A 57,671-nucleotide genomic window follows, 5' to 3' on the forward strand; every position below is an offset into this window, starting at 1 on the left:
GTATTGCACATGCTAAGCAGGAATTGGCTCTTTATGAGAAGCAGGTCAAGGAGAATGGTGAGGCCTATAACCAACTTCATGCCGATATTAGAGAAATCAAAGGGCGGCTTGAGAGTATAACTAAGTCTAAAGAGAAGTTAGAACAAGACGTTAAGCGATTATCTGCTGAATTAGAGCAAAGTATCAAGGTTGAAGGGACCCTCACCAATGACTTAGAGCAGGTCGAACTCTGGCTTCTTGAAGTAAATAATCAAGCTATTCCTATGCTTCAAGCCAAATTAACGACTTATGCAACTCTCAAACAAGAGTTACAGGCGCAGATTTGTAAGGGACAAGAGCTTCTCCAAAATCAAGCGCAACCAGATCTAGATAGTCTAGCGCAAGCAGTACAGGCTTGTCAGGAAAGCTATGACAAGCAGCTCGCTCAGGTTTCTGTCATGAAGAAGGGCCTTAAGGATGCGACGGCTACTTACCAAGCGGCTAAAACCCTTCAAGACAGCAACCAAGAGGCTTTTAAGGCCCACCAAGAACTCAGTGATTTGGCCAAGGTGGTTAAGGGAGAAAATACGGCTCTGACTGGTCGTCTTAATCTGGAAGTCTATGTTATCCGTCAGTATTTCCAACAAATCTTGGATTATGCCAATGCCAACTACATCGGTCTCTTAACGGATAACCGCTATTCCTTTGTCTTGAGCGAGGAAGGTCGCAGGGCGCGTGATCACTTTGGTTTGGACATTAACGTCTATGACCAGCTGACAGGTAGCGAGCGTTCCGTCAAATCCTTGTCAGGTGGTGAAACCTTTATCGCCGCACTGGCTATTGCTCTATCTCTCTCAGAAGTGGTGCAAAATACCAGCAAGGGGGCTGTTATTGAAGCTCTCTTCATCGATGAAGGATTTGGATCACTGGATAAGGAAGCCCTGACCAAGGCCATCGCTGTTCTGGAACAAATCGGTGAAAACCGAATGGTCGGTGTCATCAGTCACGTGGACGATATGAAAGAAGGCATCGCCCAACAACTAGCTATCATCAAGTCTCATGATGGCAGTAGCCGTATTAAGATTGTGGATAAAGGGTGAGATAAGTTAGGGTGTTAAGAACTCTCGTCAAAACATTTTAATCGTTCTAAGAAATAGTTTCTCATCGGAGTTATCTCTTCTTCTATCTACATATTTCAATTTTCCTAACTATCAGTTTTTTTCTGAAAATAGAAGGAAATTAGTTTAACCTCTTATGAAAATGTTAATTTATTAGAAAATTAAGCGATGCTATGCTATAATTTAGTATAGTTGTGTCTCTATAAAATCAAGGAAAAAGTGTATAGAATGTGTTTACAGTCTTGATATCTTATAAAAGTTTGAGACAGGAAAATGCACTAGCTAGAAAAAAGAAGAAAAAATGACAGAAAAAATTTCCGTAATTATTCCCGTTTACAATGTAGAAAATCAACTCCAGACCTGTCTAGACAGTGTCTTGGGTCAGACCTATCAAAATATTGAAATCATCCTTATCAATTATGGCTCAATAGACAATAGTGATGACATTTGCCGTAGTTATGCTGCTAGGGACTCTCGTATCCTCTATTTTAAAAAGAATAATGGAGGGCTTTCAGATGCTCGCCATATTGGTATTCGTCAGTCTAAGGGAGCTTACGTAACCTATGTGGATGCTGAGGATTGGGTAGAGTCAACCTATCTAGAGGAGCTTTATAAGGCACTTCAAGTTCACAAGGCAGATATCGCAGTAGCTAATTACAGTGTTTATAAGGAATCGGAAGATCTCTTTTATTTTTATATCAAGGATGAAGATTATTACGAACAGGTCTATTCACCCGCTCAGATTATTGATGGACTCTTTGAAGAAAGCAATAACATCAATATTGCTCTGATTTCAGCCACTGGAAAACTCTACAAACGTTCCTTGTTTAATGACTTACTTTTCCCAAAAGAGCATGCAGGAGAAGATGGTTTTTTCAACCTTAAGGCCTATCTCATGAGTGAGCGTACGGTTTATCTCAATAAGGGACTTTATGTTTACCGTGAGAGTCCAGAGATGCCATCGGCGACTTGGATGCAAGATTGGATGATGACTTTGGTTTATGCTATGGAGGAACGCTTGGCTATTGTTGCTAGCCATGGTTTCTCTCTGGAAAAATACATGGTTACCTATCGTCAGATGCTAGAGACCTGCTTGAAAAATGTGGAAGAACTAGGTCTCACAGATTCTGAAGCCTATCGCTCAATTCAGGAAAAATTCCAAGTTTTGAGCTTGGCTCCTCGACGTTATGAGACTAAAAAGCATGCTATTGTCCTAGCAGCTAACTATGCCTATGTTGACCAAGTGCTTACGACCATAAAATCTATCGTTTTCCATCATCGCAATATTCGTTTTTACTTGATTAACGATGATTTCTCTCAAGAGTGGTTTAGGGGGCTCAACCGTCATCTAGCTGCTTTTGGTAGTGAAGTGATTAACTGTCGTGTAGATAGCAGTCATATCAAGCAATACAAGACCAATAGTAACTATGCTAGCTATTTACGCTATTTTGTGACGGACTTTGTATCTGAAGAGAGAGCTCTTTATTTGGATAGTGACATGGTGGTTACTGGTTCGCTAGAAGACCTCTTTACCCTTGATTTGCAAGGCCGTTCTTTGGCTGCTGTACGTGACTATGCTATTCAAGTTCAGAATCGTCAGATGATGTTTGATGCAGATTTCATGGTGATTGATATGACCTATTGGAAGCAATACAACATGAGAAACCACTTGATTGACATGACCAGCGAATGGCATGACAAGGTACCATTTGCCGAGCAGTCAATTCTTAATATGGTTTTTTGTAACAACTGGTTGGCTTTGTCTTTTGACAACAACTACGCTGTGACCAAGTCTAGTCTAGTTGGCTACCATCTGCCAAATGGTCAAGACTATCCAAAGGTTCTACACTATGATTCACACCGTAAGCCCTGGTTACCTTTGGCTTGCCAAGCTTATCGTGAGGTTTGGTGGTTCTATGCCCAAATGGATTGGTCAGAAGTAGCTGGAAATGCTTCCTTACTGCCACTTTCAGAGGACATGCTTTATCCTAAGGGCCGTCCATTTACATGTTTAGTTTACACCAACATTTCAGAAATCCCTCATTTGACAGATCTAATCTCGGCTCTTCCTAAGGTACAATTTAAAATTGCCTCACGCCAGCATGTGTCAGACAAATTGGCCCAATTGATTACCTATCCAAATGTGACGGTTTACTCAGCCATTGCGGGCTTAAATGGGCTAGATTTGGAATTGGTGCGTACTAGTGACCTGCTTTTGGATATCAATCCAGGCAGAAAAGTAGTGGAAATTCTTGATGCCTTTAGGTTTGAAAACAAACCGATTTTAGGGTTTGAGGACCTCAAGTCAACCAAGCATAACCAACAGACCTACTCAAGAGATCGTTGGAAAGAAATGGCTGAGACCATCCGCCAGATGCGTAAGAAGAGCCTGTAATCCTTTATTTGGATAAGTGGTCTGAAATTTAGTTTATGTCTCATTTCTAACGAAAAATATCAGTCTGTCTATAGGGCAGGAAGTAGGAGTAACAGTGAAAAAAATTGGTCAATCGATAATCACAAAACGTGTGTTATGGACCGTCTTTTTCCTCTTTATTTATTGTTTGGGAAATCGCTTGGTTCTACCGTTTGTGGATTTGAAAAATGCAAATATCTTTGGGGGAGCCATGGCTTCCTTGGGTTTCTCTAGTGCCATGATGGGTGGGAACCTCAGCTCTATGTCTCTTTTTTCAGTAGGCTTGTCACCCTGGATGTCAGCAATGATTCTCTGGCAGATGTTTTCTTTTTCTAAGAAAATGGGCTTAAAAAATCTTCCCGTCGAGATTCAGGATCGTAGACGAATGTACTTAGCTCTAGCAATTGCACTTGTCCAATCTCTGGCAGTGTCCTTGAACCTACCTATCGTTTCTGGGGTTAATGCCGGTCTCGTCGTTTTCATGAATACCATTTTATTGATTGCTGGGACCTTTCTCTTGGTTTGGTTATCAGACCTTAACTCTCTCCTTGGAATTGGAGGCTCCATTGTTATCTTGATGGCAAGTATGATGGCCAATCTGCCTTATCAAATCATGGATAGCGTTGAAAAGCTAGGTATTGGTTGGGAGGTTTTGTTTCCTCTGATTCTGTTCAGTTTGATTTTCCTCTATGTTTCAGGGGTTGTGCAGAGGGCTAGGTATCGTATCCCAATCAATAAAATCAATATTCATAACCGCTTCAAACAATATTCTTACTTGGATATTATGTTGACCCCAGCCGGAGGGATACCTTTCATGTATGCCATGTCACTAGTCAGCATTCCACAGTATGTCTTTATGCTGATTCAATTTATCCATCCTGAAAACAAGTGGATCAGTGGTGCCATCAAGGCCTTGACGGTCGGTCAACCTCTTTGGTTGGCTGTTTATCTGGTCATGCTCTTCCTAAGACAGGTGAGGAAAACTCATCATTATCAATGGTATTTGGTGCTTTGGCATCTGCAACAGGTCTTGCTTTTCTTGCTAAACGTAAGACAGATGAAGAACGTGAGGACTATTAGTAGTTTAGTATTGCAAAAGATATAACAATACTCAGAAAAGCACAAAAAACACCTCTATGTTAGATAACAATCTAGCTATGAGGTGTTTTTTATTTGGGAATGTTGAGGTGGTAGACATTTCTTACTGTATGTCCCATGCTCCAAAGGCTGTTAAAGAAGTAGCAACTTACGTTGTTGATAACTTTTCAGATGCCGTTACACATTTGGAAAACTTGTTAGATTTATGATGTTAACATTCAATATCTAGAATGAAAGTAGATTGGAACTAAGTCCTAATCTACTTTTTGTTATAACTTGATTGAAGTTGAATAGCTTAGATTTAAAAGAAGATATGGTGGAAAAACATTTCGATAAGAACGGTGACACAGCTTCATCTGTTGATAGCATAACTAACATTGAGATGAGGGTAAAGTCTCTAAATACAAGAGGCCAATTAATCTCTCAAATGAGGAAAAAGCAAACAAAGGTAAGATTGAGGAAACTATCAATATCTCAGACTTCATCGTATCGTTAACGGGTCTAGGACTTGGCCGTAACGGATGTAAGAAGAATAAAAAGGTCACAAAGGTCAAACAAGGAAAATAATTAAAAAACCTGAAACACTCAGGCATGCCCAGACAGAAAGAAAATCTCAAGTTGCATAGAGCACTTAGATTTTTTTGTTAATGAATTGTCTTAAGGTTACGGAAATTACTAAATATGATAAAAGTATGAAAGGACTTTACTTACTTTTACAGCACACATTCGCTTGTGGTAACATCACTTCTATACTACAATATAGGAGAAGAAGCAATAAGAGGAGAATGCCATGCCGACAGAATATGAAAAAATGATAGCAGGTGATTTTTATAAACCTAGCGATCCTGAATTACGTGCTTTAGCAGCTAAATCTAGAGAAAAGCAAATGGCCTTTAATGCTGAACCTGACCGTCTCAAGAGGGCAGAGATTGTCAAATCTTGGTTTGGTTCGACTGGTGACAACCTTGCCATGAATCCTCAGTTCGTTACGGATTACGGTGTAAATATCTATCTGGGTGAAAATTTTTACTCCAACTGGAATTTGACCATGCTGGATATTTGTCCCATCACTATTGGTGACAATGCCATGATTGGTCCCAATTGTCAGTTTTTAACACCGCTTCATCCGCTTGATCCAACTGAGCGTAATTCAGTCATTGAATATGGAGCACCAATTACCATTGGCGATAATTTCTGGGCTGGTGGAGGTGTAACCATCCTCCCAGGCGTGACTTTAGGGGATAACGTAGTAGCTGGAGCAGGAGCCGTTGTGACCAAGTCTTTTGGCGACAACGTGGTTCTTGGTGGAAATCCAGCGCGTGTGATTAAGGAAATTCCTGTAAAGAAAGACTAAATGAAGTAACTCAAGAATTCTAGATACTTGAGTTTTTCTATTTTTTGAAAGAATCTATTGACTTTAGTTGATAATTCTTCTATACTATTAATTGTTAGTTAGCTAACAATATAATTAAGGAGTAATTTTTTGGACCATTTTGGACGCTTGTTGAAGCAAGCAAATAACAACATGATGCGCCACTTTGATCAGTTTGCCCAACAATATGATTTGACTGGAAATCAGATGGCCATTATCGATTTTATAACCAATCATGCTGATCATGAGGTGTTTCAACGTGACATTGAGCACGAATTTGAGATTCAAAGGTCAACAACAACAGTGCTCTTACAGCGGATGGAGAAGAAAGGCTTGATTGAACGCCACACTTCTTCAAAAGATGCTAGGCAAAAGGCGGTTATTCTCACGGATAAAGCCCTTAACATCGCTTCTGCCTGTCAATCTTATCTTCGAAAAGAGGAAGAAGAGTTTGCCCAGCAATTTTCAGCTAAAGAGCGAGAAGTCTTTCTCAAAATCTTACAACACTACCGTAATATTTAAGTTAATCTAGGAGGAACAAATACTTATGTCAGACGAAAAAATCTCCACCAAGGTCCTGTGTGCCATCTTTGCGACAGGAATCCTTTCATTTTGTGGAGTAGCTGGTGAAACAGCTATGAACATCACCTTTCCTGTATTGATGAAGGCATTTTCAGTCAATACGTCAACGGTACAGTGGGTTACAACCATTTATCTCCTAGTGGTGGCTTGCGTGGTTCCCTTATCTGCCTATCTCAAGCGCTCGTTTAGGATGAAAACCATCTTTCTGGTCGCAAATCTCTTGTCTATTTTAGGTGTTCTTATCGACTTTATAGCACCTAGTTTCGGCTTTGTTGTTTTGGGACGATTAGTTCAAGGGATGGGTGTTGGTTTTGCCCTACCTCTCATGTTTAACATCATTTTGGAGCAGGTGCCAAGCCGTAAGATTGGTCTTATGATGGGGGTTGGTACACTGATTACAGCAGTTGCACCAGCCATTGGCCCAACTGTTGGGGGTCTTCTAACGGCACACTTTGGTTGGCGTTCTATTTTCCTTGTTCAGTTTCCTATTCTCTTGGCTTCACTGGTTGCAGGGCTTCGCTCGATTGAGCAAAAGAGTGAGGTGCAACGTGAATCTTTAGATATCCTCAGTCTACTGGCTACCATCTTTCTTTTCTTGGGCTTGATTTTAGGCCTTCATGGAATTGCTGATCATGCTTTCTTCAGTTTCTCAGTATTAGGTTGGCTTTTGATTGGTATCTTAGGTCTTGTCATTTTGATTTGGCGTTCAACAACATTGGACAGGCCTATTATCAACCTCTCCATTTTGAAAAATCGTAAACTGACCGGTCATATCATAGCTTTCTTTTCTGTTCAATTGGGATCCCTTGCGATGAGTTTCCTCCTGCCAAACTATGTGCAGTTGGTTAACCATTCGAATACAACTTCTGCAGCCTTAATGTTGCTTCCAGGTGCCATTATTGGTGCAGGGTTCGCTCCGTTCTCAGGTATCATTTTAGATAAGATGGGAGCTCGTAAACCGATTCTGATTGGAGCAATCTTTATCGTACTTGCTCAGTTGCTATTTAGCTTGTTCGGACTCTCTCTTTCAAATACCTTGATTCTCGTCTTTTACATGATTTTCATGACGGGGATTGGCGTTTCCTTTGGTAATGTCATGACCAATGGACAGAAACAACTGTCACTTGATCAACGCGCCGATGCTAATGCCATCTTTAACACACTCCAACAATTTGCAGGAGCAGTGGGAACAACGTTAGCCTCTCTAATTGTTGCTATGAGTCAAGCCAATCACAAGATTGACTTTGCGCAAGCAACAGCACAAGGAAGTCGAAACGGATTTATGGTCCTATTTGCTCTAGCCATTTTCCAACTCCTTGTCTTAATTAGTGTTGTTAAAAAGAATGATTAATAAAGAGATTGAAGCAAAGGAAACATGCTTTCCCTTGCTTTTTCTTTTCTTTAACCAAGTGCTAATTTTACTGAAAATAATAGTTGGATTTAAAGTTTTTTATCTATAATAGACTTAAAGAAAAACAGTCTTCGATGAAGATAATAGAAGGAAAGATCAATGTCCTACGGATTGCTTAACGGTTTCTACGAGGAATTTTTCTTCCTAGGACTTTTGACTTCACTTATCGGTAAGAGGTTTAGAAGTTTAATAGAACCTTCTTGTATAGGGTGAATATTTTGAAGTGCTGAGACATTTTCAATAAAAGCGGGCTCTTTACGAATAAGATAGTCAATAATAAGAGGCAAAAAAACAATTATATTATAGGAAGAAATGCTTCGAAAAGGGAATTGGTGAGATTCTTATAGTCTTTATTCATGCACCAATCATTGAAACCATAGGACCAGAAGTTGAGATTTTAGCTTAAGTCAACGGAGCTATCGTGACAGCTAAAGAAAAAAATATGCTGGTCAACTCGTTTCATTCAGAATTAACAGGTGATACAAAGGTTCATGCCTATTTTATAGAGATGATTAGTCAGTCAAAAAAAAAAGAAAAGCTTTGATTCAAATTTCATAATTTTTGTTCACGCAAAAAATCCAGGACCTGTGCCCTGGACTTAGGAGATTATGAAAAAGAAAAGTTTTAGGATGGTTATAGTATATAAAGCAAAGCCTAAAGTTTTCTTAAAGTAGAGAAGAAATTATAAAAAATAGGTAAAAAGGAAGTTGGTAGTTGGTCGACTTCCTTTTCTTTTTTCCAAATCCTAATAGAATTGTTGCTCATATAATTAAAAGAAAGCACTCTATTCGTGTTATCGGTACGGCTTACAGCAATCGTTCAGATTCTATTATCTTTGAAAATGGTAAGGCTCGCTACATCACAAAAGCAGGCGAAATCGGACGTAGCATCTTTGTCTACAGCCCAGCAACTAAGGCATGGAACTACTTTGATAAAGAAGGTAACCGTGTCACAGGCGTCAGTATATTGATGGAAATCTCTATTACTTCAAGGAAGATGGTAGCCAAGCTAAGGGTGAAATTGTCGAGGAAAATGGCATTAAGTATTACTATGAGCCAGGCTCAGGTATTCTCGCTAGCGGATGCTACCTCCAAGTAGGTGATGACCAGTGGATGTACTTTAAACAAGAAGGTTCACTAGCTATCGGCCAAGTTCGTGCGGACGGTGGTTTACCTCAAATACTTTGATGAAAATGGTATCCAATACAAAGGCAAGGCCGTTAAGGTCGGCAGTTGTTACAAGTACTATGACGAGGGAAAATTCTCAAGAAAAAGATCGTGAAAACGGTCTTTTTTTGTACTTCTATTTAGACTTTTTTCGAAATAGTCTTGACAGTAGTTTATGAAAAGCGTAGAATCTTTTTCAAAAAAAGAATATAGGTGTGCTCACCAAAATAGCATTTTTTCCCGAATTCGATGATAGTTTAAATCAAATGGTTACCTTGAGAAAAGCAGGACTTATTTAGGGAGTGAGCTAAATGACAAAAAGCAATAACACGCAAAATACGGATATCTTAAACAATATCTATAATCTTATTATAAATCCAGAAACAACTGAAAATGAGAGAGTTGCTCGTAACGTTTAAAAATGAAATAGAAGTTGGGAAGAAGGATAATGACGAACTTCTTGCAGAATTAAGGAGAGCTATTCAGGCTCTAGCAGTCCGCAATCTTTCTAAAGGGAAATCACTGAGTTCTGGAGTGAGTGACTTGAGTAAGACGCTCACAGAATTCCAAGAAAAATCAGAGCGTAACATTAATCTAGCAAGAGGGTTAACATCACTCGGCAGTTTGTCTTTTAAATGATTTATCTGCTTGTGATGATTAGTAAAATGACCAAAAAGATCACCTGAATTGAACCGACTAAGTTGTATTCTGTTTTTTGCTATTGATTACTTAATTGAGATATCAAAAAAGCCACTGGTATACAAAACCAATGGCTTTCAACAATTTATTTCTTCTTCCCTAGTACAAAATAATGGCTAGGGATTTGTTGTGTCAAACTGACGGCGATGGCGATGGTAAATGAGGCTAGGAAACAAGATCGTAGGAAGCTGAGGCCTAGGTCTGCATTTCCAATCAATAGGAAGTAGATGGCACGGTAGAAGCTCATTCCTGGAATGAGTGGGAACATGCTTGAGGCTAGGAAGACTGTAGCTGGACATCTACGGTAGCGGGCCAAAAAGCGTGAGATGAAAGTGACCAGAAGGGCAGGGAAGAGGATGGCTAAGACTTCGTGATGGGTATTGTTCCAAATCAAGAGGTAGAGGAGCCATGAGCCTGCACCTAGGGTTCCGAGGTCCAAGAAGTATTTCTTAGGCACTCGGTAAAGCACGGAGAAGGCTGCTGTCCCCAGTCCAGCCATGAAGGTCTGAATCAAGACCTCCTGCCATGAGGTGGACGGTGTAGAGAACATGCCTGATAATTGTTCTGCAAAGGGAAGAATGGAAATCATGGCAAGAACACCGACAGAGATAGATAGACAAGTGGAGACCCCTGACAACATCAGGGCTAGACCACTATAGTAGTTGTTCTGGGTGAATTCTCGGATGGCATTAACAAAGTAGGCCCCAGGAATCAAGATCATCAAGGTTCCCAGGATAATCACGCTACGATGATGGCCGATTCCTAGATAGTAGAGAACATTGGCTGATAAAGCAGCAATGGCACTAGAGAGGATAATTTGCAAGAAACTGGTATGAATAAAACGTGAAAAGAGCTGCATACCAATCCCTACAAAAAGTCCCGATATAGCCGCAGCAGTTCCATCAATCCAGCCACTTCCAAGGGCTAGCGAGAAGCTTCCTGCACCAATGACACAGGCTATAATGTCCTCTAAAGGACGATAGAAAGTCTTTTGTTCTATGGTTTTCAGCTTTTGAAAAATGCTTGATACAGGCTGATTTGGCTGCTCTGCCAGTTCACGAGATAGGCGGTTAACTTCCTCGAGTTTGCCCAGATGGATAGAAGGAGCTGAGGTAGCTAGGACACGAGACTCCTTAAGACCTGAGCGGTTGAGTCCGGAGATCATGAGCCCTCGATTGACCACGTAAGTGGAGAAGTCTCTGATGCCAAGAGACTTAGCCATGTGTCCCATAGTGTCTTCAATACGGTAAATCTCAGCACCGCTCTCCATAAGGATACGACCTGCCTGAAGGACGGCATCCATTTCGTTTTTAGTTTCTGTCTCTCTTGGGAAATCGATGGTCATTTGAACCTCCTTATCGCTTAATTTGTCATTCCATTATAAGGTTTGAATGGTGGTTTTTCAATAGCTTTGGCGACTAAAATAGGACTTTCTATGAGATTTTTCTTCTGCTTAATGATAGAGGTCAGGAAAATGGAGGTCTTGCCTTTTGCCTTGCTATTGATAGAGGCAAATGCTACAATTAAATTATAAAATGTATGCGTTTACATATTTTTACGTTCTCTTTCTCAAAAAAACTTGAACTCCTTTGTTTATAGGGAAAGAGCAATCACAGAAGGAAGCCAATGTAAGTGCAAATAGTTGATACCTTTGAAAAGGAGGCAATCCCATGAAAAAAATTATCAATAAACCTGAAAATGTTGTGACAGAGATGCTAGATGGCTTGGCTTATGTTCACAGTGATTTGGTGCATCGTGTTGAAGGTTTTGACATCATCGCAAGAAATGAGCAGGTTGCTGGTCAGGTTGGTCTCATTTCTGGTGGCGGAAGTGGTCACGAGCCAGCTCATGCTGGTTTTGTAGGTGATGGTATGCTTTCGGCAGCCATTGCAGGTGCTGTCTTCACGTCACCAACGCCTGATCAAATTTTGGAAGCCATCAAGGAAGCGGACCAAGGTGCTGGTGTCTTCATGGTTGTTAAAAATTACTCTGGCGATATCATGAATTTCGAGATGGCTCAAGAATTGGCTGAAATGGAAGGCATCGAGGTTGCTAGCGTTGTTGTTGACGACGATATTGCTGTGGAAAATAGCCTCTATACACAAGGTCGTCGCGGGGTTGCTGGTACTATTTTTGTTCACAAAATCCTAGGTCATGCGGCTCGTGAAGGTAAGTCTCTGGCTGAAATCAAAGATTTGGCTGACAAGATTGTTCCTAATATCCACACCATTGGTTTGGCCCTTAGCGGTGCGACGGTTCCTGAGGTTGGTAAGCCTGGTTTTGTCCTAGCTGAGGATGAAATTGAATATGGTATTGGTATTCATGGTGAGCCAGGTTATCGTAAGGAGTCTATGCAGCCATCTCGCCAGTTAGCTGAAGAATTGACAGGGAAACTCCTTGAAGCCTTTGAGGCTAAGGAGGGTGAACGCTATGCCCTTCTCATCAATGGTATGGGTGCGACACCTCTTATGGAGCAATATGTCTTTGCTAATGATGTAGCAAGCATTCTTGGAGATGCTGGACTAGATGTAGCCTTTAAAAAATTAGGTAATTACATGACATCGATTGATATGGTAGGTCTTTCATTGACGCTCATGAAGATTGAAGATGACGCTTGGCTTGAAGCTCTGGAGAGTCCTGTTAAGACCATTGCTTGGTAGTCTGACATGAAAACTAGAAATTAGGTATATTATGGATAAAACAGTTGCAGTAAAATGGATGCAAGGCTTTGATCAAAGGGTTGAAGCAGAAAAAGACCACTTGTCTGAATTAGACGGTCCTATTGGCGATGGTGATCATGGTGCTAACTTGGCGCGTGGTATGGCGGCAGCCATTGAGGCTATTAACACTACTGAACCACAAAGTGCAGCCGAAGTTTTTAAGGCAGTGTCTATGGCCTTGATTAGTAAGGTTGGTGGTGCTTCAGGTCCTCTTTATGGGTCTGCCTTTATGGGTATGATGAAGGCTGAACAAGCTGGTCAAGATTTGACAGGAGTGCTTGAGGCAGGACTCGAGATGATTAAAAAACGAGGCCATGCACAAGTTGGTGAAAAGACCATGGTGGATGTTTGGCATCCAGTTGTTGAAGCTGTCAAACAAGGTCAACTCACCAATGATGTCATTGATCAAGCTGTTCTTTCAACCAAGGAAGTTGCGGCTACCAAGGGGCGTGCCTCTTATGTAGGTGAGCGTTCTATTGGTCACATTGATCCAGGTTCTTATTCATCTGGTCTACTCTTCAAAGCCTTGATAGAAGCGGAGGGCTAGGATATGCCAGAACTTGGAATTGTTATTGTGTCCCACTCTGCGGATATTGCTAAAGGTTTGGTGAGTCTGATTCGTGAAGTCGCTCCAGATATCCCTTTGACGGCTACAGGTGGTCTGGAAGATGGTGGCTTGGGATCTAGCTTTGACCATGTGCAAGTGGCTGTGGATAGTCAGCCAGCCAACCGACTCTTGGCCTTTTACGACCTAGGCAGTGCTCGTATGAACTTGGAAATGCTTGAGGAATTTTCAGATAAGGATATTCTCATTCAACATGTCCCCCTTATTGAGGGGGCCTATGCGGCTGCAGCCTTGCTTCAGGCAGGAGCGAGTGAAGTTGAAATCTTATCTCAGATTAATGAATTGATTATTCAAAAATAGAATAAAGGAAAACTATGACAAAGCAAATTAAGTACAACTGGGCTAGTCTTGGAACTGGCGTTATTGCTAATGAATTGGCACAAGCTTTGGAGGCCCTAGGTGGTAAACTCTATTCCGTTGCCAATCGTACCTATGACAAGGGGGTAACCTTCGCTGAAAAATATGGCATTGAAAAGGTTTATGAGGAGATTGACCAAGTTTTTGAAGATCCTGAAGTGGATATTATCTATATCTCAACGCCTCACAATACGCATATTAATTACCTTCGCAAGGCCTTAGCAGCTGGCAAGCACGTCCTCTGTGAAAAATCTATCACCCTAAATAGTGAGGAATTGTCAGAAGCTATTCAACTCGCCGAAGAAAACCATGTTAAACTGGCAGAAGCCATGACCATTTTCCATATGCCTATCTATCGAAAACTCTCTGAAATCGTGGAAAGTGGTAAGTTAGGCCCACTTAAGGTTATCCAGATGAACTTCGGTTCTTATAAAGAATATGACATGACCAACCGCTTTTTTAATCGTAACTTGGCTGGTGGAGCTTTACTTGATATCGGAGTTTATGCCCTTTCCTTTGTACGTTGGTTCATGACGTCGCAACCGACAGAGATGGTTTCACAGGTTAAATTAGCTCCAACTGGTGTTGATGAACAAGCGGGTATTCTTCTTACCAATGCAGAAGGGGAAATGGCAACGGTGACGCTAAGTCTTCATGCTAAACAACCAAAACGTGGCACTATCGCTTATGACAAGGGCTATATCGAACTCTACGAATACCCACGTGGGCAAAAAGCGGTCATCACCTATACGGAAGATGGCTCACAAGAAGTCATCGAAGCAGGAGAAACTGCCAAAGCCCTCCAGTATGAGGTCCTAGACATGGAAGCAGCCGTCTCAGGTCAAGAAAATCATCTTTATCTCAACTATAGTCGAGATGTCATGGAGCTCATGACCCAACTCCGCAAAGACTGGGGCTTGGTCTACCCAGAAGAAGAATAGTAGCTTACCGATTCACTCAAAAAGACTCAGTTTTTGCTGAGTCTTATTAATTTATTTAAAACTAAACCCCTCATAAACGAGCTCAGCCTTTGGATTGTTTGCCGTAAAGGTTTTAGAAAATGCTTCCATCATTTTCACTGGACCACACATAAAGACAGTTGTGTCATCAGTGAGAGGATAGTCAGTAAAGTCCAGATAACCATCTACTTGACTATTGATAGTGTGAAGTTTGAAATTTCTATTTTTTGCAGCATATGCAGTTAACATCTCCTGATAGACAGCATTATGCTCACCTGTATAGGCGTAGTAGAAGTCGACATTCTTATCAAGGACTGGATTTTCACGGATATAGGAAATGAAAGGGGTGATGCCGATACCACCTGCAATCCAAATTTGCTTGTCACGACCTTGATTTAGCAACATATGACCATAGGCACGGTCGATTGCTACAGGACTTCCGACTCTGAGCTCCTTGTAGATTTGTTTGGTATGATCACCTGAAGCCTTAACGGTAAAATAGATAATATTGTCATGTCCACCTGATATAGAGAAAGGGTGAGGTGCCTTCTCAAAACCATCTTGAAGTATCTTAATAAAGGCAAATTGACCAAACTGATAATCCATTGGACGTGTTAACCTAATGGCTATTTCCGTTGTATCATGGTTTATACGTTTTAAGCCCACAATTTTCCCACGATTTTTAAAACCAATAATTTGGTAAAGGAAGATGATATAAAATCCTGAGCTTAAACCAAGAATAGCGAAGCCCCCAACTATCAAGGATAAGAGACTTGGCTTAGTTAATACTTGTCCCAAAATCAAGTAGACATGGAAGAGACCAAAGATATAGGCTAAGTAAACCAAACGATGAAGCCACCGCCAAGTTTCATATTTGAGACTTTTACCAAGAAAGGCCAGAACCACAATAGCCAAGAAAGTATAAATACCAAGGTTTCCTAGCTGACCAGCCAGACGGGAACCCCATAGACTCCCCATACCGATGTTGTGGAAAACTAGAAGAACAACTGATAAGATGGCAAGAAATTTGTGGACAGCGTACATTTTTTCAATTCCGTTAAAGAGTTTTTCTAAAATTCGTAATCGAGTTGTCAACATAAAAGTCCATGATAAGGTTGTTAAAGCTAGACCAGGAGCGACGAAGTTTGTCATGCCCCTTGCTAGCCAGGCGTAGACCGTCAGAACAATACTTACGGTTAGTAGGAGAATTCCTTTATATGATTTCATGTAACCTTCTTTCCATTATTACCAATTGGTTGTAACTGATGTCGTTACATTTTATCTTATAATAGATTTCCTGTCAAAAATAATTAATTTTTTGAAAAAAAGCTGATAGTGATATAGTAATCAAGGTATCCAATACTTTTGAAAAGGCAAAATGATTGTCAAGAAACGTTGATTTAATAGTCGATTATCTTGTGAAGGCGTTTCGAAAAGTGTATACTATAAGTAGAAGATAGGAAGAGGAGATACTTAGTGGCTAGTATTACAATAGAAGCTAGTAAGGTGGCTAGAAAGAGTCCCATTCGAGTAGACACTAGTCTTGTCGGGACGGTTTCAGGTGTGGAAGCAGTGACTGTTTCCCTACCGTCATCAAAAGCCCGTTTGCGTGTTGGTAAATTGGGTTACAAGTCCAATACTATTACTGTGGAGGATGGACAAACCGTTCGGGTTACTAGCAATTTTCTAAATCGTTTCATAGCGATAGCTCCATTGCTTCTCTACCTTTTTGAAGGTCGTTACCTCCCACTTGTTGCTGTCCTATCTACTATAATTTTGCTTTTTAGCTTACCTTTTCTCAAGTTAGAAATCGTAGGCTGATTAGAATCGGGAGTGGCTTAGCCCTCTGTTTGATATCTTTAACTCATTTTTTCATAATAATGCTAGGCCACTCCCTTTTTATTAGGAACGGGTTGAGACGAAAAATTAGTTATCAAAAAGGTAACTCGATAGAGTTTCCCTTTTTTCTTTACCCAACTAAATGCAATTCTAAAAGACCTCAGTTGCTAAAACTGAGGTCTTTGAAGTTTCTAGTGATTTATTACTTACGATACAATTTGTCGTATTGATAGTAAGGGTCGAAGGTCACATTGATACCAAGTTTACGGAGAACATTTTTGTCTTCATCAGTAAGAATGATTGTCGAGTGAGCTTCAGAACCCTTAAGGTTACCAAGTTCCTCCATGGCACGCGCCGCATCCGCATTGTTGGCAGCTGTGATGGCCAAGGCAATGAGGATTTCGTTGGAGTGGAGACGAGGATTACGACTCCCCAGATGGTCAACTTTCAGTCCTTGGATTGGTTTAACTACCTCAGGCTCGATGAGTTTCGTTTTCTTAGTAATGCCTGCAGAAGTCTTGATAGCGTTGATCAAAGCAGCAGCAGTTGGACCAAAGAGTTCTGAATTTTTACCAGTGACGATTTGGCCATTTGGCAATTCGAGGGCAAGAGCAGAACCACCTGTTTCTTCAGCCTTAGCACGTGCTGCAACGACCACTTGACGATCTTCAGGTGTGATACCAAGATCGTTCATTAGCAATTCAATCTTCTTGACAGCAGTCTCAGGAACACGTTCATTTTTGAAATCAAGTACAGTTTGATAGTAGCGACGGATGATTTCTTGTTTAGAAGCTTCTTTGGCAGCCTCATCATCTGTAATGGCAAAACCAACCATGTTAACACCCATATCTGTAGGTGAAGCGTAAGGTGACTCACCAAGAATGCGTTCAAGCATACGTTTAAGGACTGGGAAAATCTCGATGTCACGGTTGTAGTTTACTGTAGTTTTGCCATAAGTTTCCAAGTGGAATGGGTCGATCATATTGACATCATCAAGGTCCGCAGTAGCAGCCTCATAGGCCAAGTTGACTGGATGATGAAGTGGCAAATTCCAAACTGGGAAGGTTTCAAATTTAGCATAACCTGACTTGATACCATTGATTTGGTCGTGGTACATGTTAGACATACATGTCGCCAATTTACCAGAACCAGGACCAGGAGCAGTAACGACGATAAGGTTACGGCTAGTCTTGATATAGTCGTTTTTCCCCATACCTTCAGGAGAAATGATATGGTTCATATCCGTTGGATAGCCCTTGATAGGGTAGTGGATGTAAGATGTGATACCATTTTTTTCCAGTTGGTTACGGAAGGCATCAGCCGCAGGTTGACCTGAATACTGCGTAATAACAACAGAACCTACGTAGATATTGAGCTCGTTGAATTTATCAATCAGACGAAGGACCTCTTGATCGTAGGAAATGCCAAGGTCACCACGAGCCTTAGAGTGCTCGATATTGCTAGCATTGATGGCGATGACCACTTCGACTTGATCTTTGAGCTCTTGAAGGAGCTTGATTTTATTGTCAGGTTCATAACCAGGAAGGACGCGGGCAGCGTGGAAATCTTCCAACATCTTTCCACCAAACTCCAAGTAGAGCTTACCGTCAAACTGGTTAATACGCTCCAAAATATGGTTGCGTTGCAGATTCAAATACTGTTCAGAACTAAAAGCTTGTTTCTTCATAAATAAAAATACCTCTGAAAAAAATTATATCAAATGCCGAAGGTAAATGCTATTAGCGACGGACGATTTATTGGAGAAAAAGAGGTGACAGTCAATCATGAAACGTATTTTTTATGATAGTCCTTTAGAGTTATTATTTAATTGGAGTTCTCATCTCAGCAGTTAGATTTTTAGATAATAATCACTTTAGAATATTTAATTTCATAAAGGTTTCACATTTGTCGTCTATAATTAGGATAAGAAAAATGAAAGAGTCCTCATTTATCTTTGGTGTAGCTGAGGGCCAATGTCTTAAATGGAGGTGGAAGATGGTTCTCTTACAACAGGCAACTGCTTATATTTTTCGCAAAAAAACGCGGAATTTTATCCTTTTTCTTATTTTATTTTTGATATTATCTTGCTTGTATTTTTGTTTCTCTCTTATGCAAGTTGGTGGAGGAATGGAGGCACAAATCAGGAAGTCAAGTGGGGCAAGTTTTGATCTGGTAAGTAAAGAAAGAGGCAGTGCCTTTTCCTGGAAAGAGGGGGAAAAGATTAGTCATCTATCTGATGTTATTTCAACGATACCTCAATATGTAAGTCCGGTGCGGCTTATCGATAAGAAGGTAGTTACAGGAAAACAAACGGTGGAACGTGATGATCTTGATAATGAGGCTAATCAAGCCTTGGGAGCTACTTTTACTAAGGAAACAGGCCAAAGTGTTGATTTTAGGAGTGGTGCTTTTAAACTCCTTAAGGGGAAGCACATATCTGGTAAGGGGCAAATTATGATTCATGAATCGCTTGCTAGGAAAAATAAGCTAAGCGTCGGAGATAAGCTGACCTTGTCCAATTTCCAGATGACTGAAAGTGGAGCTAGGGAAATGACCTTTAATATCGTTGGCATTTTTTCTGGCAAGAAGGAGGAGACATTTACTGGAATGTCCTCAGATTTAAGTGAAAATCAAATCTTCCTCCATTATGACGATGGTAGCCAACTGCTTAATTTGACTGATAAGTTAGTGACAAAATTATCCTTTGGTATTAAGAATCCAGATAGAATCAATCAAGTCATTAAACAAGTGGAACAATTGAATATCGATTGGAATCGTCTACGTTTAGACGAGGACCATAGGGCTTTTGACTCCTTGAAGGAATCGTCTAAAGCGTTACAAGGAATCGTCAGAACGATGATGATTAGTTTAATTGTTACAGGAGCAGGGATCCTCTCATTTTTAATGGCACTATGGACGCGTGAGCGAAACCATGAGATAGGCATTCTTTTAGCAATTGGGAAGAGCAAGGGACGCATTTTTGCTCAATTTCTTATGGAGATATTGTTGGTGTCCCTTATGTCTTTGCTACCTGCCCTTGCTATTGGACGGCTACTAAGTCGACTGTTTTTGGAAGAATTTATAGGACAGCAAGGACAGCAGCAGGCTCTTCAGTTATTAGATCAAATTCCTCAGGGACTACCTTTAGGCCAATCTTATCTAAGTCTTCTAGTCTTGGTAATATTATCGCTCGGTGTGACAACAGGTCTCATTTGGCGCAAAACTCCAAAAGAAATCTTATCTAATATGAGTTAAGGAGAAAGGAACACTATGTTAGAACTCAAAAATGTTACGTATAGTTATCAAAATAAAAGTGAAGCTATCCTCTCGAAGGTGAATTATCGTTTCGAGAAAGGTAAATTTTATAGTATTATTGGGCAATCTGGAGCGGGAAAATCGACCTTACTTTCCCTTTTGGCAGGTCTTGATTATCCCAAAAAGGGGCAGGTCCTGTTTAATGGAGAAAATATCAAGAAAAAAGGCTCTAGTTATCATCGTAGACACCATGTTGCGCTTGTTTTTCAAAATTACAATCTCATTGATTATCTTACACCTTTAGAAAATGTACGACTTGTTAATAAAAATGCCGATAGGAAGATACTTTCTGAATTGGGATTAGATGAAAAACAAATTAATCGAAATGTCCTACAACTTTCAGGTGGACAACAACAACGTGTAGCTATTGCGCGGGCTTTGGTTTCAGAGGCTCCAATTATCTTAGCAGATGAACCAACAGGAAATCTAGACGAGGAAACTGCGAAGGATATTATTGCTATCCTTAAAAGAATGGCCTTAGATCGCCAAAAATGTGTCATAGTTGTTACGCACAGTAAGGAAGTTGCTCAGGCATCTGATGTGATTTTAGAGTTGAAGAAGAAACAACTCATAGAAAAGAAAAAATAAAGGAAGGACTCTTATGTTTCGAAACGCTTTTGCATATATTACACGAAAATGGTCAAAGTCACTATTACTGTTAATTATTATTCTTTTAATGAGTACTTTTAGTTTGTTAGGACTTGCTATGCGAAGTGCAACCCAAGAAGCTGCATCCAAGAGTCTAGGGTCAATTACCAATAGTTTTTCAATGCAGATTAATCGTAACACGAATCCTGGAACTCCTCGAGGGGCTGGAAATCTTAAGGGAGAAGATATTAAAAAGATTAGTGAGACTAAAGGGATTGTTTCGACTATAAAACGGATAAATGGTATTGGTGATTTACTAGGTTATGAGATTATCGAAACAGAGCAAACGCTACAGAATCAGTCGCCAGAACGTGCTAAAAATTTTAAGTCTACCTTGATGTTGACAGGAGTCAATGACTCATCAAAAGAAGACAAATTTGTTTCAGGTGCTTATAAACTAGTTGAAGGAGAACATCTAACCGATAAGGATCATAATCAAATCTTGATGCACGAAGGTTTAGCTAAAAAGAATGGTCTTAAAGTAGGAGATAAAGTAAAGCTTAAATCTAATCTCTATGATGCTGATAACGAAAAAAAGGCTGATGAAACAGTAGAAGTGACTATCAAAGGTTTATTTTCTGGTCAAAATAAAGCAGCCGTTACCTATGCTCAGGAGTTGTATGAAAACACCCTCATCACTGATCTAGACACAGTAGCAAAACTCTATGGTAATACTGTAGAAACTGCCACTTATGAGGATGCTACTTTCTTTGCTAAAGGCGATCAAAATCTTGATTCCTTGATAGCAAAGATTAAAAAGTTGAATATTAACTGGTCCCTCTACGATCTTGTTAAGAGCTCGTCAAACTACCCTGCTTTACAGAAATCTATTCTTGGGATGTATCGTGTGGCAAACCGTATGTTTATTGGAAGTCTCATTTTTACAAGTTTATTGCTAACCCTTCTGTTAATTTTATGGTTAAATGCTCGTCGTAGAGAAGTTGGTATCTTTTTGGCCTTGGGACTTAAAAAGACACAGATTGCGGGTCAATTTTTAATAGAATTGCTGATGATTGCCTTACCAGCCTTTCTTTTGTCATATGGTTTAGCTAGTTTCTTTGCCGAAAAAGTTGGTAATACAGTCCTTTCCAATGTAACAGAGGGTATCAATAAGCAAATGACCAAAGAATCTCTAGCTGCAAATCTTGGTGGAGGGGCTGAGGCAGAAAGCTTCAGTAAGACTCTAACTCAGATTCACATGACAGTCCAACCTAAGCAACTTTTGGTAGTCATTCTAGTCGGTGGATTTATTTTAAGCTTAGTATCTTTGATTTCTTCTCGCTGGCTTCTTCACAAGAAACCCAAGGACCTTTTAGTTGATGTTGAATGATAAGTTTGCTGCATCTATAAAAAACGGTATAATGGAAGAAAGAGACCATATATAGATTAAAAGGATAATGCATGAAGATACTAATCGTAGAAGATGAAGTCCTGATTCGAGAAGGGATGAGCGACTATCTCATGGAATGTGGCCATGAGGTCTTTGAAGCAGGTGATGGCCATGAGGCCCTGGACCTCTTTTACAGGGAGATGCCCGATCTTGTCTTGCTGGATATCCAGCTCCCAATCCTCAATGGTCTGGAAGTCCTCAAGACCATCCGAAAGACTAGCTCGGTCCCTGTTTTGATGCTGACGGCCTTCCATGACGAGGACTATAAGTTGACAGCCTTTGGAGAGTTGGCAGATGGCTATCTAGAAAAGCCCTTCTCCTTGTCTCTATTGAGAGTCCGTATCGAAGCTATTTTTAAAAAGCTCCAACCTTCCCGGGTTTTCACATATGGAGATGTGCGGGTGGATTTTGAGAGTTATACCGCCAGCCTAGCTGGGCAAGCTATTTCCATGAACGCCAAGGAATTGGAAATCTTGGAATACCTGCTCCAGCATGAAGGCAAGGCCAGGACCCGATCTCAGATCCTTGATGCCGTCTGGAAGGAGACTGAGGAGATACCTTTTGACCGGGTGATCGATGTCTATATCAAGGAACTACGAAAAAAACTAGAGCTGGACTGTATCGTTACGGTACGCAATGTCGGCTATAAATTGGAGAGACCATGACCAAACGGAGTATCTTTGCAAAGATCTTTCTGATCACCTTTGCCCTATTTAGTGGCTTAGTCATCCTTCTACACGCTTCGGTTTACTTTATTTTCCCATCGACCTATATCGAGTCCCAGCGCCAGACGATTTTGAAGAAATCACAGGCCTTGGCTAAGAGCTTCCAAGGCCAGGAAGAAGGGATTGTTGAGTCGGTCATCGAACTTTATTCCAAGACTAATGATATCAAGATATCTATCAAGGGCAAGGAAAAACAAAATGCCATAGAGGTCAAGGATGACCTACTCGTAAACCCTAACAGCCAGAATAATTCCCTGGTCATTGAAGAGCAAAAAATTCAGACTAAAGAAGGACAAGACTTAACCTTGCAATTCTTAGCGACCGTCGATTCGCAAAAGGAAGCGCGAGATATCAGTCTGGGCTTTCTTCCCTATACACTCCTTGCTTCTTTTGTTCTGTCGTTGATTGCATCCTATCTCTATGCCCGCATGATTTCTGCTCCAATCCTTGAGATCAAGCGGATGACCAAGCGGATGAAGCGCCTGGATCGGACAGCCAGTCTCCCCATTGACTCGCAGGATGAGATCGGCGTCCTCAAGCAACACATCAACGACCTCTATCACCACCTTTTAGAAGTGATAGACAATCTAGAGCAGCAGAAACAGGAAAATCTGAAGTTGGAGCAGATGAAAGTCGAATTTCTAAGAGGGGCTTCGCATGAACTCAAGACGCCTCTAGCTAGCTTGAAAATTATCCTAGAAAATATGCGAGATAATATTGGTCGCTACAAGGATCGGGACCGCTACCTATCGGTCTCCCTCGATATCGTCGATGAGATGAACCAGATCGTCCTGGAAATTCTGTCCCTATCTTCTGTCCAAGAATTAGGTGGTGAAAAGGAGTGGATCCAGTTAGATGATCTGGTAAATCGCATACTCACTCAAAATCAAGTGTTGGTTGAGACTCGCTCCCTATCAATTGAAAATTATCTTCCGATAACTAGTATTTTCATGAATTTAGCTATTTTGAAATTGGTTCTCTCAAATATTATCAGTAATGCCGTCAAGCATTCTGATAAGGGTGGAGTGGTTCGAATAGCTTTAGAAAATGGAGGAACCGATTTTGTCATTGAAAATACAATTGTATCTAAAGAAAATACTTCAACTAAAGCTCAATCTAAGAAAGAAGGAGGATTAGGACTTTTTGTGGTCAAATACCTTCTAGAACATGAGGAACTTAGTTATAGATTTGAGGAAAGTCCTACGGGTAGGCGCTTTGTTATGGTCTTGCCCAAAAAGTAAAAAGCGACGGTTAAGGTATTAACTATCGCTTTTTTGTATTGTTAAAATAATTAAAGGCTAACCTTACATTTCAACTCTATTGTTTTTCAACATTACCAAAAATTTAAGGAGTCTGGAGTATAGGTCATTGAAATGTTTTAAACAATAAAAGAAAACGATTGCATAAATTCTGGAAAAATGTAAAATAGAACTGTCAGACTCAGGATGATAATAAATACTAGGAGTAGAATCATGCAAAAACACTGGTGGCATAAGGCTACAATTTATCAAATTTACCCTAAATCATTCATGGATTCTAATGGTGATGGAATCGGTGATCTCAAGGGGATTACAAGTAAACTAGATTATCTTCAAAAACTCGGAATCACAGCCCTATGGCTTTCGCCTGTCTATGACAGTCCAATGGATGACAATGGCTATGATATCGCTAACTATGAGGCTATTGCGGACATTTTTGGAGACATGAGTGACATGGATGAGCTTTTGGCGGAAGCCAAAAAGCGTGATATTCAAATTATCATGGATTTGGTGGTGAACCATACCTCTGATGAGCACGCTTGGTTTATCGAAGCGCGTGAAAATCCAGAAAGTCCTGAACGAGATTTCTACATCTGGCGAGACAAACCTAATGAGTTAGTGTCTATCTTTGGTGGATCCGCTTGGGAATATGATGAGACCTCAGGCCAATATTATCTGCATTTCTTTAGTAAGAAACAGCCAGACCTCAATTGGGAAAATCCACAGTTGCGCCAGAAAGTTTATGACATGATGAATTTCTGGATTGATAAGGGAATCGGTGGTTTCCGCATGGATGTGATTGATATGATTGGTAAGATTCCAGATCAACTGATTGACACAAACGGTCCAAGGCTTCACGATTACATCAAGGAAATGAATCAGGCGAGCTTTGGAAAGCATGACCTTCTAACCGTTGGTGAAACCTGGGGAGCGACACCTGAAATTGCTAAACAGTATTCAAATCCTGATAATCAAGAACTCTCTATGGTTTTCCAGTTTGAACATATTGGACTTCAGCATAAGCCAGATAGACCTAAATGGGAGTATGAGAAGGAGTTGGATGTTTCAGCACTTAAGGCTATTTTCAATAAATGGCAAACTGAGTTAGAGTTGGGACAAGGGTGGAACTCACTTTTCTGGAATAACCACGACCTGCCTCGTGTCCTCTCAATGTGGGGAGATACCGGTGTCTATCGTGAGAAGTCAGCCAAGGCCTTGGCCATTCTCCTACATCTCATGAGGGGAACACCTTACATTTATCAAGGTGAAGAAATCGGCATGACCAATTATCCTTTTAGAACTTTGGAAGAATTGAATGACATTGAATCTCTCAATTATGCCAAAGAAGCTCTCGAAAAAGGGGCATTACTAGAAAGTATCATGGACCAAATCCGTCAGGTGGGTCGTGACAACGCTCGAACACCAATGCAGTGGGATACAAGTAAGAATGCTGGTTTTAGCTCAGCAGAACAAACATGGCTAGCTGTTAATCCTAACTATAAGGCTATCAATGTTGCCTCAGCACTTGCCAATCCAGACTCGATTTTTTATACTTATCAGAAACTGGTTGAGCTTCGCAAAACACAGGATTGGTTGGTAGATGCAGACTTTGAACTCTTGGAGACAGCTGATAAGGTCTTTGCCTATATTCGTAAGACCCAAGATAGCAGCTATCTAGTTGCAGTCAATCTATCAGACCAAGAACAAATTTTTGATTATGATTTTGGCAAAGCAGAAGTCGTCATCGCAAATACCGAACTGAGACCAATTGTAGACCAAGGCAAACTCCAAGCCTGGGATGCCATTTGTGTCAAGGTGAAATAGAAAGAATAATGGTTGTCAACTAATTATTGGCGACCATTTTTTCTATTCTTTCCCCTTACTTAACTCAGGTTAGTCCTAAAGTCTAGAATTATGTTATAATATAGAAAAATAAGAAAAAGGTAAATTTTATGGCAATCTTAGTTTTAGGTGGGGCTGGTTACATCGGTTCTCACATGGTGGATCGTTTGGTTGAAGCAGGGCAAGAAAAAGTCGTTGTCGTGGATAACTTGGTGACTGGTCACCGTGCGGCAGTTCATCCAGATGCTGTATTCTACGAGGGGGATTTGGCGGATCAGGACTTTATGCGTAAGGTCTTTAAGGAAAATCCTGATGTCGATGCGGTTATTCACTTTGCGGCCTATTCACTTGTGGCTGAGTCTATGGAAAAACCACTTAAATATTTCGACAATAACACTGCTGGTATGGTGAAGTTGCTTGAGGTAATGAACGAATGTGGTGTCAAATACATTGTTTTCTCATCAACAGCTGCGACTTATGGTATTCCTGAGGAAATTCCAATCCTTGAAACCACACCACAAAACCCAATCAATCCTTACGGTGAAAGCAAGCTCATGATGGAAACCATCATGAAGTGGTCAGACCAAGCCTACGGCATCAAGTATGTCCCTCTTCGTTACTTTAATGTAGCAGGAGCTAAGCCTGACGGTTCTATCGGTGAGGACCATGGTCCTGAAACCCATCTCTTGCCAATTATTCTCCAAGTGGCTCAAGGTGTGCGTGAGAAAATCATGATTTTTGGTGACGACTACAATACTCCAGACGGAACTAATGTTCGTGACTACGTGCATCCATTTGACTTGGCAGATGCTCACCTTTTGGCAGTGGAATATCTCCGCAAAGGCAATGAGTCAACAGCCTTCAACCTAGGCTCTTCAACAGGATTTTCAAATCTGCAAATCCTTGAGGCAGCTCGCAAGGTAACAGGTAAGGAAATCCCAGCTGAGAAAGCTGATCGTCGTCCTGGTGACCCAGATACATTGATTGCATCCTCTGAAAAGGCTCGTACGGTACTAGGCTGGAAACCACAATTCGACAACATCGAAAAAATCATCGAAAGTGCCTGGGCATGGCATTCAAGCCATCCAAATGGGTATGATGATAGAGATTAATCATAAGGAATAGAAGCTCCATCTGGTCACAAACTACCACTTGGAGTTTTTCTCTACACATCGTAGTGAATCTTTGCATTTTTATCTTATATCTTTTAAGATAATTCTGTTACAGATTGAAAAGGAGAACAGGATGGAAACATATACACTTTCAAATGGCGTTGCGATTCCTAAAATCGGTTTTGGGACTTGGCAAATTCCAGAAGGGGAAGAAGCTTATAACAGCGTTAGTCTCGCACTTAAGGCTGGTTACACACATATTGATACAGCGCAAATCTACGGTAACGAGGTTTCTGTAGGTAAGGCGATTGCTGATAGTGATGTGGCGCGTGAGGATATTTTCCTAACTACAAAACTTTGGAATGACAAGCACGATTACGAATTGGCTAAAGCCTCTATCGACGAGTCACTTGAAAGATTAGGTGTGGATTATTTGGATCTTTTGCTCATCCACTGGCCAAATCCTAAGGCTCTTCGTGATAATGATGCTTGGAAGGCTGGCAATGCAGGCGCTTGGAAGGCAATGGAAGAAGCCTATAAAGATGGTAAGGTGCGTGCTATTGGTGTATCTAACTTTATGCAACATCATCTTGATGCTCTCCTTGAAACGGCTGAAATTGTGCCACATGTTAACCAAATTCTCTTGGCTCCAGGTTGTGCTCAAGAAGATCTAGTTGCCTATTGTCAAGAGCGTGACATTCTTATTGAAGCTTACAGCCCACTAGGTACTGGTAGCATTTTTGGAAATGAAGACGTCGAAGCAGTAGCTGAACGTAACGGAAAATCTGTTGCTCAAGTTGCCCTACGTTGGAGCCTTCAAAAAGGTTTCTTGCCACTACCTAAGTCAGTGACACCAAAAAATATCGAAGCTAACTTGGATATCTTTGACTTTGATTTGTCAGAGGAAGATATGGCAGTCTTGGATAAGATTCAAGGCATCAAGACTCAGGATGATCCTGACACAGTTAATTTTTAATAGGATAGAGGCAACTCGTGAGGGTTGCTTTTTCTACTGTGTGTTCCCGAATTTGCTATAATAAAGTTATCCTATCAATCACTATTAGAAGGGAAGTTATGTTATGGAATCGCGAAACCTTCTTCCTCAAAATACGCGTCTGATGGCTAATTTGTTGAGTTTCTCAGGAGGGGCTTTGGATGTCTTTTGTCATATGTACTACCATAGTTTAGTTGCTACACAGACTGGGAATATCCTTTTGTTGGTCGCTGACTGGCGAAACAGTAGTATGTACTATAACTTATTGCGTTGCTTTTCAATCTTTTTCTTTTCTTTAGGCTTTCTTTTTGGCATGTGGTTTAAAGATCAACGTAAGAATGCTTATTGGCGAGTGTATGGTCTGCTTCCACTTTGTGTCATGACAGCCATCCTGCCTTTCCTACCTTCAAATGCCTTGATTGAGCTCCCGATTATCGCTTTTTCTGCAGGTATCATGATGAAGACCTTTACTGGTAGTCAGATTGAGAATCATCCTTTCGTGATTTTTATGACCTCAGGTAATTATCGAAGGATGTTAACAGCCCTCTATTATGCCATTCAGGGAAGCGGTGATCAGAGAGAATATCGTCGTCAGGCTGTCAATTATAGCTTTGTCGTAGGGAGCTTTGTCGTTGGTGCTATTGTCGCAGCTGTTCTGATGCATTATATCCAGATTTGGTCAATCTGGCTAATCACACTCAGTCTCATTACCATCATGGTTTACTATTCCTCTGAAGTGAAACGTCTAGGACTCAAGGAGACCAATCTTTAGGCATTTTGTAGCAAATATTTTTGATAACAATTGTCTTGTGTTATAATTTTGGTTACATTATTTTCATTTAATCAAAAAAAGGAGACATCAGATGCCTGTAGTAAGCAATGATTTTTCAGATATTGTATATAACCGTCGTTCTATTCGTAACTTTGATCCATCTGTTAAGATTCCGCGAGAAGAACTGTTGGAAATCCTAGATAAGACAGTTACGGCACCATCATCAGTCAACATGCAACCATGGCGTTTTGTTGTTGTTGAAAGCGAAGAAGGTAAAGAAAAATTGAAACCTTTTGTCAGCTATAATGGGGTGCAAAATGAAACATCATCAGCCATGGTCCTTATTTTTGCTGATTTGAAGAGTCAAGAAAGAGCTGAAGAAATCTACGGTAAGGCTGTTGCTCAGGGAAAAATGCCTGAAGAGGTCAAAGAAAAACAATTGTCAAGCATTGTACCAATGTATGAAAATGCTCCTCGCGAAATGATGAATGAAATTGTCCATATCGATTCCAGCCTTGCTGCTATGCAGTTGATGTTGGTTGCACGTTCTTATGGCTATGATACCAACGCCATCGGTGGCTATAAAAAAGATGGCCTTGCCAAAGCGTTTGGACTTGATGAAGACCGTCATGTACCTATCTTAATTATTGCTCTCGGGAAAGCCAATGAAGAAGGCTTTGAGTCTGTTCGTTTGGACGCCTCTGATGTGACAACTTTTGCATAATAGATAATCGACCATAGGTCTCGGAAGTGGAGACTTATGTTTTTTTTGTATTAAGAGATAGCTAAGTGTTTTTAGCAATATTGGGAAGTTGCTGTAATCTAGGATTAAGGTAAGGCCTCTCTCTTTGTGCTATAATGAAGAAAAACGTTGAATTTAAAGTTTACTTTTGCCTTTTACTAGGAGTCTTTTATGACAAACTATTTGGTTCAGAGGTTTCTCTGGTTTCGTGAGCGAGGCTTTGTCCAGATTACTCAGAAGACCTTGGTTTCGCTCTTTCCCTTCTTTCTGTTTTCAGGAATTATTCGGGTGATTTCACTATCTGTTTTTTCAGAGCTTGGTTATATTAACCAGCTGTTTTCAGTTTCAGACTGGTTACCAGCCTTTAAGATAACTGGTCAGGTGCTCAACAATCTTTCCAGTTTTCTTGGTGGTTTAGCGGGTCCCTTGTCAACCTACTTTGCAGGAAAATACACGGCTGGTCACTACGGTAGAAGTACTGGAACGGCTGGAGTCACGTCTCTTTTGGTTAGCCTGATTATAGGTTCGCAGGAACTGTTGCTGTCACCGCTAAACGATGGCGTCCAGACACGTATCAATTTACCAGCTTCGATTAATATTATGCTGGCTATCTTCGTGGGTTATCTGGTTGGCCAGATTTTTCGCTTTTCAAGAGCTAGTGATGATCAGATTGTGGACAAGGACTATATTTATCAACCTAAGACCGTTCGTCCCATTTTTTTATCACTCATTTTAGCCATTAGCCTTAACATTCTCTTTGTGATTGGAGAGCAGGCTAATGTTTTTCAGACGATTAGGCAGTTCACCTCTACCTTTACTGTAACTGATAACCATCTATTCTCAACCTTTATGATGGGACTTTTGAACACTTTCTTTGCTTGGGTTGGAAATAGTCAGGCTTTTGCCCTAAATTCTATTGCCGAGGATAGTTTTGCCTTGGAGAATTTGACCTATGCCGTCTCCCACCATACGACGACTGGACTTCCTCACCTTTATACGCTAACAAATCTTTATCATAGTTACGGCTTGGTTGCTGGTATTGGATCAGGTCTGGCTCTCTTGGTAGCTCTACTCTTAAAATCAACCAGCTTTAAGGATAAGAAGGTTAGTCTTCTTAGTGTTTTCCCTAGTCTCTTTAATAATGGGACTCCCTTGATGGTAGGGATACCGGTCTTACTAAATCTGGTTTATCTAATTCCTTTTCTTCTAGCACCTATGGTCAATATGGGAATAGCAACGGTGGCTTTGGCTACTCGCCTCATGCCTGCGGCGGTTTACCCTGTACCAGATGGTACGCCGAGCCTTTTTTACGCCTTTATTGGAACGGGTGGTAGCCTGAGGGCACTTGCTGTTAGCCTGCTCTGTTTTGCGGTTGATGTTGCAATCTTTATTCCCTTTGTTCATCTGTCTAATAAGGTGCAACACGGTTTGAAAGAGGAAGGAGAAAGCAATGAAGTTCAGTAAAAAAACGAAGTTGGCCTTTATCCTTGTGGCGGTCTTTCTCATTGGTTTGGCTGTTCCGTCTTATAGTTGGACTAGGAAAAATGTCAAGGAAATCGAGACTTTCTATAATTCAAAATTGTCCCCTATTATCATGATTCCAGGGAGTTCCGCTACAGAAAATCGCTTTGATGGCTTGGTACGTAAGCTCAATCAAGATCGTCCTGGAGCTAAGCATAGCCTCCTAAAGGTCAAGGTTTGGAACAATGGTCGTATCACCTTTGAAGGAAAAATCAAGAAAAATGACAATGAACCTATTATTGTTATCGGATTTGAAAATAACAACGACGGCTACAGCAATATCAAAAAACAAGCCAAGATGATGAATCAGGCCTTTGAAACCTTGCAGAATAAATACAATTTCAATAATTTCAAAGGTCTGGCCCATTCCAATGGTGGTTTGATTTATACAGACTTTATTGAAAATTATCTGAGTGATTATGATGTTAAGATAAACTCACTCATGACTATCGGGACGCCCTATAATTTCACTGAAACCAATATCAAAAATAAATCGGTCATGCTTGCGGATTTCATAGCTGGTAAGAAGAATATTCCGTCCACCCTACATGTCTATTCAGTAGCAGGGACTATCACTTATGATTCGGATGAGTTGGTGCCTGATGCTAGTGTGTCAGCTGGAAAATATATCTATCAGAACCAAGCAAAAAGCTATACTGAAATTACGGTTACAGGTGAAGATGCTCAACATTCAGATTTACCAACAAATGATGAAGTAGTGGAACTGGTCAAACAACATATTGAGGGGCAGGGTGTCCGTAAGAAACAAAAGACCAAACTAGAGCCTCAGTAAGTGAGAATAATATAGCTTATCAGTTCTAGTTGTTTATCATCAAACATAATCAGATAGAGGCTATAATGGTCCTATCTTTTTTAGTGATAAGATTGACTCCTCAAGCTGTTGTAACTTCTTGTTTTACAACTTGTTTTTTGTTATAATCAAGTAAAATAGCAAAGAAGAATGAGAGGTCCCAAATATGCAAATTCCAAGTCGCTTTACCATTGCCGTTCATATTTTGACTCTTATAGCACAAAATAAGGGAAATGAAACTAAGTTAACCAGTGACTTTATGGCTGGTAGTGTGGGAGTTAACCCTGTTATTATCCGCAAAACCTTGTCTCAACTAAAGAAAGCAGACTTGATTTTTGTTCAAAGGGGAAGCGGAGGAGCCACGTTAGCCAAGACGCCAGAGGAGATTAACCTTTTGCAGGTTTATCGTGCGGTGGATTGCATCGGTCCAAGTGGCCAACTCTTTAGTTTTCATGACAATCCTAATCCAGCTTGTCCAGTAGGACGAAATATTCATGGGATCTTGGACCAAAGCCTAGAAGACGTTCAAATGGCAATGGAAAAAGAGCTTGAAAAGAAAACTTTGGCTGGTATTTTAAAGGATGCTAAGGGCAACTGGAAAGAAACTGGAGCTTGATTTTTAGACCTCAGTCTATAAGAAATCGAAAGCCATTCGGTTTCTTTTTTTATTTGCGAGTTGTAATAATTGACATTACAATAAAACTAAGTGTAATATTGCCATATAAAAAATTACAACACAGGAGAAAAATCAGATGACATACGATTACAATAGTAAGATTTGTTTAGCGGAGGCAGTGCTAAATGTTAAGGATTTGGCTCGTCAGACGGCCTTTTATACACAGATTATAGGTCTTGAAATCCTCTCCCAAATGGAAAAAGAGGCTATCTTGGGAGCTGGAAACTCCGTGCTCAAGCACCATTTGGTCAAATTGTAGCACCAGCAGGAGACAAAGACTTACAAACAGAAGGTCGTTTCAAAGTTTTTGGTGACAAGTAATTACTTTAACTCGGGCAGTCAGTTTGACGATTGGCTGTACTATGACTAAACATTATCAAAATGATAAGACAAAAAAGTAGCAGGATTGAGAAATCTTGTTATTTTTTCTATCCTAAGACCAGTTACTAGATAAATTATAAATGAAAGCTAGAATTTGAAATTTGAAACCCTTTTCAGTTTCATAGTGTTTTCTAATTTAAATGATCCCAATTTACTAAAACCGCAGAATAATGGACAACTAAAGCAAAGTTTTGTGCAGTCGGTTTTTGATAGATATAGCCACATGTTAGAAAATACTTGTTACGAAATCTTAATCTTGAATATGCTTTTTATTAATAGAGGTATAAAAACACAGAAATAGCTCTATTTTTGTCCTGTAGTATGGTATAATAGTGCGGTATTTCTCAGAAAATGGAGTATAAAAATGAGTATTTTTCGTAAAAAGAATGTCGGTTTGGCTCAAACCGAGATGAAACGGCATCTGACCCTTAGGGATGTCGTCCTCTTGGGGATTGGTGCCATGGTCGGAACCGGTATCTTTACCATTACTGGTACCGCAGCATCAACCTTGGCAGGTCCAGCCCTGATTATTTCGGTTTTGATTTCAGCCGTTTGTGTGGGTATGTCGGCTATTTTCTTTGCTGAGTTTGCCTCACGCTATCCATCGGCTGGTGGCGTTTATGGTTATCTCTATGCTTCTTGGGGTGAGTACCCTGCTTGGATGGGCGGATGGCTTACAATGATCGTTTTCATGAACGCCGTGTCTAGTGTTGCCTCTGGTTGGGGAGCCTACCTCAAGGGACTCTTGGCAAGCTTTGGTCTACAGCTCCCCAAGGCTATCAGTGGCCCTTTTAATCCGAGTCAGGGAACCTATATTGACCTATTGCCAGTCTTGGTTTTGGTGCTTGTGACGGCTCTCCTCCTCATGGATTCCAAACAAGTCCTTCGTTTGAACTCACTCCTAGTGGTGCTTAAGTTCTCTGCCTTGGCGGTTTTCATCCTGGTTGGTCTTTTCCATCTTAATCCAGACAACTGGGCTAACTTTGCACCATTTGGCTTTGGTCAAATTTATGGTGGTAAGACGGGGATTATAGCAGGTGCTTCTCTCATGTTCTTTGGTTTTCTTGGATTTGAATCCATCTCTATGACAGTAGATGAGATTAAGGAACCGCAAAAGAATGTTCCTCGAGGTATTGTTCTTGCTTTGATTATCGTCGCTTCACTTTATGCAGTGGTTTCATTAGTCTTGACGGGAGTTGTCCACTATACCAAGTTAAATGTCGATGATGCCGTAGCTTATGCCCTTCGCTACATTGGTGTGCCATGGGCAGCCAATTATGTATCGGTAGTTGCTATTATGACCTTGATTACGGTATGTATTTCAATGGCCTACGCCCTTAGCCGTATGGTTTATAGCTTGGCGCGTGATGGATTTCTTCCACAAACTTTCCAAAAGGTTTCAAAGACTAATAAGGTTCCACATCATGCGACACTTTTGACAGGCGTATTGTCAGCCATCTCAGCAGGTGTTTTCTCCTTGGCCAATATGGCATCCTTGGTTAACATTGCGACCTTGGCTTACTTAGTTCTCTTGGCTATTGCCCTCATTATTCTTCGTAAGGACAAGGGCTTGCCACAGAAGGATGAGTTCAAGGTTCCATTTGTTCCGGTCTTGCCTATTATTTCAATTATCGTCTGTATCTCCTTTATGAGTCAGTACAGTTGGCAGACATGGTTAGCCTTTGGTATAGCAGTGCTAATTGGTTCAGTTATCTATGCCTTTTACGGTTACAAACATTCTAAGTATTAGGATGAAAATGGTAGAGCCCTTTTGGTCTACCATTTTTTGATATTTGGAGTAGAGATAGACTATCTCGCAATTTGGTTTTGGTGGTACAAAAGACAGTAACTAGCTCACCTTTTGCCTTATATGCGGTTAGCTAGGTCCCATTGCCCAAGTAAAATACCGTTTGTATTATTGAAACAACTAAAGTTGTGGTTCTTCCTTTTAAACAAGTTAGCGTTGATCATGCATAGAAAGAAAGTGAAGGAGATTGAAGCCTAGCTTACTGGTAAAATATTCATGAAAATCTCTTTAGCCAATGCTTGCATGAGTCAGGAACGACGTTCAATAATGAAGGGGTAGTTGTTTTGGAAGAGTTTAGAGTTATCTAGCCTAGAGATCGAAAGTTCCTAATATCTTGGGGCTTTTTTACTTTAAGGAAAGATTAACTTTTCTTAAAGTCTTGTCTTAGCTTCCTTTGTCCTTAAAGGAAACAAGTATTCTCGTAAGAAATTTCAGTTTATAAAACAAATGATAGATTGTAAAATATAGTGCAACAAAAAACTCATAGCGTTTCATTGTGTAAACTGTAAGTAACCACACAAATAGAATCCGAGAAAAACTATGAGCTACTCTCATCTTACCATAACCGACCGAATAAAGATGGAAACCTATAAAACCATCTATAACTGGCTCTATGCTGGTTTGATTGATCTGGATTTGAGCGTCCTTCGTCGTAAAGGAAAAAGTCGACAGCCCAAAGAAACAGGTGGAAGATTTAGAATTGGTACACCAAATACCAAACGTCCCAAAGAGGTCCGGGATAGTGAAACTTTTGGCCGTTGGGAACTTGATACTGTGGTGTCTTCCAGAGGCAAAAGCAAAGGGTGTTTAGCGACTTTTCTGGAGCGAAAAACGCGCTTTTACTTAGCTTTCAAGATACCAGATAGAACAGCCAAATCCATGTTTTCAGCCATCGAACAACGCGGACGCCTATTCATCTTGGTAGAGAGGAAGCAATGAGAACGCAAATGGCTTACCAAGAGAATATTTCCCAAAGAAAATGGATTTAGCCACTATCTCTGATGAGGCATTGAACAAGACCAATCACCGACCATGAAAATATTTAGCTTACAGAACTGCTTGTGAAGCTTTAATGGATGAGTTAGAGTAAATGTTGCACTTATTCTTGCAATTTATCGTTTATTTTTATAATTAGGCCTCATGCATCTCATCATATAAGTACAAGAATAATTACAAGAAGTTACTATCGGTTACCGCTACACATATTCTTTTACAAAAAACACAACCTAATTCGTCATTTTTGTCTCCAAAAGCATGGATGTTAACGATGATGTAAATAAAGATATTCTTAGTATCATTATTACGGATAATATTCGTCTAATTATATTAACCTCTCTTAATGATATTTCTAGAGGTCCAACCTTTTGAAATTTGATTGTTCTTCTCAAAAAGTGATTTCACTTTGAAATGTACTCAGTTTGTCGCCAAATTATCTATTTCTGTTTTATATTACTATTTATATCTGAATTATTTACCTTTTCGATTTCATAAACTTCAAATCTTAAATTGCTTGTTAGCTTTGTATTTTATAATTGAAATTGAACAAAAATCTCTTCCCATCTTTATATATTGAGTTATAATTTCATAAATTTTAAATAGATTGAAATCACTAATCTAGTTATTTATAATCTAGATTAGAAGGAGGTATTATGTTTAAATTAATGGATGTCACTCTCAGAGAAGGTAGCTATGTAGTAAATAATACATTAACTAAATCTGAATCAAAAAAATTAGTTCATGAACTTAACAAAGCAAAAATTGACTTAATTGAAATCGGTTATCTAGGTAATATTTCTAAGGATTCTGGTGTAGAAAAATGTGACTCTGAGTACCTAGACTTTCTGACTGATGGAGAAATTCTGAATTGGGAAGGAAAATTTTCGGTTATGATTAATCCTGAAAAATTTTCTCAATCAACTGCTGAGATTCTAGCTGATAGACGTATTGGAATGGTCCGATTGACTGTTACAAAAAATAACTTAGAGCGAGTAAAAGAAATTGTCAATTCTTTATCGAAATATAATATTGCTATTAGTACCAATTTAATACGTGTCAGTCGTCTAGGTCATAAAGAATTAAATGAATTGGTAAATGAGTTGGTTGATACAAATACAGACATCATTTATTTAGCTGACTCAAATGGAGCAATGCTCCCAGAAGATATTAAGAAGATGTTTTTTTCGTTAAAACATTTAATTATGAAAAAAAGAGGCAAACAAAAGTTAGGTTTTCATGCTCATAATAATTTGGGAATAGCAATTCCAAATGCTCTGGCAGCTATTGAAGTAGGGTGTGATTTTATTGATGCAAGTATTTTGGGATATGGGAAATCTTCTGGAAATTTATCACTAGAATTACTATTAAGTCTAATGAGAAGACAAAATTTCATTTACAAATGGAATATTACTAAAATTTTGTCACTAGCAAATCAATTAACCACTGTTGTAAGAAAGTCTGGCTTTTATCTCTCGCAACCTGAAGGTGCGATAATTGGTATGAAAAATATGAATTTAGATGAAATACAAGAAATTTATAAGTTAAAAGGTATTTCTTCTTTATTAGACGAGGAAAACAAATGATGAATAGAAAGTGGTATTACAAAATCGGTAACGGTAACAACATAGTCCTCATATTACCTAGAAAAGATGGAAATGAGATGTCTGTTGGTGAGTGGGAAAAGCTATATTTTACTTTGGGGGCTAACTTTACTTTGATCATTATAGATATTCCAGAATATTTATGTATAAGAAACAATTCTACATTTCCAAAAACAACAGATTATATGGCTGATGTCTTAAATAATATTTTGGTTGATAAAAAAATAGATAATATTAAAGTGTTAATCGGAGTATCTTTAGGAGGTATGATTGCACAGAAGTTTATTTACAAATATTCCGAGATTCCTACTATCTTTATTTCAACGATAATTAAATCTAATTTAAAAGTACAAACTGTATTTAATAGCTGGAAAAACAATTTACATTTTATGGGAGAGAAAGGATTTAATGTAAATTTGGCTTCTTGGGTAAAAGGGGGAATACTAGAAGAAAACTCGTTAAATCAATCCAAAGATTTTTGTGTAATCAAAGAGGAACTATCTTTAGAAGCAATTTCGAGCCACAACTTTAAAGAAGAAAATACTATAAGTAAAAAAGAAACTCTTGTAATCTTCGGTAAAGATAGTCCATTGATAGGAATGGATGAAACGATACCATTCACAGACTTCTTTAAAAATATTACAATTTGTCCAATACCAGACTCTGGAATGAGGGTTCTGGAAGAAAATCCAAAAAGTAGTTATAAAAAGATTAAACAATTTATTGAGGAGAATTCATGAAATCAATTGCAGTACTACCAGGGGATGGAATCGGTATTGAAGTTATGGAAGCTTGTGTTCCAATTTTCGAAGAGTTAAATCTTGACATTAAACTGAAATATGGAGAGATTGGGTGGAAATGTTGGATAAATTCCGCAAATCCAGTACCAAATGAAACATGGAATCTTATTAAGAATTGTGATGCAGTTTTAGTTGGTGCAATAACAAGCAAACCTAAGCATGAAGCAGAACAAGAATTAAAAGTAAAAAGCAATAACACCACTGATTATGTATCACCTGTAATACAATTACGACAAAAGCTACAATTATTTGCTAATGTTCGACCAATAATTTCATTAATAAACAACAAAAGTTTTGAAGTATATATTATAAGAGAAAATACTGAAGGATTGTATAGTGGTTTAGATTTTAATCCAATACCTGAACCATTAGAAAATTTTATCAATGAAAGCACCTCTAAATATAGTAATAAACTAAAAAATGGAGCTGCTACTATTAGAATTATCACAGAAGAAGGATTTAATAGATTATTAAAGTTTAGTTCTGAGTGGGCCTTGAAACACGGGAAAAGCAATATTGTAATTGCAGATAAGCCAAATGTTTTTAGAAACTCAAGCGATATTATATTTAGACTAATAAAAAAATATTCACTAGATTACCCAATGCTAAACTATACTGTAGAAAATATTGATGCAGTTGCAATGTGGTTAGTGAAGAAACCACAGAAATATGAAATAGTAATTTGTGAAAATCAGTTTGGTGACATCCTATCTGACGTAGGAGCCGCTGTAATGGGAGGACTAGGGCTAGCTTATAGTGGAAATTATGGACTCAAAGAGACAGCCTATTTTGAACCCGTTCATGGATCGGCTCCAAAATATTCAGGTCAAAACAAAGTAAATCCCATGGCTATGTTCTTGAGTATCGCAATGCTATTAGACTTTCTAGGATATAAAGAAGCAAGTCAATCAATCCAGAAAGCTGTTGAATATACAGCGAAAGATAAGAGGTTTTGTACCTTTGATTTATCTGGAGATGCCACACTAAGTGAATCCGCTAAACACATTATTGAGGAGGCCGTAAAAATCTATGGAAATTCATGATAAATTAAAAAATTTAAAAACACTTGATACTGCAGCCATTTCTGATGCTCTAGATAGTCTCAATATTAATGGAGGTTTGACTGGGATAACCCCCCAGACAGAAAAATGCAATTTGGTAGGACGAGCATATACTATTCAGTACATTGAACCTACTGAATCAGAAAAGAAACAAAAGAATGCAGCAAATTTTATCGATGACATACCTGAAGGATACATACCGGTATTGGCCAACAATGGAAGAATGGATTGTACTGTTTGGGGAGATATACTTACAGATGTTGCTATTAAAAAGGGGATCCCAGGAGCCGTAATTGATGGACTTTGTAGAGATATAAGACACATCAGAGATTGTAGTTATAAAATGTTTTCAAGGGGAGTATTCATGCAGTCTGGAAAAGGAAGAACTGTAATGTCGGCAAGTAAAGTAGCTGTGAAGATAGGAGAAGTACATATAAAGTTTGGTGACTACATTCGAGGCGATGAAAATGGCATCGTTGTGATTCCTCAAGAACATGTCGATCAAGTCATTCAACTGGCAAAAATAGTAGTAGCTAAAGAGAAGAAAATACGTAATGTGATTAAAAAAGGAGAAAGATTGGATATTGCCCGAGAAACATTTAATTACAGCCATGCTTGGGAGGATAAGGATGAAATTTTTTGATTTGCATACCCATGCATCACCTGATTTATATCAAAGAAGATATACCGTTGATTCTCTAGAAAAAGAACTAATTGAATCTGATAGCTTTGCTGTTTTTAAAAGTCATATTAATTCAACAGTTCCACTAACACTTAATTCCAAACGAATATTCGGTTCCATTGTTTTGAATGAGTTTCAAGGAGGATTGAAATTACCACCTGTTGTTTCCCAATTTATCATGAGCCAGAAACCATTCATAATTTGGATGCCAACTTTAACTGGTTATGTTTCTCCTTCTATAAAGCAAAAAAAATTTCATTCTGCTTTAGATTTTGATTATCCTAGAAATCAAATTTCAATAAATGAAAAACTAAAGTCAAATGTCGTCGACATTTTAAAATTTGCTGGTGAAAATGATATCCCTGTTGCTAGTGGCCACTCTAGCAAAAAAGAAGTTGAATTACTACTTTGTGAAGCTATGAAATTTAATGTAAGATTGATTGTTACTCATCCTTTTTATAAATTAACTAACTTTTCTGTTGAAGAACTATATAGGATGTCAAAAAGATATTCAAATATTTATTTTGAATGTAATATTTTAATGAACTTGATCAACAAGGGAACAATAAAAAGAGATATTGAATTAATTGATGCAGTCGGTCAAGACAGAGTATTTATAGCTTCAGACTTAGGTCAGACTAATAGAATGACCGTTAGCGATGGGTATGATTACTACTTCAATAAATTAACTTCATATTCAAATTTATCACAAAATATTTACAATGATATTTTCTATTTCACGCCACAAAAAATCCTTTTCGGAGAAAGAAAAATCTAATATGGAACCTTTAGTTTTTAATACCTCGATTGCTAAGAAAAAACCATCAAATTCAGATGAATGTCCTTTTTGTCATTTAGAGCAATTAACAAATATTATTGATGAGAATGATGGATTGCTTTGGTTAGACAATAAATACAATACGATCGAAAACACCTATCAGACATTAATAATTGAATCTGAAGATCATTACGGAGATATTTCAAATTATAGCTACGCTTATAATAGAAGAGTGATTAACTATATTATTAAATCATTTCTAAAATTGAGTAACCAATCTCGTTTTAAAAGCGTAGCAATGTTTAAAAACTATGGACCATTATCTGGTGGAAGTTTAAGGCACCCACATACTCAGATTGTGGGATTTGAAAATACAGACATCTATTCAGAAATCAGTGAAGAGTCTTTTTCAGGTTATAAAATTTATGACGACAAATACGTCTCAGTAAATATCTCAACTAAACCTATAATGGGTTATTGCGAGTTTAATATTAAATCTAGTACTTCCTATATTGACAAAACATCTGATGTCATTAAAGATGTAGTAGGATTTATTCTTAATAAATACTTCAATAAATCTTGTGATTCGTATAATCTATTTTTCTTTCTTCAAAATAACAATCTGATTTGTAAAGTAGTCCCTCGTTTTATAGTTTCACCCTATTATGTTGGCTATAGGGTTTCACAAGTCAACAATACTGAAAGAATTAAGGATATAAAGTATGAATATTTAAATTATGTTAAGGAGTGTCATTTTGAAAAATAGATTTTTTAAAGGAATACTTAGTTGTTTAATTGCAGGGAGTGTTTTTGGTGCTCAATGGCCCATTGCAGGAAGTGCACTACAAATTGTAGACCCCTATTGGTTTACATTAATAAGATATCTTATAGTAGCCTCTATATTAGCAATTATATTATTTTATAAAGAAGGTAAGGATGGATTTAAACTTAATAGAAAGGAATTTCCCAAAATACTGTTTTTAGGAACAATGGCCTTCTGTGCTTATAATTTTTTGGTTTTTGCAGGTCAGAAAATAGCTGGAACTCAGGGTACAATTTTAGCATCCTTATTGATGGCACTAATTCCAATGGTTTCAATATTAGTATTATGGATTACAAAAAAAGAATTTCCTGGTTGGAGAACTCTTTTTCTTGTTTCCATTTCTTTAGTAGGAGTAATTCTAGTAGTCACTAAAGGTAATCTATCCATCTTTAAAAATCAAAGTACATTATTACAACCAATCTTTTTAATATCCCTTAGCGTGATCGCGTGGGTACTATATACAATAGGTGGTGCTGAATTTAAAAATTGGTCTTCATTAAAATACACGACGCTTAGTTGTTTACTAGGAAATATTAGTTCTATTTGTGCTATACTGTTACTACAACATTTGAATATTTCACACATCCCTTCCCTCTCAAATTTATTAACCATTAAGTGGCAATTGTTATATATGAGTGTTTTCTCAGGAGTAATTGGAGTACTTTTGTGGAATATTGGGAATAAACTGTTGACTCCTCAAAATGGCTCTCTATTCATGAATCTTGTACCAATCATAACCTTCTTGATTGAAATAATGTTTGGATATAAGCTCACCAACGTAGAACTCATTGGAGTTACTATGACAATACTAGCCATCGTGTTAAATAATCTTTTCCAAAGAAAGCGAATTACGTGATCCAAAATGACAGTAACTATTTACTTTACGGAATCTCTTCTAGATAATCTATCAGAAATTAATAAGAATTGTTTTAGCATATACTCTCCGCTAAATGAAGTTTTGGGGAGCCTACATGTATTGCTAAATCCGGATGGCCATGGATTAATGACTACATGGGCAAGCGAGACAAAACAAGTAATGGATGAGCAAATATTACAAGAATTGAACTACTTTTCTCCTTTTTATAAAAGTAAAATTCCCAATTTCTTTATCGAAGAAATTATTTATGAGGAATCTAGTATAGAGAAACAAATATCTTTACTTGGAACCAATCTTTTAGGGAAAGATAAGGGTTTGTTAATTAATGAACTAAAAGATTTTAAGGATTCAAAGCTAATGGAAGATCTAGTAGAAAATGCGGATCTGGTATTCCTAAACTTTTTTTCATTTCTAAAAATGTACTACAAATATTATTTCAAAGACTTCGTTCAAAAAACGGATGTATTCAATGTGCTTAATCACTATGCGATGAAACAAAGAAAATGTATCTCCAAACAAGGCTTTTTGAGGTTCATACAATCTATTGATTCTAACCAGATATATTGGGTAAAAAATGCCATTAAGATACAGACTAAAATGAACAAAAAATATTATCTAGGTAAAGGTGAAAAAATAATTTTTTTGCCTAGTTCTGTGACTTGGCCACATGTTAGAGTTAATAAAATGAATGAAAAAATAATTTTAACTTACAATGTTAACTCTCGTAATATTGGTAATCTGGCCAGACAAGAAATGTCTGAAATATTTAAGGCATTGTCAGATCCTACTAGAATTGATATTTTATATTATCTACATGAAGGAAAAAAAACAACTAAAAGTTTAGCACAAATTTTGGTTACAAGTGAATCAACAGTGTCACATCATTTAAATATCTTAAAAAAGGCCGGGATTGTAAACAATATCAGAAATGGTAAAAGAGTATTCTACTATAATACAGATAAAGTCAAGGAATTGATACCTAATTTCTTTCTTGATATTACCTAAAGAGAAATTCTCTACACTTTTATCTTGTAGTAATCCCAAAAGTGAAAACTATAATTTATCCAAAGGACTTAATCTTCTGTTTTGTAGAAATAAGTCCTTTCGGCTTTTTTCTACCATTTGTCAAGGCTTTGAGTAAAAAATGAGATAAGACAGTGGCTATTCTGAGGTTACTGTCTTATTTTTAACACTTTTTGATCCATAAAAGGGCATGCTAAAAAACACCTTATCTGGTGATTTTTTTGATAAGGCGTTACAATAATATGGCATAAACAATTTTACCGATTTTGGGTAGAAGTATAATCGTAAAGTTTGTTATGCGTTATGAGATAATACATTGTTCTAATGAGACGATGTATAGAGGCAATCGTATGTGGCTTAGTTGAAGCTATTGTCGATTGTCTTTTTCGTTTCTCATAGAAGTCTGCGATATGACAAGGATTGGTGTGGCTAGCTGAAGCGATGTTGTGAATGCACTTAAAGAGAATCTTTCTGGCATAGGGATTCCCACGTTTGGTGATATGTTCCTTGGCGAGAAAGTTTTAGTTTTGCATCAATGCGTTTGTTGTTGTAGTAATCCATATAGTCTACAATAGCTGGTTTCAAATGCTCCATTAACTTAAACATCTTCTAATAACCATAAAACATCTCAAAAAGAAAGACTCCATCATGCCTTTGTATGGGCTGTTGCCTTTACGTGATATGGAAGGCTGAATCCCTTACCCACTATAAAATGCAATGAGAATACGGTGTTGATATAACTACCCCTGTTAGCTACTTGCAATATCAAACTCTGTCGCATCTGTGTAGCATTTTTCCATTGGTTTGGATGCTTCGAACTGGAGTTGAATGAGATTTTCTGCTTTCTTACCAACCTCTCCTTGATATGAATAATACTTACGTTTACAACGAATTCGAGCACTTAAACCAAGAGCCTTCATCAGACGTTGCACTTTCTTATGATTTACCATGAAACCACGATTTCTCAATTCAAGAGCCATTCGACAATAGCCATAATTTCCTTTGCGCTCAGTAAAATAGCTTGAATCACAGCTTTGATAGTTTGACTCTTATCCGTTTGATCCAGCTGTTTTAAGTGGTAATAATAGGTCGAACGAGCAAGCTTAATAATCTTTAGAAGAATCTCTAAAGCAAACTCTGTTACCAATTCTCGAACAATTTCCGTTTTTCTCTTCGCTCTTTCTCGTCCCTCAATCGGAGTTCTCTCAACTTTTTTAGAACAGCGTTCTCCGCTCTCAAGTACTCATTTTCTGCTTGAAGTCGCTCTAGTTCTGTCATCTCTTCAGGTTTCTTCTTTGGCTCACGTCCCATTTTAGGCGGTCTCCCTCTTCTTTTCTCAACAATAGTATACCCATTTTTCTTGTATTGTGCTATCCAATTGTTAAGCAAACCTTGATTTGATAGGCCATAATCCAGACAAACACTTTGTTGGGAACAACCTTCAAGCAGAACTTTATCAATCATTTCTCGTTTTAATTTAGGAGAATAATAACGATTCTTTCCCTTTTTGACGATGTTTATTCCATAACGGCCAATTAATTTCACCATATACTTTAGACCAGAAATGTTCACCCCAAATTGATTTGAAAGTCGTTTAAAGCTTGTTCCTTGCTTTCTCAGTTCATATATTTGAACTTTATCTTCATAAGTCAATTTCATAATAAAAACACCCCAAGTTAGATTTTTTCTGTCTAACTTTTGGGGTGCAGTTCAATGGCTTGAAAACTTTTTTTTATTTGTTTAAGCTATTTTTAAGGCCTTCAACAGCCCCTTCAATGCTACCTTTAACATCTTCGATACCGTCTTTTGCTTTGGCTACAGCTTTTTCAACAGCACCTTCGAGTTCAGTTTTTTTATCACCAGAAAGTTTGCCAGCGCCTTCTTTAAGAGCGCCTTTAGCTTGATTAAATTTATCTTCGATACTCATGATAGTACCTCCTTTTTATGATGAGACCATTGTAGAAAATCTTAAACCGTAAGGCAAGTGATTTGTTTAATAAGTTACCACATTAATATTTCCTTTATCGTATTCAGCGATGAAGATATCTGAAATGTTGTCATATCCCATTTTAGTAAGTTCGTCGTTTAACCATGCTTCAGATTTTCCGATACTGTCAAGAATTTCCAACTGGATTACGCCATCTGTGACAATTGGGTATTTAGGATTTTCATCACCTACACGAACCACAATCAATTGACCGTTTTGCTCGATCACAGCACGTTTAACTTCTTTGAGTTGGAAAATTCCTTGAGAACGAAGTTTCAAGGCTACATCTGAGGCAGACAGTCCCTTGGCACGACAAGCTTCAGAGTCTAATTTTCCATGAGTAATGATGACCGTTGGTTTACCGTCAATCAAATGTTTGATAAAGCGAATATTGGTGTTGAGCCATTTAAGAAGTAAGATCAAAATAGTCCAAATAACCAGGATAACAATGTACTGAAGGATGGAAACGTTACTACTATAAATTGTACCGCCAATGATTCCACCAAGAACAAAGTTCTGTACTTGGTCAGTAGCTGAGCTAGGTGCTAAGTTACCCTTACCAGTAACATTGATAACAAAGACCAGTGATACAAGCCCCAAGGCTAGCTTAATTGCAACAGTAAGATAAAAAGATGTCATTGTTTAACCTCCACGAGTTCCACATCAGGCTTGTATAGTTTAATTTGTTCGAGCAAGTAGCTATCAGGATCCGACCCTGCAATGGCACGGTAGTAGTGGTCTTTAACTTTTACGATAGCTCCATCAGTGGCTGCAGATGTATTGACATAGATATCCTCTTTTTTAACATCTAGTTGTTTCGAAATGACTTCAATAAAGTGAAGGGATGCTCGAAACTGGTTATCATTGGTCTGATTAGTTTGGAAATTGCTGATAGCAATAAGGACAATAGCCACCAAGGTTAAAATAGAAATGATAGAGAGTTCACGAAACTTAGTATCACGCCTATTTTTGTAGGCCTTAAAAGCAAATACGCCAGTCACAAGAATTAACAGGGCGGAAATGGCGACCAAGACCCAGTTTTGTTGACTAATCTGACTTAGCACATAGTCATAGGAGTAGAATTTCATTGATAGGTTCCCTTTCACAGTATCGCTAGTATTATAGGATAAAAAGTCTTTAATTTCAATAAGTTCATCCAGAAAATGAGGGGTTGAGCTAGACTTTAAAAGTAAATTAGATTCTGGGATAACTTAAAGACATTAAGCCAAAATATTATGATTTCTTTAAGACTTTGTTGAATTTTTCACAAATTATGCTTATAATTGAGGTAAACAATCATAAGAACTTGCCTAAACTTTTGGTAAATAAGAAGATTATTGACTTTAATATGATAGAGTTACACCTATAGAGTACATCTATCTGAGAATCTATTATGTTAAGGTCACTATTCTAAATTTTCCTAGAGACTTTTTGGCCTCTCGTTCCTAGAAAAAGGAGTAATTATGTCTGAACCATTGTTTTTACAATCTGTTATGCAAGAAAAAATCTGGGGTGGCACGCATTTGCGTGATGTCTTTGGCTACGACATTCCTAGCGACCATGTTGGAGAGTACTGGGCTATCTCAGCTCACCCAAATGGTGTTTCTACTATTAAAAACGGTCGTTATGCTGGGCAAACTTTAGATGTGCTTTATGCAGAGCATCGTGAATTGTTTGGCAATCGTCAGGAACCTGTCTTCCCGCTTTTAACTAAGATTTTGGATGCCAATGATTGGCTTTCGGTTCAGGTCCATCCAGATGATGCTTATGGACTTGAACATGAAGGTGAGCTTGGTAAAACAGAATGTTGGTATATCATTGCTGCTGAACCAGGTGCAGAAATCATTTATGGTCACAATGCTAAATCAAAAGAAGAATTACGCCAGCAAATTGAAAGTAAGGATTGGGAAAATCTCTTGACAAAAGTTCCAGTTAAAGCAGGCGATTTCTTCTATGTGCCAAGTGGTACCATGCATGCCATTGGTGCAGGAATCTTAGTTCTTGAAACCCAACAGTCAAGTGACACAACCTACCGTGTGTATGACTTTAACCGTAAAGACGACCAAGGAAACTTGCGTGAGCTCCACCTTGAAAAATCTATCGATGTCCTAAATATCGGTGAACCTGCCAACAGTCGTCCAGTCACAACAAAAGTAGATGACCTCAAATCAACGCTCTTAGTAGCAAGTGATTTCTTCGCCGTTTATAAATGGGAAATCACAGGTAAGGCTGATTTTGAAAAGACTGCTGATTACAGTTTGTTTAGTGTACTTGACGGTCAAGGAAGCCTCCTAGTCGATGGTCAAGAATACCCAATTGCAAAAGGAAGCCACTTTATTCTTCCTAGCGATGTTCAAGCATGGCAAATTAAGGGAGACCTTGAACTGATTGTGAGTCACCCTTAACTAAACTATCAAACTAGACGAGATAAGACTCTTGTCTAGTTTTTTCGTATAATGATACAGAAAATTTGCAATTTTAAAAACCTTTGTTAATAAATTTCAATAGCTTGAACTTTCAAATTAATCATGTCATACTAGTTAAGTTAATTAAAAATATTAATATACAAGCCCTTTCCTTTTGGGACATCTGTCTTGTTTATTTTAGATTGGAGTAACTTATGTTAAAAAAAGGAGGCCTTACAGCCCTTTTGTTGTTTGGTATGTTCTTTGGAGCGGGAAACCTAACCTTCCCCCCTCAGCTAGGCTTTGAATCTGGAGGTCATTTCTGGCCAGCCATTGCCGGCTTTGTTCTATCTGGTGTCGGAATTGCAATTCTAACACTTATTATTGGGACTTTAAATCCGAAGGGGTATATTCACGAGATTTCTCAAAAAATCTCACCTAAGTTTGCCTTGTTATACTTGGCAGTGCTTTACTTGTCTATTGGACCATTCTTTGCTATTCCAAGGACAGCAGCGACAGCTTTTTCAATTGGTATTGCACCAATGCTTGGTAATAGTCATACTAGTCTATGGTTACTTGCCTTCACAGCGGTTTATTTTGCCTTGGCTTTATGGATTGCAATGAATCCTTCTAAGATTTTAGATAGTATTGGTCGAATCCTGACACCTATTTTTGCTCTATTAATCGTTATTTTGATTGTAGTTGGTGCCTTTAAATATGGTGGTCATAGCACACATACTGCAACAGAAGCTTATAAAGCCTCAGCTTTTGGTAATGGTTTCTTGGAAGGGTACAATACTTTAGATGCCTTAGCTTCGGTAGCCTTTAGTGTGGTGGCAGTAGTAACCCTCAATCAATTAGGCTTTAAATCTAAAAAAGAGTACATCTCAACCATTTGGGTTGTAGGTATTTTGGTTGGATTGATGTTCTCAGGTTTATACTTAGGTCTAGCATTCTTGGGTAATCATTTCCCACTTGATACATCAACTTTGGGAGAAGGTGCTAACCTTGGAGCAGCAGTTCTATCGAGTGCAACACAGGCTATCTTTGGTCCCATGTCACAGATTTTCCTAGCAGTTATGGTAACAGTGACGTGCTTTACGACAACAGCAGGATTGATTGTGGCGACCGGTGAGTTCTTTAATACGGCCTTCCCACAAGTCTCATATAAAACCTATGCTATTGTCTTCACTCTTATTGGATTTGCGATTGCCAATTTGGGACTTAACAATATCATTGCTTTCTCAGTGCCAGTGCTGTTGATTCTTTACCCAATTACAATCACAATTGTTATGATTGTGATTGCTAATAAGTTTGTGGCCTTGTCTAAACTTGGTATGCAAATTACAGTTGCTGTAGTGACGCTTATCGCTTTGCTTAGTGTAATTGGCAGCCAGTTCAAACTTGCAGGACTTAATGCCATCATTAACTTTCTTCCATTATCAGGAGCATCACTGCCATGGTTGATTCCAGCCATCTTACTCATCCTCCTATCTCTTGTCTTACCAGATAAGATTAAGAGCGAAAGCTTCGAAATGGAATAAAAATAAAATCCTATCACAATGTGGTGGGATTTTTTGTGTCTCCAAGTCACTATAAGTGCGAAATCTTCTCAAAAGCGTTACACTTAAGGCGTGGAGATAAAACGTTCTATTGAAGGGAGTGTTAAAAATGTCAAATCTAAATAATCATATGATTTATCTTGCTGGTGGCTGTTTCTGGGGTGTTGAGGAGTATTTTTCTCGCGTGCCTGGTGTGCTTGATGCGGTTTCGGGTTATGCCAATGGACGTAGTGAGACAACTCGCTATGAGCTTATCGGTCAGACGGGTCATGCTGAAACCGTTCAGGTGACCTATGATGCTAGAAAGGTGTCCTTGCGAGAGATTCTGCTACATTTCTTCCGTATCATCAATCCTATGTGTAAAAACAAACAGGGCAATGATGTGGGAACTCAGTACCGTACGGGTGTTTATTACACGGATGTAAATGATTTATCGACTATCGAGCAAGTTTTCCAAGAAATGACTGAGCAATACGGTCAGCCTTTGGCGGTTGAATTGTTGCCACTTGAGCACTTTATTCCTGCTGAGGATTACCATCAAGATTATCTCAAGAAAAATCCGAATGGCTACTGTCATATCAATGTCAATCAGGCAGCTAATCCTGTCATTGATGCCAGTACTTATCACAAGCCGAATCGGGAGGAGCTTAAGGAAAGTTTGAGTCCAGAAGCCTACGCTGTGACTCAGGAGAATGGAACAGAACGGGCCTTTACGAGTCCGCTTTGGAATCAGTTTGAGCCTGGTATCTATGTCGATGTGGTGACGGGAGAACCACTCTTTTCATCTAAAGATAAGTTTGATTCAGCCTGTGGCTGGCCAAGTTTCTCTCGCCCTATAAGCCCCGAGGTAGCCAACTACAAGGAAGATCATTCGCACAATATGGACCGCATCGAAGTCCGTAGTCGTGTAGGCGACTCCCATCTAGGTCATGTCTTCCCAGATGGACCAAGTGATAAGGGTGGCTTACGTTACTGTATCAATGGGGTAGCAACGCGATTTGTTCCTAAAGCTGACATGGCAAAAGAAGGTTATGCTTACTTGCTTGATCAAGTGGACTGATTAGGTATTCTGAAGGAATTAGTAAAAGCTAAAAGAGAGGTTGATGACCCTTGGTTACAACCTCTTTTATGTGACAAAAGAAGCTGTAAATGAGATAAAAGCCTTTTAAAACTAACATGTTATGTGACCTGACCATTCAGGATAAAAAAGTGACCTTTCATTACATTTTATAACAATTTAGAAAAAATTATTTTACATTTCAAACAAAAAATAGTACACTATAATAGTGAGAAATCTGACAAGTGTCAATATGTCCTTCTCCTTAAATTTTGCTGGTTTTGGCGTCTATAAACATTATTGTACTTTGTGTAATAATTAGTCTTCCCAACCTCCCAATATGATTTTATATGTCTTAACTTACCTAAGCGAGACTAGCAAGATAAAACTAAGATATTTCCTTAAAGAGAAATGACAGCATTTGTTAGATTTTATGCTAACATTCAGATAATACTAAGTCCTATTTTATTGTGCTAAATGCTATGAAAAAGACTGTTATGGAAATGATGAATAAAGTAATCATATTAATGGCCGTTTGTGTCTTGTGCTTCTGGTCTTTCCTTTTGCTTCCCAAAACAGAAGAGAAAGTTGTTTACGTCTATCATTTCCTAGCTCTGTGTAGTTTAATCATGATTTATGGTGCCTTAGTTGATCCAGCTGGACTCTGTGGTACCTTTTTCCAAATTAAACATTTATGTTTTCATTAATTAATCCAGTTTGGCGATATGTCAGGTGAGTCTGAATTTAAAGTATCACTCATAAAAAGAAGTTTTCTGTGTATTGATAACAGTTAATCTGTTTTCAATATGCAGGAGGCTTTTTTTTAAGATTTGAGCAGAGAAAAAGCAGTCTGATGAGACTGCTTCAGGTATATCAAGGATGTGATTCGTAACGTTTGACGATTCTATTTAAGCGCCATTGGTAACAGAGACCACTGACGATAAGGCTGGCAATCAGGCCAATCCAGTAACTGTAGGGACCTAGCCCAGTGACTTTTTCAAGAAGGAAGCCAACTGGGAAGGTGATGCCCCAGTAGGCTAGGACACCGAGATAAAAAGGCACCTTGGTATCCTTATAGCCACGGAGGATTCCTTGAAGCGGAGCCGCAAAGACATCTGCCACTTGAAAGAAGAGGCTATAGGTCATGAAAATGGCTGTCATCCTCAAAAATTCAGGTTCATGCCCATAAAGTTCAGCCAAATCATAGCGCAAGAAGTAGAGGAAAATCAAGGTAAAGATAGAAAATCCTAGGGCTGTCAACCGTCCCAGCTTGCTGTAGCTCTTGATCGCATCCATGCGTTTAGCCCCAAATTCGTAGGAAATAATGATAGCCATGGCACTGGAAATGCTGAGAGGAAAGGCATACATGAGATTTGAGAAATTCATGGCTGCCTGATGACTAGCAATCACTAGGGACGGATACTTAGACATAACCAGACCGACACCTGAGAAGATAGCGACCTCCGCAAAGACCGTTCCACCAATAGGGAGCCCCAGTTTAAGGGCATCAAGTAGAGCTATTTTATCAAGGGGTTGAACTTTTCCAATGTGGTAGGGGGTAACTTTTTTATGCTTTCTGATAACCGCAATGGAAATAAGGAGAAGTGCCCAGTAAGCCAATGAAGTTCCCAGACCTGCTCCAGCTCCCCCTAACTCCGGTAAACCAGCAATGCCATAGATGAGGAGGAAATTGAAGAAACCATTGAGAGGTAGGAGCAAAAGCATGAGATACATGGAAAGGCGTGTGAGGCCAAGGGAATCAAGGAAGGAGCGAACCACGCTAAAGAGTAGAAGGGGGATAATCCCAAGACTCAAAAAACGTAAATAATCAAGGGCTACCTTTCTGACCAAGGGCTCCAAACCTAAATGATTCAAAACCAAGGGTGCCCCTAGAAAAACGAGGGCGAAAAGGATAAGTGATAGGCCCAAAGCCATATAAAGAAATTGATAGAAATCAGGTGCCACTCGGTCCTTGCGACCTGACCCTAGATGGTGTCCGATAATAGGAACTAGGGCAGAGACAATACCTGTTAAGAAGGTGAAGAAAGGGCTCCATAAACTCGTTGCCATGGCTACCCCCGCCAAGTGTAGGGCATCGTATTGACCAGTCATGGTAGTGTCCACAAAGGCTGCCGAGAAGTTGGCAAACTGATAAATTAGTATGGGCACAAAAATCTTGAAGAAAACAAGGAATCGCTCACGGAGAGAATGTGTTTCGTGCATTCTGCTTTCCTTTCTAAATTAATTTTTCAAACATTTATATTTTCATTGTACTATAGATATGACTTGCTTTCAATCTGTTTCGGGATCAAATAAATAATTTGCTTTCATTTTCTCGACTGACATTTGATAGCCTTTCATATATAATTAACCTAACCAAAAGGAGGCTTTGCAAATGAACACGAAAACAGAATTTTTGAGAATAATGGCGGAACAAACAGGAATGGCTTTGGCAACTTCTGTAAATAATGTTCCTAATGTGAGAATCGTTAATTTCTATTTCGACCCTTGTGATAATATTCTTTATTTTTCGTCCTTTAAAGATAATAACAAAGTCAAGGAAATAGAAGAAAATCCTTCGATTGCCTTTACCACAATTCCTCACACTGGAAACCAGCATGTCAAAGCCAAAGGCCTCGCAAAAAGAAGTTCGAAAACGGTAGTTGATATGGCAGAACATTTCATTGCAAAGGTTCCAGATTATAAAAAGACGATAGATTACGCAGGAGAATTGCTGATTCTATTTGAGGTGAGATTTGATATTGCTATTGTTACCAAAGATCTTGCTACCATCAGTACGTTAAGACTATAATAAAAACACCCCTTATTGGATTGGTGAATCTATAAGGGGTGTTCTTGTATTATTTTTATTTTTTCTTATGATTCAAAATGACATTGAGGACAATGGCAAGTAAACTTGCGACCACGATACCGTTTGAGAAGAACATTTGGAAAGCATTTGGTAGGCTGTTGAAGAGGTTGCTACCGTTAAGACCAACCCCTGCAGCGATCGATACTGCAGCAATCAAGAAGTTGTGTTCGTTATTGGCGAAATCAACACGCGCCAAGATTTGCATCCCTTGAATAGAAACAAAACCGAACATAACAAGCATAGCACCACCAAGGACTGGGCTTGGGATGATTTGCGCTAAGGCACCAAACTTAGGAAGGAGTCCAAGAAGAACAAGGAAACCAGCGGCATAGTAAATTGGCAAGCGGGTCTTGATACCTGACAATTTCACAAGACCAACGTTTTGTGAAAAACCAGTGTATGGGAAGGTGTTGAAGAGTCCACCAAGGAGAACAGCCAAACCTTCAGCGCGGTAACCGTTACGAAGGCGAGTGCTATCGAGTGGTTCTTTGGTAATATCAGAGAGGGCCAAGTAAACCCCAGTTGATTCAACCATAGACACAGTAGCGATAATACACATCATAATAATTGATGACAACTCAAACTTAGGTATCCCGAAGTAGAATGGTGTTGGCACGTGGACAATAGGTGCCGCAGCTACTGGTGAGAAGTCAACCAAGCCCATGCTTGCTGCGATAGCAGTACCGACAATCAAACCAATCAAGATTGAGATAGATTTGATAAATCCTTTAGTGAAAATATTAACTAAAAGGATGATAAGAACGGTGATAGCAGCAAGGAAGAGGCTTTGACCAGTTGGTTTATCAACATTGTTTCCCATATTTCCGATAGCCACAGGGATGAGGGTCAAACCGATAGTCGTAATGACTGATCCTGTAACGATAGAAGGGAAGAGATTGGCCACTTTTGAAAAGACGCCAGAAACGAGGATAACATAAATCCCTGAAACGATAAGGGCACCAAACATAGCACCACTACCGTGTTTCTCACCAATCATAATAAGTGGTGCCACTGACTGGAAGGCAACCCCAAGAACAACTGGAAGACCGATACCGAAGTATTTATTAAGTTGAAGTTGGAGGAAAGTTGCTACACCACACATGAAAATGTCAGTTGAAATCAAGTAGGTTAATTCATGAGCTGAATACCCCAAAGCACCAGCAATCATGATTGGAACCAGGATTGATCCCGAGTACATGGCAAGTAGGTGTTGCAGTCCTAGGACCGCCGCCTGCGAATGTTTCTCTTTGTTTTGCATTAGATGTCTGCCTCCTTAAATACGACCTGTCCATTTTCAAAACGATCCAAACGAGCAAGTGAAACGACTGGATAGCCAGCTTCTTCCAGAAGGGCACGACCATCTTGAAAAGATTTCTCAATAACGATACCAACCGCTTCGACGTGTGCACCAGCTTCTTCGATGATTTGAATCAAGCCTTTGGCAGCTTGGCCGTTAGCTAGGAAGTCATCAACGATGAGGACCTTATCTTCAGGAGTGAGGAACTTGCTTGCGATAGAGACAGTACTAGTCACCTGTTTAGTGAAGGAGTAGACCTCAGCAGTGAGAATTCCTTCATTCATGGTGATATTTTTAGCCTTCTTAGCAAAAATCATAGGGACATCCAAGGCCTCAGCAGCATAGAGGGCTGGAGCAATACCAGATGCTTCGATAGTCACCACCTTGGTGATGCCAGTATCCTTGAACTTTTCAGCAAAGACCTTTCCAATTTCACGCATGAGCTCAAAGTCAACTTGGTGAGTTAAGAAAGAGTCAACTTTGAGGATATTTTCCCCAAGGACATTCCCATCATTGAGAATGCGGTCTTCCAGTAATTTCATATTACCTCCTATAAATTGAATAATAATGCTGTGTGTTGATTTATTTCAGAATCTATTGAGACTCTGACAAAAATCAAAACAATCGAATAATAGAAAAAGGCCTGCAAAGCAAGCCTTTAAAATCACAAAAAGACAGTGAAATCTCTCTATGACTAAATGAGCTTACTCATTGTTAGGTGTTACGGCACCTTGTAGAAACGTCACGCCCATTCGTGACATAAATAAGTAATGTTTTCATTATTCGATGAAGCTGTCATTGGTTGATGATAAACCAACATCAACTCTATTATAATACTATATTTTCTTTGAAGACTCAAAGAATTTTTCCATGAAAACGCACCCTTTAAAAAATTGGAAAATTCAATCTAACACTATTGTAAGATTTGCTGAGAAAGTGCGATTCTTATGTCATTTTTGTTATAATAGTGAGAAATGAAAGAGGTTGAATTATGCATAAGATTTTATTAGTTGAAGACGACGAGGTTATCCGTCAACAAGTCAAAAAAATGCTAGAACAGTGGGGTTATGAAGTTGTTCTTGTTGAAGATTTCATGGAAGTATTATCTATTTTTGTAAAAGTAGAGCCCCACTTGGTTCTTATGGATATTGGTTTACCTCTATTCAACGGTTATCATTGGTGTCAGGAAATTCGTAAGGTCTCCAAGGTCCCTATTATGTTCTTGTCCTCTAGAGACCAAGCCATGGATATCGTTATGGCAATCAATATGGGTGGAGACGACTTTGTGACTAAACCATTTGACCAAAATGTTCTCCTAGCGAAAATTCAAGGGCTTTTACGTCGTTCTTATGAGTTTGGTAAGGATCAGAGTCTCCTGGAATATATGGGTGTGATATTGAACCTTAAGGCCATGGATTTGGTTTATCAGGGAGAAGTCGTTTCTTTGACTAAAAATGAGTTTCAGATTTTACAAGTTCTCTTTGAGCGTTCTGGTAATATTGTTAGTCGGGAGGACCTCATGAAGGAGCTTTGGAATAGCGACTTCTTTATTGATGATAATACGCTCTCTGTAAATGTGGCACGTTTACGTAAGAAGTTAGAAGCAAACGGTTTGAATGATTTTATAGAAACCAAGAAAGGTGTCGGCTACGGGTTGCGTCATGATGGGTAAGTGTCAATTTATCAAATACTATATTAGGTCTCGTCTGCCTTTCTATCTCTTGGTTATCTTTAACGGAATCATCTTGGTTTTGTTTGCCTTTTTATTTGAAGAGGCAGCAGATGTTCTTCATTATTCCCTGACAATCCTGACTTTTGTGACCATCATTATGGTGGCTTGGGACTTGTTTAGATCCTATCAGTCTTATAAGCTAGCATATCTATATGAGGAAATTACTCCCTTAAGTCCCTTGGAATTTTACTTAGCCCAGACTTTGGAAAATGCAAGGGAGAATCAGAAGAATCAGACTGAGGAGGGATGTAAGCGCTATACGGATTTGATGGACTACTACACTCTTTGGGTTCATCAAATCAAGACGCCAATAGCGGCTAGTCAATTGTTGGTTCAGGATGTCACAGATAGGAATATTAGATCTCTCTTGGAGCAAGAAATCTTCAAGATCGATGCCTACACTCATTTGGTTTTGCAGTATTTACGTTTAGAAAACTTTCATGATGATTTGCAGTTGAAACAGGTTGCATTAGAACACTTGGTTAAAGAAGTTGTTAGAAAGTATAGTCTTTTCTTTATTCAAAAAGGGTTGACTATTAACCTATATGACTTGGATGTTAAGGTTATTTCAGATGAAAAATGGCTCTTGGTCATCATTGAGCAGGTTTTGTCAAATAGTTTGAAATATACAAAGAGTGGCGGTATTGAAGTTTACTTCAAAGATAATACGCTTTATCTTAAGGATTCTGGGATTGGTATTAAGGATAGTGATATTTTAAGGGTTTTTGAGCGTGGCTTTTCAGGTTACAATGGCCGATTGACTCAGCAGTCGTCTGGGTTAGGCCTCTATCTTTCAAAGAAAATTGCTGATCAGCTTGGACATGATATTAGTATTAGCTCCCAAGTAGGTCAAGGAACCACAGTTTCCATTCATTTTCAAAAGCAGAAGTTAGCCATTGATTGATAACTTACAAAAGTGTAAGAAATATGACCACAAATGAAAGCAAAGGTTATGGTTTTGCCCCTGCTTTTTCTATAAAATGGTATCAGAAGTTAAGTAAGAGATTCCTAAAATCTCTCCAAAATCTACTAAATAAAGGAGCTTATTATGACATTGCTAGATGTTCAACATGTTAAAAAAATTTATAAAACACGTTTCAAAGGAAATCAGGTTGAGGCCCTTAAAGATATCCATTTTACGGTTGAAAAGGGTGAGTATGTTGCTATTATGGGTGAGTCTGGCTCAGGAAAATCAACCCTGCTCAACATCCTTGCTATGCTTGATAAACCAACGGCAGGGCGTGTCTACCTTAATGGTATGGACACAGCAACCATTAAAAATAAGGATGCTTCCAGTTTCCGTCGTGAAAGATTAGGATTTGTTTTCCAGGATTTTAACCTTTTGGATACCCTATCTGTTAAAGATAATATCTTACTACCTTTGGTTCTTTCTCGACGTCCACTTAAGCAAATGATGACGCAAGTAGAAGCAGTCAGTCGTCAATTGGGAATCCATCCCTTGCTAGAGAAGTACCCTTATGAAATTTCAGGTGGGCAAAAGCAAAGGGTTGCAGTTGCGCGTGCAATCATCACTAAACCAGAAATCCTCTTAGCAGATGAGCCAACAGGCGCCTTGGATTCAAAATCTTCAGCGGCCCTCTTGGATGTCTTTGATACTATTAATGCCAGCGGTCAGACCATTCTTATGGTAACTCACTCTACATCGGCCGCCAGTCGTGCTCAGCGTGTTTTATTTATTAAGGATGGTATTCTTTACAACCAAATCTTTAAAGGGGATAAGTCTGAACATCAAATGTTCCAAGAAATTTCCGATACACTAACTAC

The 57,671-nt window shown here is 38.9% G+C and carries 52 protein-coding genes, 7 pseudogenes and 1 riboswitch (2 of these 60 running past the window's edge); of the genes and pseudogenes, 48 read left to right on the plus strand and 11 right to left on the minus strand.

The window, feature by feature from the left end:
• The 11 genes and pseudogenes from RDY04_RS02265 to RDY04_RS02315 all read left to right on the plus strand — a co-directional run.
• Positions 1 to 1,079, plus strand: the final stretch of a protein-coding gene (locus RDY04_RS02265; RefSeq protein ID WP_303950387.1) for an SMC family ATPase. It extends 2,101 nt beyond the left edge of the window; 1,079 of the gene's 3,180 nt are visible here — the last part of the coding sequence; the start codon falls outside the window, past its left edge; its stop codon occupies positions 1,077 to 1,079.
• Between the two features lie 319 nt (positions 1,080 to 1,398).
• Positions 1,399 to 3,492 carry a glycosyltransferase gene (locus tag RDY04_RS02270; protein WP_303950389.1) on the plus strand — a complete coding sequence of 698 codons (2,094 nt, stop codon included), beginning with the start codon at positions 1,399 to 1,401 and terminating at the stop codon, positions 3,490 to 3,492.
• Positions 3,493 to 3,586: 94 nt separating this feature from the next.
• Positions 3,587 to 4,477, plus strand: a pseudogene (gene secY2, locus RDY04_RS02275) (accessory Sec system protein translocase subunit SecY2); the annotation flags it as partial.
• A gap of 29 nt (positions 4,478 to 4,506) precedes the next feature.
• Entirely contained in the window at positions 4,507 to 4,590 is an 84-nt protein-coding gene (locus RDY04_RS02280) for a hypothetical protein (RefSeq protein WP_303950643.1), read from the plus strand.
• Between the two features lie 77 nt (positions 4,591 to 4,667).
• The gene (locus RDY04_RS02285; RefSeq protein WP_303950392.1) at positions 4,668 to 4,817 is read left to right on the plus strand and encodes a hypothetical protein; all 150 of its coding nucleotides are present in this window, start codon (positions 4,668 to 4,670) and stop codon (positions 4,815 to 4,817) included.
• 581 nt (positions 4,818 to 5,398) lie between these two features.
• Positions 5,399 to 5,962: a sugar O-acetyltransferase gene (locus RDY04_RS02290; protein ID WP_303950394.1), complete on the plus strand. Its 564-nt coding sequence runs from the start codon at positions 5,399 to 5,401 to the stop codon at positions 5,960 to 5,962.
• A gap of 129 nt (positions 5,963 to 6,091) precedes the next feature.
• On the plus strand, positions 6,092 to 6,502 hold the full coding sequence (locus RDY04_RS02295; protein WP_303950397.1) for a MarR family winged helix-turn-helix transcriptional regulator: 411 nt from the start codon (positions 6,092 to 6,094) through the stop codon (positions 6,500 to 6,502).
• A 25-nt stretch (positions 6,503 to 6,527) separates the two neighbouring features.
• Positions 6,528 to 7,913, plus strand: coding sequence for an MFS transporter (locus RDY04_RS02300; RefSeq protein WP_303950400.1), 1,386 nt, complete (start codon positions 6,528 to 6,530; stop codon positions 7,911 to 7,913).
• A 481-nt stretch (positions 7,914 to 8,394) separates the two neighbouring features.
• The gene (locus RDY04_RS02305) at positions 8,395 to 8,517 is read left to right on the plus strand and encodes a hypothetical protein (protein WP_303950402.1); all 123 of its coding nucleotides are present in this window, start codon (positions 8,395 to 8,397) and stop codon (positions 8,515 to 8,517) included.
• A gap of 421 nt (positions 8,518 to 8,938) precedes the next feature.
• Positions 8,939 to 9,160, plus strand: a complete 222-nt coding sequence (locus tag RDY04_RS09555; RefSeq protein WP_303950644.1) for a hypothetical protein — start codon at positions 8,939 to 8,941, stop codon at positions 9,158 to 9,160.
• 290 nt (positions 9,161 to 9,450) lie between these two features.
• A pseudogene (locus tag RDY04_RS02315) lies at positions 9,451 to 9,778 on the plus strand (bacteriocin immunity protein).
• A 145-nt stretch (positions 9,779 to 9,923) separates the two neighbouring features.
• On the opposite strand, the gene RDY04_RS02320 reads toward RDY04_RS02315, so the two are convergent.
• Positions 9,924 to 11,183 (minus strand): threonine/serine exporter ThrE family protein, encoded by a 1,260-nt coding sequence (locus RDY04_RS02320; protein ID WP_303950406.1) that lies wholly within the window; start codon positions 11,181 to 11,183, stop codon positions 9,924 to 9,926.
• A 325-nt stretch (positions 11,184 to 11,508) separates the two neighbouring features.
• Here RDY04_RS02320 and dhaK point away from each other — a divergent pair, with 325 nt between their 5' ends.
• From dhaK to RDY04_RS02340, 4 genes are read left to right on the plus strand one after another with little or no spacing between them, the layout of a single operon-like run.
• A complete protein-coding gene (gene dhaK, locus RDY04_RS02325; protein WP_303950407.1) occupies positions 11,509 to 12,498 on the plus strand; it encodes a dihydroxyacetone kinase subunit DhaK in 990 nt (329 codons plus the stop codon).
• Positions 12,499 to 12,529: 31 nt separating this feature from the next.
• Positions 12,530 to 13,105, plus strand: coding sequence for a dihydroxyacetone kinase subunit DhaL (gene dhaL / locus RDY04_RS02330; RefSeq protein ID WP_303950410.1), 576 nt, complete (start codon positions 12,530 to 12,532; stop codon positions 13,103 to 13,105).
• Positions 13,106 to 13,108: 3 nt separating this feature from the next.
• Entirely contained in the window at positions 13,109 to 13,483 is a 375-nt protein-coding gene (gene dhaM / locus RDY04_RS02335; RefSeq protein WP_303950413.1) for a dihydroxyacetone kinase phosphoryl donor subunit DhaM, read from the plus strand.
• Positions 13,484 to 13,497: 14 nt separating this feature from the next.
• Positions 13,498 to 14,481 carry a Gfo/Idh/MocA family protein gene (locus RDY04_RS02340; protein WP_303950415.1) on the plus strand — a complete coding sequence of 328 codons (984 nt, stop codon included), beginning with the start codon at positions 13,498 to 13,500 and terminating at the stop codon, positions 14,479 to 14,481.
• A 51-nt stretch (positions 14,482 to 14,532) separates the two neighbouring features.
• On the opposite strand, the gene RDY04_RS02345 is transcribed toward RDY04_RS02340, so the two are convergent.
• Positions 14,533 to 15,726, minus strand: a complete 1,194-nt coding sequence (locus tag RDY04_RS02345; RefSeq protein WP_303950417.1) for a ferric reductase-like transmembrane domain-containing protein — start codon at positions 15,724 to 15,726, stop codon at positions 14,533 to 14,535.
• Positions 15,727 to 15,975: 249 nt separating this feature from the next.
• On the opposite strand from RDY04_RS02345, the gene RDY04_RS02350 reads away from it, so the two are divergent.
• Positions 15,976 to 16,320, plus strand: coding sequence for a hypothetical protein (locus RDY04_RS02350; protein WP_303950420.1), 345 nt, complete (start codon positions 15,976 to 15,978; stop codon positions 16,318 to 16,320).
• A gap of 220 nt (positions 16,321 to 16,540) precedes the next feature.
• Here the strand turns inward: RDY04_RS02350 and RDY04_RS02355 are convergent, their stop codons facing one another.
• Positions 16,541 to 18,025 (minus strand): DUF1846 domain-containing protein, encoded by a 1,485-nt coding sequence (locus RDY04_RS02355; protein WP_303950422.1) that lies wholly within the window; start codon positions 18,023 to 18,025, stop codon positions 16,541 to 16,543.
• Positions 18,026 to 18,333: 308 nt separating this feature from the next.
• On the opposite strand from RDY04_RS02355, the gene RDY04_RS02360 reads away from it, so the two are divergent.
• From RDY04_RS02360 to RDY04_RS02480, 25 genes and pseudogenes are all read left to right on the plus strand, one after another.
• Entirely contained in the window at positions 18,334 to 19,593 is a 1,260-nt protein-coding gene (locus tag RDY04_RS02360) for an ABC transporter permease (protein ID WP_303950423.1), read from the plus strand.
• A 15-nt stretch (positions 19,594 to 19,608) separates the two neighbouring features.
• On the plus strand, positions 19,609 to 20,241 hold the full coding sequence (locus RDY04_RS02365) for an ABC transporter ATP-binding protein (RefSeq protein WP_303950426.1): 633 nt from the start codon (positions 19,609 to 19,611) through the stop codon (positions 20,239 to 20,241).
• Between the two features lie 13 nt (positions 20,242 to 20,254).
• Positions 20,255 to 21,631 (plus strand): ABC transporter permease, encoded by a 1,377-nt coding sequence (locus RDY04_RS02370; RefSeq protein WP_303950428.1) that lies wholly within the window; start codon positions 20,255 to 20,257, stop codon positions 21,629 to 21,631.
• 71 nt (positions 21,632 to 21,702) lie between these two features.
• Entirely contained in the window at positions 21,703 to 22,356 is a 654-nt protein-coding gene (locus RDY04_RS02375; RefSeq protein ID WP_003094788.1) for a response regulator transcription factor, read from the plus strand.
• Positions 22,353 to 23,657, plus strand: a complete 1,305-nt coding sequence (locus RDY04_RS02380; RefSeq protein ID WP_303950430.1) for a HAMP domain-containing sensor histidine kinase — start codon at positions 22,353 to 22,355, stop codon at positions 23,655 to 23,657. The genes RDY04_RS02375 and RDY04_RS02380 overlap by 4 nt, the downstream gene beginning before the upstream one ends.
• A gap of 231 nt (positions 23,658 to 23,888) precedes the next feature.
• Positions 23,889 to 25,499: a glucan 1,6-alpha-glucosidase DexB gene (gene dexB, locus RDY04_RS02385; protein WP_303950433.1), complete on the plus strand. Its 1,611-nt coding sequence runs from the start codon at positions 23,889 to 23,891 to the stop codon at positions 25,497 to 25,499.
• A 128-nt stretch (positions 25,500 to 25,627) separates the two neighbouring features.
• Entirely contained in the window at positions 25,628 to 26,629 is a 1,002-nt protein-coding gene (gene galE, locus RDY04_RS02390) for a UDP-glucose 4-epimerase GalE (RefSeq protein ID WP_303950434.1), read from the plus strand.
• Positions 26,630 to 26,762: 133 nt separating this feature from the next.
• Positions 26,763 to 27,605 carry an aldo/keto reductase gene (locus tag RDY04_RS02395; RefSeq protein ID WP_303950436.1) on the plus strand — a complete coding sequence of 281 codons (843 nt, stop codon included), beginning with the start codon at positions 26,763 to 26,765 and terminating at the stop codon, positions 27,603 to 27,605.
• A 103-nt stretch (positions 27,606 to 27,708) separates the two neighbouring features.
• A complete protein-coding gene (locus RDY04_RS02400; RefSeq protein ID WP_303950439.1) occupies positions 27,709 to 28,395 on the plus strand; it encodes a DUF1275 family protein in 687 nt (228 codons plus the stop codon).
• 91 nt (positions 28,396 to 28,486) lie between these two features.
• Positions 28,487 to 29,119: a nitroreductase family protein gene (locus tag RDY04_RS02405; RefSeq protein WP_303950442.1), complete on the plus strand. Its 633-nt coding sequence runs from the start codon at positions 28,487 to 28,489 to the stop codon at positions 29,117 to 29,119.
• Between the two features lie 189 nt (positions 29,120 to 29,308).
• On the plus strand, positions 29,309 to 30,601 hold the full coding sequence (locus RDY04_RS02410) for a PTS transporter subunit EIIC (RefSeq protein WP_303950444.1): 1,293 nt from the start codon (positions 29,309 to 29,311) through the stop codon (positions 30,599 to 30,601).
• Positions 30,588 to 31,451, plus strand: a complete 864-nt coding sequence (locus RDY04_RS02415; RefSeq protein WP_303950445.1) for an alpha/beta hydrolase — start codon at positions 30,588 to 30,590, stop codon at positions 31,449 to 31,451. Before RDY04_RS02410 ends, RDY04_RS02415 begins: the two co-directional genes overlap by 14 nt.
• A gap of 184 nt (positions 31,452 to 31,635) precedes the next feature.
• Entirely contained in the window at positions 31,636 to 32,085 is a 450-nt protein-coding gene (locus RDY04_RS02420; protein WP_303950448.1) for an Rrf2 family transcriptional regulator, read from the plus strand.
• 136 nt (positions 32,086 to 32,221) lie between these two features.
• A pseudogene (locus RDY04_RS02425) lies at positions 32,222 to 32,386 on the plus strand (VOC family protein); the annotation flags it as partial.
• A pseudogene (locus RDY04_RS02430) lies at positions 32,362 to 32,466 on the plus strand (nitroreductase); the annotation flags it as partial. The pseudogenes RDY04_RS02425 and RDY04_RS02430, both read left to right, overlap by 25 nt.
• 424 nt (positions 32,467 to 32,890) lie before the next feature.
• Entirely contained in the window at positions 32,891 to 34,276 is a 1,386-nt protein-coding gene (locus RDY04_RS02435) for an amino acid permease (protein ID WP_303950450.1), read from the plus strand.
• Between the two features lie 642 nt (positions 34,277 to 34,918).
• Positions 34,919 to 35,369, plus strand: a pseudogene (locus tag RDY04_RS02440) (IS30 family transposase); the annotation flags it as partial.
• Positions 35,370 to 35,982: 613 nt separating this feature from the next.
• Positions 35,983 to 36,912 (plus strand): 4-hydroxy-2-oxovalerate aldolase, encoded by a 930-nt coding sequence (locus RDY04_RS02445; RefSeq protein ID WP_303950452.1) that lies wholly within the window; start codon positions 35,983 to 35,985, stop codon positions 36,910 to 36,912.
• The gene (locus RDY04_RS02450; RefSeq protein ID WP_303950455.1) at positions 36,909 to 37,670 is read left to right on the plus strand and encodes an alpha/beta fold hydrolase; all 762 of its coding nucleotides are present in this window, start codon (positions 36,909 to 36,911) and stop codon (positions 37,668 to 37,670) included. Before RDY04_RS02445 ends, RDY04_RS02450 begins: the two co-directional genes overlap by 4 nt.
• The gene (locus RDY04_RS02455) at positions 37,667 to 38,773 is read left to right on the plus strand and encodes an isocitrate/isopropylmalate dehydrogenase family protein (RefSeq protein ID WP_303950457.1); all 1,107 of its coding nucleotides are present in this window, start codon (positions 37,667 to 37,669) and stop codon (positions 38,771 to 38,773) included. Before RDY04_RS02450 ends, RDY04_RS02455 begins: the two co-directional genes overlap by 4 nt.
• Positions 38,760 to 39,434 (plus strand): RraA family protein, encoded by a 675-nt coding sequence (locus RDY04_RS02460; RefSeq protein ID WP_303950460.1) that lies wholly within the window; start codon positions 38,760 to 38,762, stop codon positions 39,432 to 39,434. Before RDY04_RS02455 ends, RDY04_RS02460 begins: the two co-directional genes overlap by 14 nt.
• Positions 39,421 to 40,251: a DUF6282 family protein gene (locus RDY04_RS02465; RefSeq protein WP_303950463.1), complete on the plus strand. Its 831-nt coding sequence runs from the start codon at positions 39,421 to 39,423 to the stop codon at positions 40,249 to 40,251. The genes RDY04_RS02460 and RDY04_RS02465 overlap by 14 nt, the downstream gene beginning before the upstream one ends.
• A 1-nt stretch (position 40,252) precedes the next feature.
• Positions 40,253 to 41,017 (plus strand): DUF4931 domain-containing protein, encoded by a 765-nt coding sequence (locus RDY04_RS02470; protein WP_303950467.1) that lies wholly within the window; start codon positions 40,253 to 40,255, stop codon positions 41,015 to 41,017.
• Complete coding sequence (locus tag RDY04_RS02475) at positions 41,007 to 41,930, plus strand: DMT family transporter (RefSeq protein ID WP_303950469.1); 924 nt, start codon at positions 41,007 to 41,009, stop codon at positions 41,928 to 41,930. The genes RDY04_RS02470 and RDY04_RS02475 overlap by 11 nt, the downstream gene beginning before the upstream one ends.
• A 6-nt stretch (positions 41,931 to 41,936) precedes the next feature.
• The gene (locus RDY04_RS02480; RefSeq protein ID WP_303950472.1) at positions 41,937 to 42,956 is read left to right on the plus strand and encodes a helix-turn-helix transcriptional regulator; all 1,020 of its coding nucleotides are present in this window, start codon (positions 41,937 to 41,939) and stop codon (positions 42,954 to 42,956) included.
• 275 nt (positions 42,957 to 43,231) lie between these two features.
• Here RDY04_RS02480 and RDY04_RS09560 read toward each other — a convergent pair.
• The 5 genes and pseudogenes from RDY04_RS09560 to RDY04_RS02500 all read right to left on the minus strand — a co-directional run.
• Positions 43,232 to 43,495 (minus strand): annotated as a pseudogene (locus tag RDY04_RS09560) (IS110 family transposase); the annotation flags it as partial.
• A pseudogene (locus tag RDY04_RS02485) lies at positions 43,431 to 44,633 on the minus strand (IS3 family transposase). The pseudogenes RDY04_RS09560 and RDY04_RS02485, both read right to left, overlap by 65 nt.
• 73 nt (positions 44,634 to 44,706) lie before the next feature.
• Positions 44,707 to 44,901 carry a CsbD family protein gene (locus RDY04_RS02490; protein ID WP_303950475.1) on the minus strand — a complete coding sequence of 65 codons (195 nt, stop codon included), beginning with the start codon at positions 44,899 to 44,901 and terminating at the stop codon, positions 44,707 to 44,709.
• 66 nt (positions 44,902 to 44,967) lie between these two features.
• Complete coding sequence (locus RDY04_RS02495) at positions 44,968 to 45,600, minus strand: DUF421 domain-containing protein (RefSeq protein WP_303950478.1); 633 nt, start codon at positions 45,598 to 45,600, stop codon at positions 44,968 to 44,970.
• A complete protein-coding gene (locus RDY04_RS02500) occupies positions 45,597 to 46,049 on the minus strand; it encodes a DUF3290 family protein (protein ID WP_303950481.1) in 453 nt (150 codons plus the stop codon). Before RDY04_RS02500 ends, RDY04_RS02495 begins: the two co-directional genes overlap by 4 nt.
• A gap of 375 nt (positions 46,050 to 46,424) precedes the next feature.
• Here RDY04_RS02500 and manA point away from each other — a divergent pair, with 375 nt between their 5' ends.
• The 3 genes from manA to msrB all read left to right on the plus strand — a co-directional run bounded on the left by manA (position 46,425) and on the right by msrB (position 49,988).
• Entirely contained in the window at positions 46,425 to 47,366 is a 942-nt protein-coding gene (manA, locus tag RDY04_RS02505) for a mannose-6-phosphate isomerase, class I (RefSeq protein ID WP_303950482.1), read from the plus strand.
• 215 nt (positions 47,367 to 47,581) lie between these two features.
• On the plus strand, positions 47,582 to 48,910 hold the full coding sequence (gene brnQ, locus RDY04_RS02510) for a branched-chain amino acid transport system II carrier protein (protein WP_303950484.1): 1,329 nt from the start codon (positions 47,582 to 47,584) through the stop codon (positions 48,908 to 48,910).
• A gap of 127 nt (positions 48,911 to 49,037) precedes the next feature.
• Entirely contained in the window at positions 49,038 to 49,988 is a 951-nt protein-coding gene (gene msrB, locus RDY04_RS02515; protein WP_303950485.1) for a peptide-methionine (R)-S-oxide reductase MsrB, read from the plus strand.
• An 870-nt stretch (positions 49,989 to 50,858) separates the two neighbouring features.
• On the opposite strand, the gene RDY04_RS02520 is transcribed toward msrB, so the two are convergent.
• Complete coding sequence (locus RDY04_RS02520) at positions 50,859 to 52,208, minus strand: MATE family efflux transporter (RefSeq protein WP_303950487.1); 1,350 nt, start codon at positions 52,206 to 52,208, stop codon at positions 50,859 to 50,861.
• Between the two features lie 172 nt (positions 52,209 to 52,380).
• Here RDY04_RS02520 and RDY04_RS02525 point away from each other — a divergent pair, with 172 nt between their 5' ends.
• The gene (locus RDY04_RS02525) at positions 52,381 to 52,797 is read left to right on the plus strand and encodes a pyridoxamine 5'-phosphate oxidase family protein (protein ID WP_303950489.1); all 417 of its coding nucleotides are present in this window, start codon (positions 52,381 to 52,383) and stop codon (positions 52,795 to 52,797) included.
• Between the two features lie 55 nt (positions 52,798 to 52,852).
• Here RDY04_RS02525 and RDY04_RS02530 read toward each other — a convergent pair whose 3' ends face one another.
• Together RDY04_RS02530 and RDY04_RS02535 are read right to left on the minus strand one after the other, a co-directional pair.
• Positions 52,853 to 54,115 (minus strand): nucleobase:cation symporter-2 family protein, encoded by a 1,263-nt coding sequence (locus RDY04_RS02530; protein ID WP_303950492.1) that lies wholly within the window; start codon positions 54,113 to 54,115, stop codon positions 52,853 to 52,855.
• A complete protein-coding gene (locus tag RDY04_RS02535) occupies positions 54,115 to 54,696 on the minus strand; it encodes a xanthine phosphoribosyltransferase (RefSeq protein WP_048788440.1) in 582 nt (193 codons plus the stop codon). Before RDY04_RS02535 ends, RDY04_RS02530 begins: the two co-directional genes overlap by 1 nt.
• A 149-nt stretch (positions 54,697 to 54,845) precedes the next feature.
• Positions 54,846 to 54,941, minus strand: a riboswitch (purine riboswitch).
• Positions 54,942 to 55,145: 204 nt separating this feature from the next.
• Between RDY04_RS02535 and RDY04_RS02540 the strand changes: the two genes are divergently transcribed.
• The 3 genes from RDY04_RS02540 to RDY04_RS02550 form a co-directional block, all read left to right on the plus strand.
• Complete coding sequence (locus RDY04_RS02540) at positions 55,146 to 55,826, plus strand: response regulator transcription factor (RefSeq protein ID WP_303950497.1); 681 nt, start codon at positions 55,146 to 55,148, stop codon at positions 55,824 to 55,826.
• Complete coding sequence (locus RDY04_RS02545) at positions 55,816 to 56,790, plus strand: sensor histidine kinase (RefSeq protein ID WP_303950500.1); 975 nt, start codon at positions 55,816 to 55,818, stop codon at positions 56,788 to 56,790. Before RDY04_RS02540 ends, RDY04_RS02545 begins: the two co-directional genes overlap by 11 nt.
• Positions 56,791 to 56,934: 144 nt before the next feature.
• Positions 56,935 to 57,671, plus strand: partial view of an ABC transporter ATP-binding protein gene (locus RDY04_RS02550; RefSeq protein WP_303950503.1) — the 5' portion only. 22 nt of this gene lie beyond the right edge of the window; 737 of the gene's 759 nt are visible here — the first part of the coding sequence; it begins with the start codon at positions 56,935 to 56,937; its stop codon lies off the right edge, out of view.

Source organism: uncultured Streptococcus sp., assembly GCF_902463925.1.
Taxonomy (GTDB): domain Bacteria; phylum Bacillota; class Bacilli; order Lactobacillales; family Streptococcaceae; genus Streptococcus.

What these genes read in the sequence shown, in the direction of transcription:
- RDY04_RS02490 (WP_303950475.1), bottom strand. Translation starts at nt 44,901, where the DNA reads ATGAGTATCGAAGATAAATTTAATCAAGCTAAAGGCGCTCTTAAAGAA.
- RDY04_RS02545 (WP_303950500.1), top strand. Translation starts at nt 55,816, where the DNA reads ATGATGGGTAAGTGTCAATTTATCAAATACTATATTAGGTCTCGTCTG.
- RDY04_RS02480 (WP_303950472.1), top strand. Translation starts at nt 41,937, where the DNA reads ATGACAGTAACTATTTACTTTACGGAATCTCTTCTAGATAATCTATCA.
- RDY04_RS02520 (WP_303950487.1), bottom strand. Translation starts at nt 52,208, where the DNA reads ATGCACGAAACACATTCTCTCCGTGAGCGATTCCTTGTTTTCTTCAAG.
- RDY04_RS02360 (WP_303950423.1), top strand. Translation starts at nt 18,334, where the DNA reads ATGGTTCTCTTACAACAGGCAACTGCTTATATTTTTCGCAAAAAAACG.
- RDY04_RS02405 (WP_303950442.1), top strand. Translation starts at nt 28,487, where the DNA reads ATGCCTGTAGTAAGCAATGATTTTTCAGATATTGTATATAACCGTCGT.
- RDY04_RS02450 (WP_303950455.1), top strand. Translation starts at nt 36,909, where the DNA reads ATGATGAATAGAAAGTGGTATTACAAAATCGGTAACGGTAACAACATA.
- RDY04_RS02370 (WP_303950428.1), top strand. Translation starts at nt 20,255, where the DNA reads ATGTTTCGAAACGCTTTTGCATATATTACACGAAAATGGTCAAAGTCA.
- dhaM (WP_303950413.1), top strand. Translation starts at nt 13,109, where the DNA reads ATGCCAGAACTTGGAATTGTTATTGTGTCCCACTCTGCGGATATTGCT.
- RDY04_RS02290 (WP_303950394.1), top strand. Translation starts at nt 5,399, where the DNA reads ATGCCGACAGAATATGAAAAAATGATAGCAGGTGATTTTTATAAACCT.
- RDY04_RS02530 (WP_303950492.1), bottom strand. Translation starts at nt 54,115, where the DNA reads ATGCAAAACAAAGAGAAACATTCGCAGGCGGCGGTCCTAGGACTGCAA.
- RDY04_RS02500 (WP_303950481.1), bottom strand. Translation starts at nt 46,049, where the DNA reads ATGAAATTCTACTCCTATGACTATGTGCTAAGTCAGATTAGTCAACAA.
- RDY04_RS02410 (WP_303950444.1), top strand. Translation starts at nt 29,309, where the DNA reads ATGACAAACTATTTGGTTCAGAGGTTTCTCTGGTTTCGTGAGCGAGGC.
- RDY04_RS02285 (WP_303950392.1), top strand. Translation starts at nt 4,668, where the DNA reads ATGAGGTGTTTTTTATTTGGGAATGTTGAGGTGGTAGACATTTCTTAC.
- RDY04_RS02380 (WP_303950430.1), top strand. Translation starts at nt 22,353, where the DNA reads ATGACCAAACGGAGTATCTTTGCAAAGATCTTTCTGATCACCTTTGCC.
- RDY04_RS02495 (WP_303950478.1), bottom strand. Translation starts at nt 45,600, where the DNA reads ATGACATCTTTTTATCTTACTGTTGCAATTAAGCTAGCCTTGGGGCTT.
- RDY04_RS02540 (WP_303950497.1), top strand. Translation starts at nt 55,146, where the DNA reads ATGCATAAGATTTTATTAGTTGAAGACGACGAGGTTATCCGTCAACAA.
- RDY04_RS02375 (WP_003094788.1), top strand. Translation starts at nt 21,703, where the DNA reads ATGAAGATACTAATCGTAGAAGATGAAGTCCTGATTCGAGAAGGGATG.
- RDY04_RS02525 (WP_303950489.1), top strand. Translation starts at nt 52,381, where the DNA reads ATGAACACGAAAACAGAATTTTTGAGAATAATGGCGGAACAAACAGGA.
- RDY04_RS02300 (WP_303950400.1), top strand. Translation starts at nt 6,528, where the DNA reads ATGTCAGACGAAAAAATCTCCACCAAGGTCCTGTGTGCCATCTTTGCG.
- RDY04_RS02280 (WP_303950643.1), top strand. Translation starts at nt 4,507, where the DNA reads ATGGTATTTGGTGCTTTGGCATCTGCAACAGGTCTTGCTTTTCTTGCT.
- dhaK (WP_303950407.1), top strand. Translation starts at nt 11,509, where the DNA reads ATGAAAAAAATTATCAATAAACCTGAAAATGTTGTGACAGAGATGCTA.
- RDY04_RS02455 (WP_303950457.1), top strand. Translation starts at nt 37,667, where the DNA reads ATGAAATCAATTGCAGTACTACCAGGGGATGGAATCGGTATTGAAGTT.
- brnQ (WP_303950484.1), top strand. Translation starts at nt 47,582, where the DNA reads ATGTTAAAAAAAGGAGGCCTTACAGCCCTTTTGTTGTTTGGTATGTTC.
- msrB (WP_303950485.1), top strand. Translation starts at nt 49,038, where the DNA reads ATGTCAAATCTAAATAATCATATGATTTATCTTGCTGGTGGCTGTTTC.
- RDY04_RS02340 (WP_303950415.1), top strand. Translation starts at nt 13,498, where the DNA reads ATGACAAAGCAAATTAAGTACAACTGGGCTAGTCTTGGAACTGGCGTT.
- RDY04_RS02320 (WP_303950406.1), bottom strand. Translation starts at nt 11,183, where the DNA reads ATGACCATCGATTTCCCAAGAGAGACAGAAACTAAAAACGAAATGGAT.
- RDY04_RS02470 (WP_303950467.1), top strand. Translation starts at nt 40,253, where the DNA reads ATGGAACCTTTAGTTTTTAATACCTCGATTGCTAAGAAAAAACCATCA.
- RDY04_RS02435 (WP_303950450.1), top strand. Translation starts at nt 32,891, where the DNA reads ATGAGTATTTTTCGTAAAAAGAATGTCGGTTTGGCTCAAACCGAGATG.
- RDY04_RS02395 (WP_303950436.1), top strand. Translation starts at nt 26,763, where the DNA reads ATGGAAACATATACACTTTCAAATGGCGTTGCGATTCCTAAAATCGGT.
- manA (WP_303950482.1), top strand. Translation starts at nt 46,425, where the DNA reads ATGTCTGAACCATTGTTTTTACAATCTGTTATGCAAGAAAAAATCTGG.
- RDY04_RS02365 (WP_303950426.1), top strand. Translation starts at nt 19,609, where the DNA reads ATGTTAGAACTCAAAAATGTTACGTATAGTTATCAAAATAAAAGTGAA.
- dexB (WP_303950433.1), top strand. Translation starts at nt 23,889, where the DNA reads ATGCAAAAACACTGGTGGCATAAGGCTACAATTTATCAAATTTACCCT.
- RDY04_RS02355 (WP_303950422.1), bottom strand. Translation starts at nt 18,025, where the DNA reads ATGAAGAAACAAGCTTTTAGTTCTGAACAGTATTTGAATCTGCAACGC.
- RDY04_RS02270 (WP_303950389.1), top strand. Translation starts at nt 1,399, where the DNA reads ATGACAGAAAAAATTTCCGTAATTATTCCCGTTTACAATGTAGAAAAT.
- RDY04_RS02465 (WP_303950463.1), top strand. Translation starts at nt 39,421, where the DNA reads ATGAAATTTTTTGATTTGCATACCCATGCATCACCTGATTTATATCAA.
- RDY04_RS02345 (WP_303950417.1), bottom strand. Translation starts at nt 15,726, where the DNA reads ATGAAATCATATAAAGGAATTCTCCTACTAACCGTAAGTATTGTTCTG.
- RDY04_RS02415 (WP_303950445.1), top strand. Translation starts at nt 30,588, where the DNA reads ATGAAGTTCAGTAAAAAAACGAAGTTGGCCTTTATCCTTGTGGCGGTC.
- RDY04_RS02445 (WP_303950452.1), top strand. Translation starts at nt 35,983, where the DNA reads ATGTTTAAATTAATGGATGTCACTCTCAGAGAAGGTAGCTATGTAGTA.
- dhaL (WP_303950410.1), top strand. Translation starts at nt 12,530, where the DNA reads ATGGATAAAACAGTTGCAGTAAAATGGATGCAAGGCTTTGATCAAAGG.
- RDY04_RS02420 (WP_303950448.1), top strand. Translation starts at nt 31,636, where the DNA reads ATGCAAATTCCAAGTCGCTTTACCATTGCCGTTCATATTTTGACTCTT.
- RDY04_RS02535 (WP_048788440.1), bottom strand. Translation starts at nt 54,696, where the DNA reads ATGAAATTACTGGAAGACCGCATTCTCAATGATGGGAATGTCCTTGGG.
- RDY04_RS02400 (WP_303950439.1), top strand. Translation starts at nt 27,709, where the DNA reads ATGGAATCGCGAAACCTTCTTCCTCAAAATACGCGTCTGATGGCTAAT.
- galE (WP_303950434.1), top strand. Translation starts at nt 25,628, where the DNA reads ATGGCAATCTTAGTTTTAGGTGGGGCTGGTTACATCGGTTCTCACATG.
- RDY04_RS02460 (WP_303950460.1), top strand. Translation starts at nt 38,760, where the DNA reads ATGGAAATTCATGATAAATTAAAAAATTTAAAAACACTTGATACTGCA.